This window comes from Dellaglioa algida (assembly GCF_030127605.1).
Taxonomy (GTDB): domain Bacteria; phylum Bacillota; class Bacilli; order Lactobacillales; family Lactobacillaceae; genus Dellaglioa; species Dellaglioa algida.
Genome location: NZ_JANXLE010000006.1, coordinates 1 through 57671 on the forward strand (window position 1 = coordinate 1; position 57671 = coordinate 57671).

Genomic DNA, 57671 nt, shown 5'->3' on the forward strand with positions numbered 1-57671 from the left:
CTTATTTTTATGGTCATGTATTTACTTGTTTTCTGTCATATAAGCATTTAAACGTTCCATACCAGCAACTAAGTTATCCATACTTGCGGCATAACTTAGGCGGATATAACCTTTACCAGATTCGCCAAAGGCAGTACCCGGAATTAAAGCAAGCTTGTGATTGAATGCTAGGTCTTTGCAAAATGCCATTGCATCTTGATTATAACCTTCAGGGATTTTAGCAAAGATATAAAAAGCGCCACTGGGTTCCGCCATTTCAAAGTGCATTTTTTTCATCTCTGTCATTACAAAATCACGACGTTTTTTATATTCAACGTTCATAATACGACCGTCATCCTTACCATCGCGTAAAGCGGCAATACCAGCACGTTGTGAAACACTCGTTGCGGATGTAACTAGATATTGGTGGACCTTCTTTAATTCGTCAGTCATAGCTTTAGGTGCGAGTAAAAACCCAATTCGCCAACCTGTCATTGCATGTGACTTAGATAAGCCATTGATTAAGACAGTCTGGTCACGAATATATTTAGCAATCGAAATATGGTTATGTCCATAAGTTAATTCACTATAAATTTCGTCACTGATAGCCCAAAGCTTTTGTGTTCGGATTTCATCGGTTATCGCAATAATTTCGTCTTCAGTCCAAGAAATACCAGTTGGATTACTTGGATTAATCAAGATAATCCCCTTAATGGTTTCGTCGGGATTGTCAGCAATGGCTTGGTTAATCATGTCGGGCGTTAATCTGAAGTTGTTATCACGTGTATCAATGTAGATGGGTTTAATCCGGTTTAAGGTAATTAATGGCATGTAACCGGGATAAAGCGGAGTAGGAACAAGAACCGCATCCCCCGGATTGAAAATAGTTTGTAAGGCAGTTGCGATAGCTTCAGTAGCACCAACCGTGACTAATATTTCAGATTGAGCATCATAACTAACACCATATTTTTCATTGAAAAATTCACTGGCGGCCGTACGTAATTCAATGTCGCCAGCCATTCCCATATAATGGGAGTAATTTTCATTAATGGCTTCAATGGCAGCCTTTTTAATATGATCCGGCGTATTGAAATCTGGTTCGCCCATAGTTAACTTAATCATACCGGGAATTTGGCTCACTTCATCATCAAATTGACGAATATCTGAAACTTCTATTTTGAATACTTGATCGTTCAAATCTTTTCTAAATAAACCCATTTTATCGGCCTCCAAGTCTAATAACTAATAGTTTAGCATAAAAACATGTTAAGAAACGATTATAATCTGTATAATCAGGTGTAAATACGGAGAAACTTTGGTATTATTAACTATGATATTGAAAGGGGAACAACTATGAAAAATTCTCAGTTAGTCGCAATCATTAGCCGCTTAGAGGCTATGCAAAAAGAAGAAAACGGCGAAATCCAAACAAGACACTTCGAACGTGAAGGCGTTGAAAAAGGAATCGTTGAATATGATCCAGCTATGAAGGCATATACGTTAGAAGATTTAGGTAACCATACTAGATTTCCATTTGATGATATTGATTTAATTGCAATGGAAGTTTACGATTTATTGTTTGGTTAATCATTAACTGAAACATAGATTTAAAGACATTTTCGTGTTCTCGAAAATCGATCTTAAAAAAATGGAGGCACTAAGATGCGGTCAACTTTAAAATATGTTCAGGATAAATTGAGCTCAAGATGGGGTTTCTTCCTCTTGACGCTCGTTTTATTTTGGATTAAAACTGTCGTTGCGTACGAAACAAAATTTACGCTTGGTTCGACGGGGAGCATGCAACAATTTTTACTTTATTTAAACCCAATCCCAACGGCTTTATTACTGTTCGGAATTGCAATTTACTTTAGAGGTAAAAAATCATATTGGATTTTGCTGATTGTTGATTTTATTCAAACAACATGGCTTTTTGCAAATATGGTCTATTATCGTGAATTTTCAGATTTTCTATCACTAGGAATCATTAAAAATTCAGGTTCAGTTGCAAATAACTTAGATAAAGGAATTGCTGGTATTTTACGTCCAACTGATTTTTTCGTTTATCTTGATGTTATTCTTCTAATTTTGTTACTTATATTTAAGTTAGTCAAAATTGATTATAATCCAATCAAGAAACGTTACGCTTTTATTGTGACAATTGCGTCTATTCTTTTAACTGCCGGTAACTTAGGTCTAGCCGGTAAAGATCGTCCTCAATTGTTAACGAGAACTTTTGATAATAACTATATTGTTAAATATTTGGGCTTAAATTTCTATGCCGGATATAACGTTTATCAAACACAAAAAGAAAGTGCGACACGTAAAAATGCAACATCAAAAGATATGGATGAAGTCCTGAGTTATTTGAATAAGAATCGTGCGGGTTCAAATATTCAATACTATGGAAAAGCAAAGGGTAAAAACGTCTTTGTGCTTCATTTAGAAAGTTTCCAACAGTTCATGATTGATTATAAATGGGATGGGCAAGAAGTAACGCCTACCATTAATAAATATTATCATGATCAAAACACGTTATCGTTTGATAATTTCTTCCATCAAGTAGGACAGGGGAAAACGTCTGATGCCGAAATGATGTTGGAATCATCACTTTACGGATTACCATCTGGGTCAGCAATGACAACTTATGGGACACAAAATACATTCCAATCAGCGCCAGCTATTCTTGATCAAAAAGGCTATTCAACGGCGGCTTTCCATGGTGACGTGGGTAGTTTCTGGAATCGTAATAATACGTATAAATCATTTGGATACCAATACTTCTTCAGCGAACCTTATTATGATGTCAAAACTAACTACAAAGTTGGTTATGGGATGAAAGATAAGATTTTCTTGAAGCAGTCAACTAAGTACATTGAGCAACTACCTCAACCATTCTATGCGAAATTAATTACATTAACTAACCACTATCCATATGATTTGGATAGTGCAAATGTCTCGATTAAAAAGACGACCACAGATGATAGTACAGTTGATGGATACGTACAAACGTCTAAATACTTGGACCAATCATTTGAAGAATTTGTTAGTTATTTGAAGAAATCTGGGCTATACAAAAATAGTATGATTGTCATGTATGGTGATCATTACGGGATCTCTAATAATCATAAAAAGGCTATTGCACAACTTTTAGGTAAAAAAGAAGTTACGAGTTATGATTTAACAATGTTCCAGAAGGTTCCATTCATGATTCATATGGATGGCCTTAAGGGTGGCATTAATCATACTTATGGTGGTGAAATTGATGTTTTACCAACCTTACTTGATCTATTAGGGGTTAAAAATACGGATACGGTTCAATTTGGTAATGATTTATTGTCAAAAAATCGTAATCAAACCGTGGCCTTTAGAAATGGTGATTTCGTTTCGCCAAACTTTACTAAAGTCGGGAATACGACATACGATACGAAGACCGGTAAAGAAATTAAGACTCTAACGGCGGAACAACAAAAAACTTATGATAAAGAATTGAAGCACGTGACAACGTCATTATCATTATCTGATAGTGTTATCACAGGTGATTTATTAAGATTCTACACGCCAAGTAATTTTACTAAGGTGAATAAATCTGATTACAATTACAAAAAGAGTAAAGCGCTAGAAACACTGAAAAAAGCACAGAAAAAAGAAAAAACAAGCTTAATTGAACAACATGGTGGTGTATCTACTGAAGATCTATTCAAGACAGACGCACCAGAACTGAAATAACGACTAAAGTCATAACACTATGTTATGGCTTTTTTTGTAACCTTTACACAATCTTTACAATTCAACCACATGACCTTTACATTGAAAATATAAACTGGATGTATGAGTTAAATGTCGAGAATTTGCGGAGGAAGTTATGATGAGAAAAGGGCCTTTAGTATTGGTTGGCGGTATTTTAACAGTTATGTTATTAGTTTTATCGGGGTGTGAAACACAATCGAGTTCAGGTAAATCGATCACAATTGTTGGATCAACCGCTTTACAACCGTTAGTAGAAGCGGCTGGTGAACAATATGGTACCGAAAATGTTGGTGTCTTTGTTAACGTTCAGGGTGGTGGTTCCGGAACAGGGTTAAGTCAAGTTCAAGAAAAAGCTGTAAGTATTGGTAATTCGGATGTATTTGCTGAAGAGAAAAAAGGAATCGACGCTAGCAAACTGGTCGATCATCAAGTAGGTGTTGTGGGGATTACACCAGTTGTCAATAAAGATGCTGGCGTTAAAAATGTCTCTAAGAAACAACTTATTGCAATTTTTACCGGTAAGCTTACGAATTGGAAACAATTAGGTGGTGAAGATTTACCAATCGTTCTTTTGAATCGCGCAACTGGTTCCGGAACACGATTAACATTTGAAAAATGGGGCTTAGACGGTCAACAAAGTAAGGATGCACAGGAACAAGATTCGACAGGGATGGTACGTCAGATTGTTGGATCAACGCCCGGTGCAATTAGTTATATGGCATTCTCGTACGTAGATAAAACGGTTGATTCGCTTTCCGTTGATAATGTTAAACCGACTGAAAGTAATGTGGCCTCAAACAAATGGAAAATTTGGTCATATGAACATATGTATACGAATGGTGCACCCACTGGCTTAACTAAACAATTCTTAGACTATATGACGTCAGACAAAATTCAAAAACAAGTTGTTAGTAAATTAGGTTATATTCCAACTACACAGATGGAAGTCAAACGTTCTGTTGATGGAAAAATTACAGCAATTAAGAAGGGGATGTAGGTATGGATCCGATTCGTGAAAGTTTACTAAAAAAGTCTAAAGCATCTAAACTTGAGATGCGCGGCAAAATAATTACTTATTTCTGTATTGGGTTAATTGTTGCCATTGTTCTTGCTATCTTTTATTTTGTGGCTTCAAAGGGATTAGCGACATTCTTTACTGATAAAGTGTCAATTAAAGATTTTTTATTGGGTAAAAGTTGGAATCCCGGAACACTAGACAAATCAGGTAAGCCAGAAGTTGGTGCTTTACCCATGATTTCTGGATCGTTCTTTGTCACATTCTTATCAGCATTAATTGCGACACCATTTGCGATTGGAACGGCCATTTTTATGGTTGAAATATCGCCTAATAAAGGTAGTCGAATTTTACAACCGGTTACTGAATTATTAGTCGGTATTCCTTCAGTCGTGTATGGATTTATCGGTCTTTCAGTAGTTGTACCTTTTGTCCGAAGTATTTTTGGTGGGACAGGGTTTGGTATTTTATCAGGAACATTCGTTTTATTTGTGATGATCTTGCCAACGGTCACGTCAATGACTGTTGATACCTTGAAATCAGTCCCTCGCTACTACCGTGAAGCTTCATTAGCTTTAGGAGCAACCCGCTGGCAAACAATCTATAAAGTTATTTTAAGGGCAGCAACACCGGGCATTATGACTGCTGTTGTCTTCGGGATGGCACGTGCTTTTGGTGAGGCTTTAGCTGTTCAAATGGTTATTGGTAATGCATCATTAATGCCATCAAGTTTAATTACACCATCATCAACATTAACAAGTATTTTGACAATGGGAATTGGAAATACGGTCATGGGTTCATTAGAAAATAATGCGCTTTGGTCACTTGCCTTAATTCTATTATTAATGTCATTATTCTTTAATATGGTTGTAAGAGTTATTGGTAAGAGAGGGGCGCTTAAATAATGAATCCTAAAAAAGCAGATAAAATTGCTACAAGTATTTTATACGGTATCGCAGGATTTGTTGTTCTAGTTCTGGCTGCTTTACTTGGTTATATATTAGTTCGGGGATTACCACATATTAGCTGGCAGTTCTTAACAACTCCCGCGAAATCATTTTCAAGCGGCGGTGGTGTTGGTGTTCAGTTATTTAACTCATTCTATCTCTTGTTATTAACGTTACTGATTTCATTTCCTATCTCATTGGGAGCGGGTATTTGGCTATCAGAATATGCAAAGAACAACTGGGTAACAACCGTTATCAGAACATCGGTTGAAATTTTAAGTTCATTACCTTCAGTTGTCGTTGGTCTTTTTGGTTTCTTAATTTTCGTTGTTCAATTTAACTTTGGATTTTCAATTCTATCGGGTGCATTAGCGTTAACATTCTTTAATTTACCTTTATTAACAAGATCAATTGAAGAATCATTACGTGCAATTCCGTACTCACAACGTGAAGCTGGGTTTTCATTAGGTTTGTCACGTTGGGAAACAGTGACAAGAGTAGTTGTTCCGGATGCGGTACCTGGTATTTTAACGGGGGTTATTTTAAGTGCTGGCCGAATCTTTGGTGAAGCCGCTGCCTTAATTTACACGGCCGGACAAAGTGCACCTGCTTTAGATTTCACAAACTGGAATCCAGCAAATATTGCAAGTCCATTAAATCCAATGCGTCCAGCTGAAACTTTAGCCGTTCATATTTGGAAGATTAACTCAGAAGGTATTATGCCGGATGCATCTGCTGTTTCAGCTGGCGCATCGGCCGTCTTAATCATCGCCGTTTTATTATTTAACTTCTTGGCACGTTTTGGTGGTAAGGCACTTTATCGTAAAATCACATCAAGCAAATAAATCATTCAGGGGGTCAAGAATATGGCAGAAAATAATATTGAAAAATCTAGAATTATGACCTTCAATGAGGATAAACATGAAATTGCCTTAGAGACAAAAGATTTACATGTTCATTATGGGTCTAATGAAGCAATTAGGGATGTTAGTTTACAATTTGAACGGTTTAAAATAACGGCATTAATTGGTGCGTCTGGTTCTGGTAAATCAACTTACCTAAGGTCATTGAACCGGATGAATGATGGGATTGCTGATGTCACAGGGAAAATTATCTATCGTGACTTGGACATTAATAAAGATGACGTTGATATTTATGAAATGAGAAAACATATTGGGATGGTTTTTCAACGACCTAACCCATTTTCAAAATCAATTTATGAAAATATTACGTTTGCTTTAAAACGCCATGGTATGAAGGATAAACAATTACTTGAAGAACGTGTTGAAAAATCGTTAAAACAGGCCGCACTCTGGGATCAAGTTAAAGATGATTTGAATGTCAGTGCCTTATCATTATCTGGTGGACAACAACAACGTTTGTGTATTGCTAGAGCAATCGCCATGGAACCTGATATTCTATTGTTAGATGAACCAGCGAGTGCCTTAGATCCAATTTCAAGTCGAATTGTTGAAGAATCACTTTTAGAGTTAAAAGAAAAATACACAATTATTATTGTGACTCATAATATGCAACAAGCATCACGTATTTCGGATTACACGGCATTTTTCCATTCAGGAAATGCGGTTGAATTTGATAAAACGACAACTATTTTCACACGACCTACAATTAAATTAACGGATGACTATGTTTCAGGAAACTTCGGTTAAGGGGGAGCGCAAATGAGTAAGATAATTGAAACGAATGATGTTCATTTGTATTATGGTAAGAAAGAAGCGCTCAAAGGCATTGATCTCGATTTTAATGAAAAGGGAATTACCGCATTAATTGGACCATCCGGTTGTGGTAAATCAACTTATTTAAGAACGTTAAATCGCATGAATGATTTAATCCCGGGCGTCACTATTACTGGTGCCGTAAAATTAAAAGGTGAAGATATCTATGGTCCTAAAATGGATACGGTAAGTTTACGTAAAAATGTGGGTATGGTATTCCAACAACCTAATCCATTTCCATTCTCAATTTATGAAAATGTCGTTTATGGCTTGCGTTTGGCTGGTATTAAAGATAAAGCGACATTAGACGAAGCCGTTGAAAAAAGTTTAAAACAGGCGGCCGTTTGGGATGACGTCAAAGATGATTTAGGGAAAAATGCGCTCGCTTTATCCGGTGGACAACAACAACGTGTCTGCATCGCACGCGTATTAGCGGTTGAACCTGAAGTTATTTTATTAGATGAACCCACTAGTGCTTTGGACCCAGGTTCAAGTAGTAAAATCGAAAATATGTTGCTAGAATTGCGTGAAAAATATACTATTATAATAGTGACTCATAATTTACAACAAGCTTCTCGAATTTCAGATCGAACGGCTTTCTTTTTGGAAGGCCATTTAATTGAAGTTGCACCAACGAGAGAATTATTTACACAACCTAAGCATCAAGAAACGGATGACTACATTAGTGGTCGATTCGGTTAAGGGAGGAAGACAAAATCATGCGATTACTTTTTGATGAAGAACAAGAAAAGCTACACATTAGATTTAGTGAAATGGGCATGATGGTTAGTGAAGCAATTCATAAATCTGTCAGCGCCTTCATTAATCACGACAAGGAATTGGCTCATGAAGTCATTGTCGGGGATTACAAGATTAACGAACGTGAGATGAAGTTGGAAAAACAAACGCTTGAAATGATTGCTTTGTACCAACCGGTAACGAGCGATTTACGAGATATCGTCACTGTCTTGAAGGCTATTTCGGACTTAGAACGAATGGGTGACCATGCGGTAAGTATCGCAAGATCGACAATCCGTGTTAAAGGTAATCCTAGAGTGCGAGAAATCGAAGATGAAATCGGTATTATGGGCGACCATGCACGTAAAATGGTTGAAGAAGTTCTAACTGCCTACATTAAAAAAGATGCTGAAAAAGCACGTAAAGTGGCTAAATCAGATCTTGAAATTGATCAGTACTTTACAACTATTTATGATCAATGTATCCATGAAATGAAGACTAATCCGGAAACGGTTGTGGGAAGTGCTGACTATTTAATGGTTGCCACATACCTTGAACGTATCGGTGATTATGTGACTAACGTCTGTGAATGGATTGTATACTTGAAAAATGGTCGGATTACTGAATTAAACCCCGGTAAATCTGAGTTAGAAAAAGAAAACGAATAAGTAGTAGTTATTCGATAGCTGACAATTTAATAATTGTTAGCTATTTTTTTAGTTAAACGTTAAAATTTAAGTAAAGAACGCGCTTTAGAATTGTCAAATAAGTATGATAAGAAGTACAATAGTGGTAGATTATTCTGAATGGAGGAACTATAAAATGAAAACAAATAAAAAATTTACAAAATCAAACAATAGAATTATATCTGGCGTTGCAGCTGGACTTGCTGAATACTTGAATTGGAATCCAACGCTTGTCAGATTTCTATTCTTAATGCTAATTTTTGCGACAAAAGGCGCATTTATCCTTGTCTATATCTTGTTAGCAATTAGTATTCCGGGAAAGAAACGTTCATTTACTAGTTCTTTTGAGCAGTTTACATCTAGTGCTGGTCAACGAACTGGATCAACAACCAAAAATAAAAGTGACCGTAAAATTATAAAAGATGTTGAAGTAACGGATAAAAAATAATAATGAGGTGATTCATATGGGATTTTGGCAACGTGTTTTAATTAATGCCGTGTTATTCTTGGCAATATCTGGTTTCTTTCCGGATACACTATTCGTAAAAAGTATCTGGGTAGCGTTAATTGCCAGTTTTGTATTAGCTGTTTTAAATATGTTAGTTAAACCATTCTTAGTGATACTGTCACTACCGGTGACAGTATTTAGTTTAGGCTTTTTCTATCTAATCATTAATGCGTTCATGTTACAAATGACGTCCTTTTTCGTGGGTAATGAATTTAAATTCTCGAGTTTTTGGGCGGCATTTGTGATTTCAATCGTGATGAGTATTTCCAACACGATTGTAACAAATTACTTTATTCAAAATAGACAATAGGGGGCACTAATATGGCCAATGAAGTCTCAGTTAGAAATTTAGTAGATGCAATGGGATTAACCGTTTTAATTGGAAAAGAGTACCTGGATGATAAAAAAATAACAACAAGTGATATCTCACGTCCGGGTCTTGAATTGACGGGGTATTTTAATTTTTACCCTAAAGAACGTATTCAGTTATTTGGGATGACGGAGCATGCTTATGCAAACGGATTAACACATGAGAATCGGCAAGTTGTGATGGATCAACTGGCGACAGACCAAACGCCATGTTTTGTTGTTTCAAATGATTTAGATGTGCCACTTGAACTGTTAGAGATTGTTAAAGAGAGACATATTCCAATCTTAATTTCTAAGTTAACAACTTCTCGTCTATCTTCTAACATGGTTAACTATCTGGAAGCTAGACTTTCAGAACGCCAATCAATTCATGGTGTTTTAGTCGATATTTATGGACTTGGTGTGATGATTACCGGTGATTCAGGTGTTGGTAAATCAGAAACAGCACTTGAATTAATTAGACGTGGTCATCGATTAATTGCTGATGATCGTGTAGATGTTTTCCAAAAAGATGAAGAGACACTCGTTGGTGAAGCGCCTGCAATTTTGAAACATTTACTTGAAATTCGTGGCATTGGTATTATTGATATCATGAATTTATTTGGTGCAGGTGCAGTCCGTGATGACACGGATATCTCACTTATTATTCATTTAGAGAATTGGTCACCAGATAAACAATTTGATCGATTGGGTAATGGTGAAGAGTTCGTGAAGATTTTCGATGTGAATTTACCTAAAATTTCGGTACCAGTTAAAACTGGACGTAACTTGGCCATCATTATTGAAGTCGCTGCGATGAACTTCCGTGCGAAAACCATGGGTTATGATGCAACAAAAGTATTTGAAGATAATTTAAATGGATTAATCCAAACAAATTCAAAAAAAGATTAGAGATTGGATGAGAGTGAATTGAATTTTTTATTAGCCGCATTGAATCCTATAGCCTTTAAATTAGGCCCTAGTGAAGTCCGCTGGTATGGTGTCATCATTGCCAGTGCCGTGATTCTTGCGATTATCTTGGCAATATTTGAAGGTAAGAAGATAGGTATCGATGAAGATACCATTTATGATATGGTTTTATGGGCATTACCAATCTCAATTGTTTCCGCACGTCTCTATTATGTTGTTTTTGAGTGGTCTTATTACTCACAACATCTAAGCGAGATTTATCGAATCTGGGATGGTGGAATCGCCATTTACGGTGGCTTAATTGGGGCAATAATAACAGTCGTTGTGTTCAGTCAGCGCCGTCATTTATCAGCATGGCTGTTGTTCGATTTAGCGGCACCAGTTGTTTTACTCGCACAGTCAATTGGCCGTTGGGGTAATTTTGTTAATCAAGAGGCCCATGGTGGAAAGACAACGTTAGAGGCGTTACAAAATTTACATCTACCTGGATTTATTATTAATCAAATGAATATTGACGGTACATATTATCAACCAACGTTCTTATATGAATCATTGTGGAGTCTGGTCGGCTTCTTCATCTTAATTAGCTTACGACATCGATTACACCTTTTTAAACGCGGTGAGATTTTATTTACGTACCTTATCTGGTATTCATTTGGTCGGTTCTTTATTGAAGGAATGAGAACGGATAGCTTAATGTTATTCTCAACAATCCGTGTTTCTCAATTGCTTTCATTAGTGATTTTTGTTGGCTCAATTAGTTGGTTGTTATTAAGAAGATATTGGGAACCACAGAATCAATGGTATTTGGACGGACAATAGAAATAAATTTAATGCTATTAGACTTAGAATTTGGTATGCTTAGAATGAATAAATTTTGAAGGAGATTATATAATGACAAAAAAAGTAGCAGTATTAGGTGCCGGTTCTTGGGGCAGTATCTTGGCTGATATCCTAACTGAAAATGGTCATGATGTCAGACTTTGGTCAAATGTTCCAGCACAAGTAGCAGAAATGAATGAGTTCCATACGAACACACATTACTTGGATGATTATACTTATTCTAAAGATCTACATGCATATGACGATTTAAAAGAAGCTTTGGATCAAGTTGACGCTATTTTATTTGTTGTTCCAACAAAAGCAAGCCGTATCGTTGCTAAACAAGTAGCAACGATCTTAAAAGAAACAGGTAACAAACCAATTGTTATTCATGCAAGTAAAGGATTAGAACAAGTAACACATAAACGTATTTCAGAAGTAATTGAAGAAGAAATTTCTGCTGATATTCGTGGTAGTGTCGTTGTCTTTTCTGGTCCAAGTCATGCTGAAGAAGTTGCTAATCGTGATTTAACAACAATCGTATCAGCAAGTGCTGATCCTGCTGCTGCAAGTTTTGTTCAAGATCTCTTCATGAATAAATTCTTGAGAATCTACACAAACAATGATGTTATTGGTGTAGAAATTGGCGCAGCTATGAAAAATATTATTGCCGTTGGTGCTGGTATGTTACATGGTATGGGCTATGGCGATAATGCTAAAGCGGCTTTAATTACTCGTGGATTAGCAGAAATTGCGCGTTTAGGAACATCATTTGGTGCTAACCAGTTAACTTTTATGGGTCTTTCTGGTGTGGGTGATTTAATCGTTACAGCTACGAGTGTACATTCACGTAACTGGCGTGCCGGTGACCAATTAGGCAAAGGTAAATCATTAGATGACGTTGTTGCTGACATGGGTATGGTTATTGAAGGTGTTGGTACGGCTAAAGCAGCTTATGAATTAGCCCAACAACAAGGAATTGATATGCCAATTACAAATGCTATCTATGATGTCCTATATAATAATAAAGAAATTAACTTGGTAATCGAGTCTTTACTTAACCGTGAAGGTAAAGCTGAATTAGCAGAATAAAAGGGGATTAAACAATGCAAAAAGTTAAGAAAGCTATTATTCCTGCTGCCGGATTAGGAACGCGATTCTTACCAGCAACTAAAGCAATGGCAAAAGAAATGCTCCCAATTGTTGATAAACCAACGATTCAATTCATTGTTGAAGAGGCACGTCAATCAGGTATCGAAGATATCTTAATTGTTACGGGTAAAGGAAAACGACCAATTGAAGATCATTTTGATTCAGTGCCAGAACTTGAGGCTAATTTAGCAGCAAAGCATAAAGATGAATTACTTAAGTTAGTTGAAGAAACAACAGATATTAACTTGTATTTCATTCGCCAATCACATCCAAGAGGTCTTGGTGACGCTGTTTTAATGGCTAAAGATTTTGTTGGTGATGAACCTTTTGTTGTTATGTTAGGCGACGATTTAATGGAAGATAAAGTTCCATTAACGCGTCAATTGATGAATCGTTTTGATGAAACGCATGCATCAACTTTGGCTGTAATGAATGTCCCACACGAAGAAGTGTCGAAGTATGGTGTGATCAATCCAGAAGTTGAAGTTAAACCTGGCTTATTTAATGTTAAAAACTTTGTTGAAAAACCTACGCCTGAAGAGGCACCAAGCGATTTGGCTATCATCGGTCGTTACTTATTAACACCCGAAATTTTTGGGATTCTTGAACATCAGAAACCGGGTGCTGGTAACGAAGTTCAGTTGACTGATGCCATTGATGCATTGAATAAAGTACAACGTGTTTTTGCCCATGAATTTAAGGGTACGAGATATGACGTTGGATATAAGTTTGGTTACCTCAAGACAAGTATTGAGTATGGCCTGAAACATAAAGAAGTTAAAGATGAATTAAAAGAATACTTGAAAACTTTAGGTGCAAAATTAATCGCAGAAGATGCGGCTAAAAGTAAATAAGACTATCTTTAAAATTAAATGGGTCGCAAGTTGGTTAAACTTGAGACCCATTTTTTATTTGAAGGGCAAGCAATTAGATGGACAAAAAAAGATGCATGGCGTATTGTTATATTACTTACTAAAAGGAAGAAGGTTAGGCTAATGACGAAAAAATATGATGTAGTTGTGATTGGTGCTGGACCCGGTGGAATGACTGCTGCGCTCTACGCATCACGTGCAAATCTATCGGTTTTAATGATTGATCGTGGTATTTATGGTGGACAAATGAATAATACGGCCGAAGTTGAAAATTATCCTGGTTTCAAATCAATCTTAGGACCTGATTTGGCAAAAGAAATGTACGAAAGTTCGACACAGTTTGGAGCAGAATATGCTTATGGAAGCGTAAGCGATATTACAACCGAAGGTGACACGAAATTTATTACAACGGATAGCGATGTTTTTGAAACAAAAGCCTTAATTATTGCAACTGGTTCAGAGTATAAAAAATTAGGTGCTGAAGGCGAAGAAACCTTTGGTGGACGAGGCGTGTCATACTGTGCGGTGTGTGATGGGGCATTCTTTAAAAATCGTGAAGTTGTTGTTATTGGTGGCGGAGATTCAGCGATTGAAGAAGGTTCTTATTTAACACAATTAGCATCTAAGGTGACTGTTATTCATCGTCGTGACAAGTTACGCGCTCAAAAAATCTTGCAGGATCGTGCATTTGCAAACGATAAAATGGATTTTGTTTGGGATAGTAACGTCACAGATATCGTTGGTGATGATCGTAAAGTGACTGGTGTTAAAGTAACGAATAATCAAACTGGCGAAACGTCAGAAGTACCTGCCAGTGGTGTCTTTATCTATGTTGGTGTTAAACCAATGACAACGGCGTTCACAAAGCTTGGCATTACTGATGATTACGGTTGGATTCCAACTGACGAAAATATGCGTACTAACGTACCCGGTATTTTTGCAATTGGTGATGTTCGTAAGAAAGAATTGCGTCAGATTACGACTGCCGTTGGTGATGGTGGGATTGCTGGACAACAAGCGTTCGGTTATCTTGAATCATTAAAAGATGCAGAATTAAACTAAAAGATTGAATGGGCCTATTTATGGGCCTATTTTTTTTGCTTGACTTTATGTGCAAATGCACATTATACTTATTTAAACTACTTATGCATAAAATAGTGTATAAACGTAAATCTAAGCGAGAAGAGAATTAGAATGACAAACAAAAAAAGAAACACAATCGGTGCAATTTTATTACTAGCGACTTTTGCCGCATTGCTAAATCAAACACTGATGATTACTGCCTTACCAAAATTAATTTCGGTGTTAAATGTTAATTTTGCAACGGCCCAATGGTTAACAACGGGATATATTTTAATGGTCGGGATTTCGACGCCATTGTCCGCAACCCTGTATGAAAAATATTCAACAAGACAGATCTTTATCGGAATTATGGTTGTTTTCCTTGTTGGTAGCCTGGTTGCATCAAGTGGTGCAAATTTCTGGGCAATCTTATTAGGTCGATTAATTCAGGCCGCAGCCGGTGGTGTGTTAACGACTTTCACGATGATTAGTATGATTACGATTAATCCAATTGAACGTCGTGGAACTGTAATGGGTCTTTCAATGCTGGTGATTTCAGCTGCTCCGGCAATTGGGCCAACATTATCAGGGGTCATGATTACCTTTTTACCATGGAGAGCATTATTTATTTTTATTATTCCAATCATGCTTACCATCTTAATTATTGGGTTATTCATTTTACCTAACTACTCAGAAAAACAAGCAGCTAAAATTGATTTTAAATCATTTTTCTCATCATCAATTGGACTAACGGCCATCTTAATTGGTATTTCAATTATTAGAGAACAAGTATTAATTGCACTGGGACTTATTGTAATTGGAACCTTAATTATGGTTTACTTTGGTCGACGTCAATTAACACTTAAAGAACCTTTCTTGAATATTCGTATTTTTAAAGTACGGTCATTTTCTACAATGATTTCATTAATTATGCTTGTTTTTGGTATCTTATTAGGAACTGAGCTAGTCATGCCAATGTTTCTAGAAAATAACCAACACCTATCAGGTATGACTGCTGGATTAATTATGTTGCCGGGAGCAGCAATTAATGCTATCATTTCTCCTATTGTTGGTAATCTCTATGACCAATATGGGTATAAAAAAATATTCGTGTTTGGCTTTTCAATGTTGATGATTTCAGTCTTGCCAATGCTATTATTAACAGCTGAATTTCCCATTTGGCTCTCGGTTGTCACATATGCCATTCGTTTGGCAGGAGTTGGTGCGGTGATGGCACCAGCCACGACTGAAGCATTGAAGGATTTGAGTCCAGTAGAGATTAATCACGCAACAACGCTAACCAATACATTAAGACAAATTAGTGGGTCATTATTTAATACAATTATTATTGTTATTGCCAGTATTCCGGCATCATTTGTAATTGGCTACCGTTTTTCAATGATCTTTATTATGGTAATCTCAATGCTAATCGGATTAATCGGATTAGTTTACTTTAGAAAAGAAAGAAAAAATTAAGGAGTTTTGAGATGCAAAATATGAATGGACGTTCTTTTTACGATACGCATGAAGTTGAAAAATTGACAACAATTTACAATAGAATGATTCGTTTAAGAATAAATGACACTTTAAAAGAATTTAAACTTTCTGAAAGTAATTTTTTTTATGTGTTATTAGTTTGTGAATCTCCTGGAATTAGTCAGGATAAACTAATCCAAAATATTTACCGGGATCACAGTGTCGTGACGCGTGCCATCTCAAAACTAATTAAAAATGGTTGGATTGAAAAGAAAATGTCCGACGTTGATAAACGGCAGACAGAACTCTACCCGACAGCTAAAGCGATTAATAACTATCAAGTTATTTTTGACAGAGTAACCGCCGTTAATGACGAGAGTGTAGCAGTCCTTAGCGAGGGAGAGACCGAGCAATTTAAGGTCCTTTTAGAGAAAGTAATTCAAGCAGGAATTGAGCGGGAACGCCTTTCTGGGAAAAAGATATCAGAATTATTCTGATATCTTTTTTATTATCCTGAATAGTAAGCGCATTTATTGTATAATAGAAATATTATATGAATGGGAGTGATATTTTGACTTGGGAAGACAGTTATTCAACATGGTTAAATGAAGAAACGTTAGATGCAACGCTCAAAAATCAAATTGTTTCGCTTAAAAATAACCAAGAAGATTTAAAGGAAGCTTTTTATCAACCAATGGAATTCGGTACTGCTGGGATGCGTGGTTTGATGGGACCCGGAATTAACCGGATGAACATTTACACAATTCGTCAAGCAACTGAAGGATTAGCACGTTTTATGGACACGTTAGATGATGTAACTAAAATGCGCGGTGTCGCAATTAGTTACGATTCACGATACCAATCACAAGAGTTTGCTATGGAATCAGCTCGCGTTTTAGGTGTTCATGGTATTCCAAGTTTTGTCTTTGAAAGTTTACGTCCTACGCCAGAATTGTCATTTGCAGTTCGTCATTTAGCTACTTATGCCGGCATTATGATTACAGCTAGCCATAACCCTAAACAGTACAATGGTTACAAGATTTACGGTGAAGATGGTGGTCAAATGCCACCTGAAGAATCAGATATGATTACCGGTTTTGTTCGTGAAGCTGATGATTTATTTGCTATTAAAGTAGGCGATGAAACAGCATTAAAAGCTGATAAAACGATTCAAATTATTGGTGAAGAAGTCGATGCTGCGTACCTTGCCGAAGTTAAAAAAGTCACGATTAATCAAAAATTAGTTGATGAAGTTGGTTCTTCAATGAAACTTGTTTTCACACCACTTCATGGAACAGGTAAAATGTTGGGCGAACGTGCTTTGAAACAAGCCGGCTTTGAACAATTTAAGATTGTGCCTGAACAAGCTGAAGGTGATCCTGAATTTCCAACGGTTAAATTACCTAACCCAGAAGACGCACCAGCATTTGATTTAGCTATCAAATGGGGTCGTCGTGAACATGCCGATTTATTGATTGCTGTTGATCCAGATGCTGATCGTATGGGTGTTGCCGTGCGCCAAGCTGATGGTGAATACAAATTATTAACGGGTAACCAAATTGCCGTTTTAATGTTTAATTACATTTTAACAGCCAGTGAAGATGCGGGCACATTACCTGCCAACGCTGTTGGGGTTAAATCAATTGTTTCAACTGAATTGGCAACTAAAATTGCCAAAGCACATCATGCAAAAATGATTAATGTGTTAACGGGCTTCAAATTTATTGCGGAACAAATTCAAAGTTATGAAGAAACAAATGAACATACCTTCATGTTTGGCTTTGAAGAAAGTTACGGTTACTTAATTCGTCCTTTCGTTCGTGATAAAGATGCTATTCAAGCATTAGTGATGTTGTCTGAAGTGGCTGCTTATTATAAACAATCTGATAAAACGTTATCTGATGGATTAGATGATTTGTTTAAAGAATATGGCTATTACGCTGAAAATACAAAAGCACTAACATTTGAAGGTATTGAAGGCGTTCAAAAAATTAAAGACTTGATGACTATTTTCCGTGAAGATGCGCCTAAAGACTTTGCTGGTTATAAAGTAACTAAGTTAGAAGACTTTACAACTGGTATGGCACAATTAGCTGATGGCACATCTGAAGAAATTGGCTTACCAACGGCAAATGCTTTGAAATATATTTTAGAAGATGGTTCTTGGATTGCAATTCGTCCTTCAGGGACTGAACCAAAAATTAAATTTTATGTGGGAACACAAGCTGAAACGGATGAAAAGGCGCAAGCTAAATGCCTCGCATTTGAAGAAGCAATTATGGCAATCGTCAACGCCTAATTGGAGGGTAGTGCTAAATATAAATTTAGCGCTATTTTTTTAGGAAATAAATGGTAACGCTTGAATTATCTTTTCCATGTATGGTAAGATTGTAAAAATTTAGATAAAAAATGCGAGGGAGCTGTTAATTATGGGAATGCATCAATACTTACAGAGTTTAAGTAATTTAGAAACATTGAGACGAGCACCGGGCTATTTTAAATATGAAGAACATTCAGTAGCGGAGCATTCATTTAAAGTAACGGAAGCTGCTCAATTTTTAGGCGACGTAGAAGAGAATGCTGGAAATAAGATTGATTGGCGGATGTTGTACGAAAAAGCGTTAAATCACGATTATACTGAACGATTTATTGGTGACATTAAAACACCAGTTAAATACGCTACACCAACGTTAAGAGAGATGTTGGCTAATGTTGAAGAATCCTTATCGGAAAACTTTATCGTGAATGAAATTCCAGAAGAATTTCAAGACGCTTATCGTCGTCGGTTGTCGGAAGGCAAAGATGATACCTTAGAAGGCAAAATTTTGTCCGTGGCCGATAAATTGGACTTATTGTATGAATCATTCGGTGAGATTCAAAAGGGTAATCCTGAAGCAGTTTATACTGAAATTTACCAAGAAAGTTTGAAAACGATTCTTGAATTCTCAGATTTAGCGAGTGTGCAATATATTTTACAAGAAATATTACCAGAGTTATTAACTGAAGATTTTACGGATAAAGACAAAATTAAAAAAATAACATTAGATATCATTAAAAAATAAATAAATAAAGAAGGAAGTTATGTATGCTGATAAGTGGGCGTATAGGGCTTCCTTTTTCGATCTCATTAATTAAAAAAAGTCAGTAAAATAAGTGAGATAACGTGCGAAAGTATGTTCGGTATGCTAATATAATTGATAGAGAATAATCATTATTAAATGAGCCTGGTGGGTTATTCCGGGCTTTTTTTATTTCTAGAAATGATTGTATTGGAGGGATTAACTTGATTGATAGACATGATGATGGTGTTTTTGATTTAGTTTCAAAATACGAACCAACTGGTGATCAACCGAAAGCAATTGAAACGTTAGTTGATGGATTGAATGACGGTAAAAAAGAACAAATATTATTAGGTGCAACAGGAACAGGTAAGACGTTTACAATTTCAAATGTGATTAAAGAAGTTAATCGTCCCACGTTAGTCTTGGCACATAATAAAACATTAGCTGGGCAATTATACGGCGAATTAAAAGAATTTTTCCCCAACAATGCGGTTGAATATTTTGTGAGTTATTATGATTATTACCAACCGGAAGCGTACGTACCTTCAAGTGATACGTATATCGAAAAGGATTCAAGTATTAATGATGAGATTGATAAATTACGACATTCAGCAACAAGTTCATTGTTAGAACGTAACGATGTAATTGTTGTTGCATCCGTTTCAAGTATCTTTGGATTGGGTGATCCAACGGAATATCGCGATCACGTGATTTCATTACGAACGGGAATGACGATGGAACGTGATGATTTACTTAGAAAGTTAGTCGATATTCAATTCGAACGAAATGATATTGATTTCCAACGTGGTCGCTTTAGAGTGCACGGCGACATCGTGGAAATTTTCCCAGCATCTCGTGACCAAAAAGCAGTTCGTGTGGAATTCTTTGGCGACGAAATTGATCGTATCCGTGAGGTTGACTCATTAACGGGTGAAGTTATGGGTGAACTTGAACATATGGCTATATTCCCCGCAACGCATTTTATGACTAATGATGACGTTATGGATCATGCCATTGAAGGAATAGAAGAAGAACTTGCCGATCGATTAAAAGAATTAAAAGGTGAAGACAAGTTATTAGAAGCGCAACGTATTGAACAACGAACAACTTACGATTTAGAAATGTTACGTGAAATGGGTTACACCTCAGGAATCGAAAATTATTCGCGTCATATGGATGGTCGAAAACCAGGTGAACCACCTTATACTTTAATTGATTTCTTTCCAAAAGATTTCTTAATTGTTGTTGATGAATCACATGTGACTATGCCACAAATTCGTGGGATGTACAATGGTGATCGCGCGCGTAAACAAATGTTAGTGGACTATGGATTCCGTTTACCTAGTGCCTTAGATAACCGACCATTAACGTTAGCTGAGTTTGAAGGTCATGTAAACCAAGTCATTTATATGTCTGCAACACCGGGTCCTTACGAGAGTGAGCGAACAACGGATGTGGTTCAACAGATTATTCGACCAACCGGATTACTTGATCCGATTATTGAGATTCGACCAATTATGGGTCAAATTGATGATTTAGTTGGCGAAATTAATTTTAGGATAGAACGAAATGAGCGAGTCTTTGTCACAACTTTAACTAAGAAAATGTCAGAAGATTTAACTGATTATTTAAAAGAGTTAGGGATGAAAGTGGCTTACCTGCATAGTGATATTAAGACAATGGAACGAACGAAGATTATTCGCGATTTGCGTCTAGGAACATTTGACGTTTTAATCGGGATTAACTTGTTGCGTGAAGGTATTGATGTGCCTGAAGTTTCATTGGTGACTATCTTAGATGCCGATAAAGAAGGTTTCTTGCGTAGTGAGCGCTCATTAGTGCAAACGATTGGACGAGCGGCTCGAAACGAAAATGGACGCGTTATTATGTACGCTGATAAAGAGACGGATTCAATGAAAGGCGCGATTGAAGAAACACAGCGTCGTCGTGATATCCAAATGGCATACAATAAAGAACACGGTATTACGCCAACGACAATTAAAAAAGCAATTCGCGAATTAATTACGCCAACTAAAATTGAAGATAATTCAGGAACAGTTAAGACATTTACCGAAACAGAATTTTTGGATATGGATAAAAAAGAGCAACAAGATATGGTTGACCGTTTAGAAGGACAAATGAAGGAAGCTGCTAAGAAACTAGATTTCGAAACAGCCGCATCATTACGTGATACGGTATTGGAATTGAAAACACAAATGCTATAAACAGGGGGTTTTTTCTTGAAAAACGATAAAATTGTGATTCATGGTGCGCGTGCGCATAACTTAAAAAATGTGGATGTCACTATCCCAAGAGATAAATTAGTTGTTATTACCGGGCTCTCGGGGTCAGGAAAAAGTTCATTGGCTTTTGATACGCTTTATGCTGAAGGCCAACGACGTTATGTTGAAAGTTTGTCGGCATACGCACGACAATTTTTAGGTCAGATGGATAAACCAGATGTTGACTCAATTGATGGGCTATCGCCTGCTATTTCGATCGATCAAAAAACAACTTCAAAAAATCCACGATCAACTGTTGGAACGGTCACTGAAATTAATGATTATTTAAGATTGCTTTGGGCTCGCGTAGGACATCCTATCTGTCCAAATGATGGTCATGAAATTACGAGTCAATCCGTTGAACAAATGGTTGATCGCGTTCTGGAATTAGAAGATCGAACAAAATTACAAATTTTATCACCGATTATTCGTAATAAAAAGGGACAACATAAAAAGGTTTTTGAAACAATCAAACGTGAAGGTTTTGTCCGTGTACGCGTTGACGGTGAACTACATGATATTGACGAAACATTTGAGCTAGAAAAGAATGTGAAACATTCAATCGATATTGTGATTGATCGAATTGTTGTTAAAGAGGGGATTCGTTCACGTTTATTTGATTCATTTGAAGCGGCATTACGATTATCTTCAGGATATGCAACTGCAGATATTCTTGATGGCGAAACAGATGGTGAGACACTTCAATTTTCTGAACATTATGCCTGTCCAATTTGTGGATTCACGGTGGGTGAATTAGAACCACGCTTGTTCTCATTTAATGCACCATTTGGCGCTTGTGAGACCTGTGATGGACTAGGGATGAAGCTAGAGGTTGATGAAGATTTAATTGTCCCGGACCCAACTAAAACGTTAGCTGATGGGGCGATTGAACCTTGGAATCCAATTAGTTCACAATATTATCCATCAATGTTGGCACAAGCAGCAGAAGCTTTTGGAATTCCAATGGATGTCCCATTTGAAGACTTGACGGATGAACAACGTGATATTGTTTTAAATGGTTCAGGGACACGTCAATTCCATTTTCATTATGCCAATGATTTTGGCGGTGTTCGTGATGTTGATGCGCTATTTGAAGGGGTTATTACGAATATTAGTCGTCGCCATACAGAAACGAATAGTGATTTTACACGTGATCAGATGCGTAAATATATGACAAGTTTAACTTGCCAAACATGTCATGGCTACCGCTTGAACCGTAAAGCACTAGCCGTACAAGTTAATGGGCAACATATTGGTAAGATTTCTGCACTTTCAATTGGCGATGGCTTACCATTCTTTGAAAATGTAGAATTGTCAGAAAAAGAAACTGTTATTGCGGCACCTATTTTGAAAGAAATTCGTGATCGCTTAACGTTCTTGGAAAATGTTGGGTTAAATTATTTAACCTTATCACGTTCTGCGGGAACACTTTCAGGTGGTGAAGCGCAACGAATTCGATTAGCCACACAAATTGGTTCGAATTTATCAGGTGTCTTATATATTTTAGATGAACCTTCAATTGGGTTACATCAACGAGATAATGATCGCTTGATTGAATCACTTAAGAAAATGCGTGATCTAGGTAATACGTTAATTGTAGTTGAACACGATGAAGATACTATGATGGCCGCTGATTACTTAATTGATGTGGGTCCTGGGGCTGGTGAATTAGGTGGTGAAATTATCGCTGCCGGAACACCAACCCAAGTGAAGAAGAGTCGTAAATCTTTAACAGGTCAGTATTTGTCTGGTAAAAAATTCATCTCGTTACCTGAAACAAGACGTGACGGTAACGGTAAGAAGATTCGAATTACTGGCGCTAAAGAAAATAACTTGAAGAATGTGACGGTTGATTTCCCATTGGGTGAATTCATCTCAGTAACAGGGGTTTCAGGTTCAGGTAAATCAACTTTAGTCAATGGAATTTTGAAAAAAGTCTTATCACAAAAGTTAAACCGTAATTCTGAAAAACCGGGTAAATACAAATCAGTTTCGGGTGTTCAAAATGTTGAGAGTGTGATTAATATTGATCAAAGCCCAATTGGCCGAACACCAAGAAGTAATCCCGCAACTTATACGGGTGTTTTTGATAATATCCGTGATTTATTTGCTGAAACTAATGAAGCTAAATTACGTGGTTATAAAAAAGGTCGTTTCAGTTTTAATGTTAAGGGTGGCCGTTGTGAAGCCTGTAAAGGTGACGGAATTATTAAAATTGAAATGAACTTCTTGCCAGATGTTTACGTACCATGTGAAATTTGTCATGGCGCACGTTATAACTCTGAAACGCTTGAAGTGACTTATAAAAATAAAACAATTGCGGATATCTTAGATTTAACGGTTGGCGAAGCCTTGAAATTCTTCGAACCAATTCCTAAGATTAGACGTAAATTACAAACAATTGTTGATGTTGGGTTAGGTTACGTTTCGTTAGGCCAATCAGCAACAACCTTATCTGGTGGTGAAGCACAACGAATGAAATTGGCTTCTGAATTACACCGTCAGTCAAATGGTAAGAGTTTTTATATTCTGGATGAACCTACGACTGGGTTACACACAGATGATATTAAACGATTACTTGGTGTGTTGAATCGCTTAGTTGACGCGGGTAATACCGTGCTAGTAATTGAACACAACTTGGATGTGATTAAAACGTCTGATCATTTAATTGATTTAGGTCCAGAAGGTGGAGACGGTGGTGGAACAATTATTGCTACTGGAACACCGGAAGAGATTGCTGAAGTGCCTGAAAGTTATACAGGACACTACTTAAAACCAATTTTAGAACGTGATCGTGCACGAATGAATAAGTAATTTTGAAAAGACAGATGAGAATCTGTCTTTTTTTATTATCTTTTTATGGAAAAAGTGGTAACTTTAAAGAAGAACGAAATAAATTGGAGGACCGGTTGGCCATGGGCAATAAGTATAAGAGCGTTTTTGATATTATTGGACCAGTTATGATAGGACCATCTAGTTCCCACACGGCCGGCGCTGCCAGAATTGGCAAAGTTGGTTTTCAACTATTTAATGGACAGATAACTAAATTAAAAGTTCGGTACTTTGAATCATTTGCTAAAACGCATCGCGGGCATGGAACCGATTTTGCGACGGTTGCGGGTGTCTTAGGTTTTGAACCCGATGATGTTCGCTGTCCCCAAGCAATTCAAATTGCTGAAAAAATGGGGATAGACATTCAATTTATCGAAGATTCCCATCCGAGTCCCATTAATCACCCTAACAGTGCTGAACTAACGCTTGAAAATGAAACTAAAAAAATTTCATTAATGGGTTGTTCAATCGGTGGTGGGACGATTGAAATTAGAGCATTCACGATTAAAAAGCAACAATTTTTTCCAAAGGGCGGTTTACCGATATTAGTGTTGGAGGCCAATCCAATTAATCAAGATAAAATTCAAAACGAAATTGAAAAAACGGCAGGTATCATTAGCCAAAATGAGTCAGAATTAACACCAAACGAGTTTATATATGAATACGATTTAACAAAAAATCTTGCTGAAACTGAACTTAAACAACTTCGGCTGCTGACCCATAATCTCATCTATTTAAAATAGGAGGTTCCATCTTGTATAAGAGTATTGCTGAACTGGTTTCAACCGCAAATAAAGAAAATAAATTAATTTCAGAATTGATGATTGACCAAGAAATGGCACAATCTGGTGAAACTAGAGCCATTATCATTGAAAAAATGTCGACTAATCTAGAAGTTATGAAACAAGCAATTGAACGGGGATCTAACGGTGAGGGCGTGACTTCTTCCACTGGACTAACAGGTGGGGATGCCGTTTTATTACGGAAGTATCGTGAAAAAGGGCAGTCGTTATCAGGAGATGCTAATTTAGAAGCCATGCAATATGCAATTGCGACTAATGAAGTCAACGCGTCAATGGGACTTATTTGCGCAACGCCCACCGCTGGTTCATCTGGTACTTTGCCTGGGGTTATTTTTATGATTCAAAAACGCTTGAACTTATCACATGAAAAAATGATACAAGCTTTATTCACGTCTAGTGCGTTCGGGATGATTGTCGCAAATAACGCGATGATTGCCGGTGCAACAGGCGGTTGCCAGGCGGAAGTTGGGAGTGCATCGGCCATGGCGGCTGCAGCTGCGGTTGAAATTACCGGTGGTACACCAGAACAATGTGCGGAAGCCTTTGCGATGGGGTTAAGTAATCTATTAGGGTTGGTTTGTGACCCAGTTGCCGGTTTGGTAGAGATTCCATGCATTAAGCGAAATGCAATTGGTACGGTTAATGCGCTAACGGCTGCTGATATGGCATTAGCGGGGTTATCTAATAAGGTTCCTGCTGATGAAGTCATTATGGCGATGAAAGATATTGGTGAACGGATGCCAAGTGCGCTTAGAGAAACAGGTGTTGGTGGCTTAGCCAGTACACCAACAGGCCAAGCAATTAAAATGAAAATCTTTGGTGAAACGATTTAGAGTTGGAAACAACTCTTTTTTTGTACACGGATACAAAAGAAACACCAGGTATGTTATACTGATGACAGTAGATTTGGAGGAATTAAAATGGCAGATACATTAGAGTTAGTTGTAATTACAGGGATGAGTGGGGCCGGCAAGACGGTCGCAATGCAAAGCTTTGAAGATCTTGGTTATTTTTGTATTGATAATTTACCACCAACTTTATTACCTAAGTTCTGGGAATTAGTAAAAGAATCAGGTAAGATTTCAAAAATTGCATTGGTTATGGATTTAAGATCACGCGCTTTTTATGATGAAATTATTGAAATGTTATCAGGTTTTGATAATACTGAATTCATGACGACTAAGATTTTATTCCTTGATGCATCAGATGCAGAACTAGTTTCACGATACAAAGAAACGAGACGCGCGCATCCGTTGGCAATGGAAGGCCGTCTTATGGATGGTATCGAAAAAGAACGTGAATTATTAAATGATATTAAAACACAAGCACAATTAGTGATTAATACAACTGATTTATCGCCACGTCAATTACGCGAAGAAATTTTCCATAACTTTGAAACAAGAGAAACGGCAAGTTTTCACGTTGAGATTTTATCGTTTGGGTTTAAGTATGGGTTACCTATTGATGCAGATATCGTAATGGATGTCCGCTTCTTACCTAATCCACATTACATTCCAGAATTAAAACCACAGACAGGTTTGGATAAAGCTGTTTATGATTATGTAATGAAGCAACCCGCAACAGAAGGCTTCTACACAAAGTTTGAATCATTACTTGAATCAATTTTACCCGGTTATGAAGCTGAAGGTAAAACTAATTTAACAATAGCAATCGGTTGTACAGGTGGACAACATCGTTCAGTTGCTCTAGCTAAACGCTTGAGTGAAGAACTAAAGGTCACGTACCCAGTGAATGTTACCCATCGAGATATTAATAAAAGTAAGGAATCGGTGAATAGATCATGACAAAAAATGGACATAGGCCCAAAATTGTTGTGATTGGTGGCGGAACTGGACTACCAGTCATTTTAAAAAGTTTAAGAGAAAAAAATGCTGATATTACGGCTGTTGTAACGGTAGCTGATGATGGCGGTTCGTCCGGCATTATCAGAGATTATGTGAATGTTGTGCCGCCTGGTGATATTCGTAACGTTCTTGCGGCCCTGTCTGAATTACCAGAAATTTATTTGGACATTTTCCAATATCGATTTGATACATCGGATAGATTCTTTGCCGGTCACGCAATTGGTAATTTAATTATTGCCGCATTGGCTGAAATGAAAAAAGGGGTTTTCGCCTCTGTGCAAGAATTATCAGAAATGATGCGAGTGGATGGACACGTCTTTCCAGTTGCCGATGAACCATTAGTTTTAAATGCGGAATTTTCTGACGGTACCTTTTTAGCTGGTGAAGCAGAAATTACAGCTGCCAGAAAATCAATTAAACGTGTTTGGGTGACGTCAAACGAAAAAAATGAAGCTGAAATGCCGGCAGCCGTACCAGAAGTAGTTGAGGCAATTTTGAGTGCGGACCAGATTGTCCTTGGGCCCGGTAGTTTATTCACAAGTATTTTACCGAACTTAGTTATTGGGAATGTGGGAAAAGCTTTGGCAGAAACAAAAGCTGAAGTTGTTTACATTTGTAATATCATGACGCAAAAGGGTGAAACAGAACACTTTACGGATGCGGATCACGTTCGAATTTTGAATGCGTATTTGGGTCAATGTTTCGTAAATACAGTCCTTGTAAATACGGCGCAGGTACCAGAAGGTTACATGGACAAAGAAAAATATGATGAAAACTTAATTCAAGTTGAACACGATTTTAACGGATTAAGGGAACAACACTGCCGTGTTATCTCATCGAATTTCCTAAAATTAAAAGATCAGGGTGTCTTTCATGACGGCAACAAGGTTGTTGAGGAATTAATGGACTTAGTTGGTCGACCAAATCATGAATTAAGACACAGAGAGCATAGTTAGCACGAAGATAAGGTGAATAAATGTCATATGCAAGTGAAGTAAAAAAAGAATTAACAACCCTCAAAGTCCGGAGAAACAACGCCAAAGCAGAGTTAATGGCGTTGATTCGAATGAACGGCTCTTTGAGTATTATTAATCATCAATTTGTTTTAAATGTTCAGACTGAAAATCCCGCAATTGCGCGACGAATCTATGAACTTTTGAATGAATTTTATGATATTACGAGCGAACTATTAGTGCGTCGTAAAATGAAATTAAAAAAGAATAACATTTATATTGTGCGATTGAAAACAGGAAGCGACTTTGTCTTAAAAGATTTGGATATTATTGAAGATATGCAACTTAAGATGGGTGTGCCAACTGATTTATTGTCACATGATGATATGATGATGCGTTCATATTTACGGGGCGCATTCTTGGCGGGTGGTTCAGTCAACAATCCTGAAACCAGCCGTTATCATTTGGAAATCTATTCTGTTTATGAAGAACATAACCAAACGATTTGCGAGATGATTAATAAATTTGGCTTCAACGCGAGGATGACTGAACGTCGTAGTGGTTATATTGTTTATTTGAAAGAAGCAGAAAAAATTGCTGATTTCTTATCATTGATTGGCGCAACCACAGCTATGTTGAAGTTTGAAGATATTAGAATTGTCCGTGATATGCGTAACTCGGTAAATCGCATGGTTAACTGTGAAACGGCAAACATGAACAAGGTTGCCGATGCCGCAAATAAACAAATTGCGAATATCGAATTCATCGCGCATTCTGTTGGGTTAGGTCAGCTACCCTCTAAATTAAAAGAAGTTGCTGAAACCCGATTGGTACATCAAGAAGTTAGCTTGAAAGAGCTTGGCGACTTGGTGCCAGGAGGTCCAATTTCAAAGTCGGGGATTAATCATCGATTACGAAAAATTAATGAATTTGCTGAAAAAGTTCGAATTGGTGAAAAATAAATCAACGTCTTGAAAGGGTGGGTTTCATGATTGAATTTAAATATGATGTACAATTATTGCTTGAGGGTAGTACGCTAGACGAGGATCGTTTGTATGATGAGATTGTCCGTCAATTTGAGGGTGATAGTCTGATGGTTGCCGGTGACACTGACCTAATGAAGTTACACTTCCATACAAATTATCCATGGAAAATACTAGAATATTGTGCCAGCCTTGGGGATATTTTTGATATTGTCGTTGAAGATATGGTCAGACAAGCTAAAGGATTAAAAGGTTAGTGAACGATAAAAAACCAGATAATCATAATGACTGAAATCTCAGTTATTATGATTATCTGGTTTTTTTGTGGCCTTAGTTATCTAAATATGATTTTAATGTTGTCATATCAATTGATTCATCAAAAATATGGTCATCAACAATCACGGTTGGAACGAATTGGATATGTGCAGCATTCGCTTCATTAATAATAGCGTCAATCGCTACTTTGTCCGAGACATCCGTTAAGTTAAACGTTTCTTCCATATAAGTAGCAACTTCTTCAAGTGTGAAATCCTTCCAAGTTTCTTGCGTTTTGAATAATTCAGTAATTAAATCATATGACTTTTGTGAATTATCTAGTGGCAAGTAGTGATGCGCAATATTGCCTCGTTGTAAGGATTCTTTTTCTTTATCAAAGAGTTTAATGACACGTTTGACTTTACCATCTGCAATATAACCATCTAGAGTTTCTTTAGATTTTTCAAACCATTCTTTAGAGTAAGGGCAACGAACATTAATAAATTCCACAATCGTTTTTGGTGCATTTGGATCACCAATCACGAGACCAAGATCGCGTTTTACTTTTGATGCATCAATAATTGAAATATCCATTTTTATCATTCCTACCTTCGTTTAATAGCGTCAGTATAGCATAGTAAGGGTCAATACGAGTAATTTTTCGCTCAAAAAAAGACACCAACAATTAACTTGTCAGTGCCTTTGAAGCGTCAAAAATTATTTAAGACCCTTTTTGTTAGTCATAATTTCATCAATCAAACCATATTCTTTTGCTTGTTCAGCAGTCATATAGTTATCACGATCTGTATCTTTGTTAAGAATTTCAATATCTTGACCAGTTGCGTCAGCCAAAATCTTGTTGATTAATGTTCTTGTCTTCAAGATGTGTGCAGCAGCAATTTCAATTTCTGTTGCTTGACCTTGAGCGCCACCAAGTGGTTGATGAATCATAATCTCTGAGTTAGGTAAGGCAAAACGTTTGCCCTTTGTACCAGCAGTAGCTAAGACACTAGCCATTGAAGCAGCCATACCCATAACGATTGTTTGAACATCAGCATTGATGAAGTTCATTGTATCGTAGATAGCCAAACCGGCAGAAACGGAACCGCCGGGTGAGTTAATGTAAATTGAAATATCTTTTTCTGAGTCTTGAGCATCTAAGAAAAGCAATTGAGCGATAATCGCGTTTGCCATATCGTCATTAACTTCACCAGAAAGCATAATAATTCTGTCTTTTAATAGACGAGAATAAATGTCATAGGCGCGTTCGCCACCAGCAGATTGTTCAATAACTGTAGGAACTACATTCATAATTAAAAACCTCCAAATTTGTTGTTTAATCTAACATAAAGTAATTTTACCTTCTTGGTCAAAAAAGGTCAAATGAAAGAACCTAATTGTTTAAAATAAATTTTAACTATTTAGAAGGTAAAATAATGTGAGTGAACGTGATAAAGGACGGCATAATATGCGTTAATTTATGAGTATATCCTACTAAAGTGTATAAAAAAGTTAAGGCGTGTCTTTTCAGGGCGTCTTATTTGAAAAGGGGAAAGTTGAGTGATACTATCCAATTGTGGATTGCGCGATGTAATTTTGTGCGATGATAAAAATCACGTTAATGCCTTAAAGGCATCGTGAATAACCTGTTATCGATATTGTTTATAAACAAAATGAAGGAGATGAGTAAAATGGACAGAATTGTCATTATGGCAAAAACAAGTGTGAAAAGAGTAGTGTCTTTCATTAAAAAATTTAAGGAACGGCCTTATATGAATGAAATTCTAAAAATTAAAATCTCGGTTGAATCATGGTTCATTTACCTTCTACACGTTGACCAAACGATTGTTGATGCGGGTTCTTAGAGGATATATAAATGAATAGTTTTAAACAAAATAATGTTGCGTTTTTTTATATAAATTGTTAATGGGGTTAATTGTTTGTATGGAAATCAATAATCGCGTGAATGCATAGGGTTATTTTCAAAATGAAAGAGAGTTGAACTAAGGCAGTGAGTCTTAGTATGGGTTGCGACAGTTTAGGGGGCTAAATGATGAAAGGGAATAACAGTAGTAAAAAAAGATGGGTTTCAACAGTGTTAATGACAGGCATTATTCTGGCAGGTATGATACCCGCCGGAGCCGTAGTCAAAGCGGTAAGTCGCGATGATTCAGTAGTTTCGAACCAAGCAACAGGTCAAATAACTGATAATCCAAAAAGTGGGTTCGAAAAAATCACGGAAGATGCTGATGCTCAAAAAGCAAAGGAGGATTCTTCTATTGTAACGGATAAAGAAGTACCCACTACGAAAGATAAAAATGTCTCTACTGTAAAAGATGATACGACAAAAGCAAAAGAAGAATCTTCATCTGTTAAAGTTGATAAGGTGGTTAAGGCTAAGGCAGCAGTACCTGCCGCCGGTTACATGGGACCAACAACCCGAGCCATTAATACGGATTGGGATACTAGTACAGATTTTGCCAATTCGTCAGCGACAGCGTACGTTTCTCCGTCGGGGGAACAAGGTAGAAACGATGAACCCGTTTTGTATTTTGGAAACTCTGCGTTTGCATTTCAGCCCAGCTCATTAACAAATAATAATGCATATAACAGAGTAACGAACGCATCTAGTTGGGTTTATACAACTGATACTAGTAAAAATCCTGACCCCAAAAAATATTACGGAATAATAATCGACAATTCGATACCGGCAGATCGTGGATACGCGGTGGGGTTATCTTCTCCCACAATTAGTACGATTGAGTCCGCTGTGGGTAGAAGACCATCGGCAAGTAATAAAATTAATGGGTATCATTTATATAAAAATAAAGCCGGTACCGGATTTAAAGCAATAATGTACGATACGGTATATAAGTTGAGTTATACATTTGAAGAAATGTACGATGCAAACGGTGGCTTATACAGTTATTTCAGTATTACTAATAGTGACACAAGTAGTCGAGCTATTGGGGCAGTAGAAGGCGTCGATACCTACGTGGATAATGACGCGGTTCCTGTTAACAGTCTGGGACCTGGTAATGGATTCAAAATGGTGGGGACTTCGCATACCTTAAACTTTAGTCTAAGGGACCCAAATACCAATGCTAAATTGGGCGGATGGACAAATTATACGGCTGGAAACATCAACAGTACAAGAAGCTATCCAAAAAAACTTTTGAATGTGGCGAATGTGGGCCAATATTTCAACGGTGGGGTACCTGGGACGGGGATGGAGAATTATGCGGCTGGAACTAATATCGGTATTTACGATATTAAAGATCCTACTAAAACACTTACGGGAATTAATAATAGTGACAGAGATAGTGGGTTCATCATTAAGACTAATTCTAAAATGCTGGCACCAGGGGAAACACTTACTAATGGGTCTTACTTAACCTATAAAGAGGTAACTCCGAGCGTTCCGCCTGTTGCGACGGTAACATCGCCAACTATTAATGCCTACGCAGATCAAAAAGATGTGCTAACAATTAAAGGTAAGGTTTCTGATGTAGATAGTACTAAAGGTCGTATTAAACTGACATATGAAGATGGTTCAATGTCTTCACTATCAGATAACAAGTATGACACGATTACGGTTGGTAAGTCTATCGATTATACTGCGGCAATAGATGTTTCTAAGCTAAAGGTAGGCGCAAATAAAATCATTGTTGCGGCTGTTGATGAAAATGATTTTGAACAGGATACGCCTGTAACGGTTACCGTTAACCTATTTAAATTAGGTGCAACACCCGTTATGCAAAGAATTAAAACGGGTGAGACGGTTTCAACGGATGAATCTAAGTTAATAACAAATATAACGATTATGAACTCAAACCGTCATACGTTAATAATTGATAGCAAAAATCCGTCGGGTAAACCACTTAATAATAAAGTTCCCGGCTTCTATATCCAGGATATGACATTGACGGATATAACAACTTTGCCTAAAGAAGTTGTTAACATTCCCGTACCTGTGAACGTCACGGATGACGATACGGTTGTTGTTGATAATTCTGCGGTTTACGCGAAGAGCTTCAGCACAACCAGTGATGCCATCTCAGTGTTAACGAGTAAGGCTGCACTGGATACGTTTATTTTAAAGAATAGTGAAGCTAAAGGTTGGATGCTTGCAACGGGTGCTAATTCTGCAGTTAGTGTTAAATCAACGACGCTGACGGCAACTTCTGGTGGCGGAAGTTATAAAGCAGTTATCCAAAATTCGGATGGTAAAGAGATCACAATAGATATTACCGTTGCGGGTGGTTTGAAAATAACTGCAGCACCTGACACAATGAATTATGGGGCAACGGGCGGAGTAATGTTACCATATAGTTCAGAAAACTTTAACTTGCAGCGTCAAGATAATAGTACGGCTAAAGTGTCAATTTCTAATACTGGTCGGCAAGGTTGGAACTTAACGGCAAAGGTTTCAAAAAAACTGACGTCAGGTTCTAATACGTTAACTGGTGTTTTGAAATATATTGATACGAACAACGTTGTCACGGATTTGGATAGCGGAAGTGTTATTGTCGGATCGGGTAAGACGGCAGAAACTCAGGATGTGACGTGGGATGCCAAACAGGGGATTATTGCTAACCTCAATGGTTCCAATACTTCGCTTAAAGTAGGGACATACACTGGAGAAATTGAATGGACATTGACAAGTGCGCCATAAAAGATAGTTAAATTAATGGTAATTGTTAGCGTTTTTAGAGATTACAGATGTAGGAAAAGTTGGAAAAAAACGTAAGGTTATTATTATATTAGCCTGATAAAATCTGTTGTTTGTGGTAGGGAACCTTACCGCTGATAACAGATTTTTTGTACTTTACAAAATAGAATCTTGTTCCCTAAGCAATAGTTGAAATATTAAAATTGAAAGAATTTAGCTAATTACGGTTGAAGAGGAGGGTGATAGTAAGGAAATCATGTTAAGCATGTGATATGAAACCGATTTAAATATTCAAAAACAATGTATATACTTCGCATAAATGCATAAAAATACCAGGAAAAGTGTACTATGAGCGTCATATTTGAAAAGAAAATAAGGTCATGATATTATTTGTTTACGGAATTCATGACAAAAAATAAGTAAAAGAAGACGAATAAGCATGTTATTGGTTTTCTTTTGTTGTGGACAGCCTATTATCAAAGTTATTTTTAAACCAAACAGGCATAAGAGTCACTAAACCTTCGACGGATATGCAGAAGTTTATGGTGATTACCAACAGACTTTATTTACAAAATTGAGATATAACAATGGATTGGACATTAAAATCTGATCACATAAGTGAGGTTTTACAAAATAATAGGTTGGTTCAAAGCGGCTCATTCATCTCTCAGTTATGGAAAAATGATGATTAAAACAGGCGAACGAGTAAGGTGGAATAACTTAAAAACACGTTTTTTTATTCTGATAGTCAATCCCGTTAACAATATGAGGGGATTATGATAAAAAAGTTTTTAAAATATATTTAAGATATATTGTTGACGTAGCTGGCACGGAAATTGTAAATGCGATTTAAACGTTGATATATCTGCTTTTAACCCGAATAAATAAATTAATATTATATGAAATGAAAACGATTACTGGCATATTATCAATAATATCGAAAAAATAAAAAAAATAGGTGTCGCATTAAACCAGATTTTGTGTATACTGTGAATGGTTAAAATTTGTCAGACGAATATAGGACTAAGTTGGTGAGTAAAATATTGGAGGGGACAATGGGGTTAAGTAAATATAACTTCATTTTCGGCAATGTTTAATGAATCAAACATATGATAATAAAGTTAAGAATGTAGTGTAACAATTTAGGGGGGCTAAATGATGAAAGGGAACAACAGTAATAAAAAAAGATGGGTTTCAACTGTATTAATGACGGGGATTATTCTAGCAGGTATGGTACCCGCTGGAACTGTCGTCAATGCGGTAAGTCGTGATGACTCAACGGTCTCTACGCAAGAATCAAGTCAGTTAGCTAATGATCCAAAAAGCGGGTTTGAGAAAATTACAGCTAATGCTGACGCTCAAAAAGTAAAAGAAGAAACTTCTGTTACGGAAGATAAAAATATTCCAGTTGTAAAAGATGAAACAAAGGAAAAATCTTCAACAACTAAAGTTGAAAAAGCGGTAACAGGCAAAGATAAAACTAAAGTGGCGGTTCCTACCGCTGGTTATGTAGAGGGGGCTGGGGCTGACCCCACTGGTGAAACATGGGAAGCAAAGGATTATTCGGCTACCTCGGCAAAAGAATATGTTTCGCCATCGGGACAACAAGGGTTGACTGATGAACCTGTTTTATACTTTGGTAATGATAATAGCACCGATGGGAAGGGGCTACAGCCATTTCAACCGAGTGCGTTAACTAATAATAAAGATTACAGCGGTAGCTCAAATGCATCTAGCTGGTCTTATGTTGGACTTCCTGAAAAGACATTTAAAAGCCCAAATCCCAAAAAATCATATGGAATTATAATTAACGGTGTGATTCCGGATGATCGTGGTTATGGGTTTGTGGCTAGTGATGCTAAAGATGTTTATACAATCGAGAGTGCAGTAAAAATGGGGAAGATAATTGATTACAAACTTTATAAAAATACGGGTCATACTGGATTTAAAGCAACAATGTACGATCCAACGTATAAACTAAGCTATACTTTTATAGAAATTTACGATACTGATGGTGGGATTTCTAGTTATTTCAGCATTACGAATAATGATACGACTGCTAGAGATATTGGGGCTGTCGAAGCTGCCGATACGTTTGTTGATACTGATGCTGTTCCAGTAATGAGTTTAGGAGCAAATGCCGGATTTAAGATGGTAGGTGGTAAACATACGCTGAACTATAGATTAAATGATCCTGATGGCAACAGGATGGGAGGCTGGACAAATTATACAGCCGGAAATATTAATACAAAAAAAGGTGTATCAAACAGAATATATTCTCCTGAGGATATAGGAAGCTACTTTAAGGGTGGCGTAACTGGAACAGGAATGGAAGGAACTCTAGCCAATCCCGCCAATGATCCGACTGGTGATGCGGGTAATATTGGGATTTATAATATTTTGAAGCCCGGTGATAAACTTTCGGGAACCATTGATGAAACTGATAGTGGTTTTGTAATCAAAGCCAGTCCAAAAACGTTGGCTCCGGGTGAAGCTCTGGTAAATGGTTCTTACCTGACTTATAACGAAGTTCAACCCGGGGAGGCGCCTGTCGCAACGGCGACACCTTCAACAATTAATGCGTACGCGGATTTAGTTACCGGGCTTAAGATTACCGGAACTGTTAAAGATAAGGATAGTACTAAGGGACGTATAAAAATTACGTACCCGGATAAATCAACTTCAGCGACAACGGAGAATGCATATGATACGGTGACACCCAATACGTCAATCCCTTATTCTGCGAATATTGATTCTACGAAGTTAAAACCAGGTTTAAATGAATTAACCGTTACAGCAATTGATGACAAGAAGCATGAACAAGATCCTGCTGTGAAAGTAACCGTTAACTTAATTACTTTAGGTGCAACACCAATCACACAGAATATTAAAGTCGGTGGAACTGTTTCGACGGTTGAAAAAGATTTAATTAGTGATATTAAGATTTTGAACACTATCGGACATACGTTAAAAATCGATACATCAAATCCGTCAAAAAATCCAGTTAATACTGGAAAAGTGGGACACTACGTCCAAGATATGCTTTTAACAGATACAGTTGTTAGCCCTAATAAAGTTGCTAAGATTGCGATACCAGTTAATGTCACGGATAGCGATACGGTAACTGATAAAGATTCTGCAGTTTATGCGCATAAATTCGACACAAAAACGACGGATATTGCCAAATTATCTGATGTTGAGTTGAAGGCGCTGATTATATCAAAGAGTGAAGCTAAAGGTTGGATACTTGAGACTGGTGCTAATTCTGCAGTTAGTGTTAAATCGACAACATTATTAGCGACTTCACCCGCTGGTACTTACAAAGCAACAATTACGAATGCAGCTGGTAAAGAAATTACAATAGACATTACCGTTACAGGTGGTGACTTAAAAATCACTTCTGCACCTGATGCGATAAGCTACGGGGCAACATCCGGGGTGATGTTACCTTATAGTACAGAAAACTTTAACCTGCAACGTCAAGATAACAATAAGGCTAAGGTATCGATTGCTAATGCTGGTCAGCAAGGTTGGAATTTAACGGCAAAGGTTTCGAAGCCTTTAACGAATGGGTCTAACAGCTTAAAGGGCGTTCTGAAATATATTGATACTAATAATGTTGCCACGGATTTAGATAGTGGAAGTGTCGTTGTTGGATCTGGTAAGACGGCACCCACTCAAGATGTCACTTGGGATGCCAAACAGGGGATTATTGCGAACCTTAATGGTAACAATACCTCACTTAAAGCAGGAAAATATGCAGGGGAAATAACATGGACGCTGACAGACGCGCCATAAACCTTGCTTAACAAACGTTAATCATTAGCATTTTGCTAATATTATAAAAACACCAAAATCTCATGAGGGGAGGGGATACGATGTTGAAAAGAAATATGATTATGGGGATTCTTTTAGGTTGCGTAGTGCCCATCGGGTTCACTGCACTACAGGTTTCGGCTAATACGGTAAGCTACCAATCGCAAGCAACCGTTGATTTTGTGGAAAATACTGACGTTACACCGCCAGTTAATCCAACGGACCCAACAGATCCATTGAAGCCTGTCAAACCCGTTAACCCGGGGACACAGGGACCTTTATCAATTGATTACGTATCAAATATACAATTTAGTCAGCAACAGATTTCAGGTAAAGATAGTGTTTATTACGCACAGCTTGACCAGTTAGTTGATAAGAACGGCAAGGTAGGCGACTATCCGAATTACGTTCAGGTTACAGATAATCGGGGATCAAATGCCGGTTGGAAAATGACAGTTGCACAGGCTCAACCATTTATGAATGGTAAGAACCAATTAGATGGAACTGTTATCGCTTTAATGAATGGGACTATGAGTGGGACCAATGCACATCAACCAACGCCGGCCAGTAAGGCGGAAATTAAACCTGATGGACAGGCGGTTTCCGTTATGACGGCTAAGACTGATAATGGTGTTGGAACGTGGACAGAACGTTTTGGTAAAGATAATACATCAGCTAAACAAAGTATTTCGTTGTTTGTTCCAGCTGAATCAAAAAAAGTCGCAGGTGCCTATAAGTCTGAATTAACTTGGACTTTGACGGATACTAATTTATAAATAAAACATATACGGGGGTATATATAATGAAAAACACTAACAAATTATTATTAGGTGCATTACTTGGAGCAGGGATGGCTGGGGCTGTCGTAACAACTGCACATGCAGCAGAAACACAGGCTTATACATCACACGGTAAAATTGAAATGGAAAAAAATGACGGTTCAACGGGACCTGGTGTTATTGATCCAACTGATCCTGGTACTGTTGATCCAACGGATCCAACAAATCCAGTAAATCCTGGTACGGGTGGACCTTTATCAATTGATTATGTGTCTAACTTTAACTTTGGTAAACAAAAAATGTCTGGTAACAATGAAGTTTACAATTCTGAATTGGTTACGGTGACAACGGTTGATCCCGTTGCCGGCACTAAAAAAGATGTTGCTAACTTCTTGCAAGTGTCAGATAACCGTGGAACAGTTTCGGGTTGGAAACTTTCAGTTCAACAATCAAAGGCGTTCACAAGTGAGATAACGAATAAAACGTTAGATGGGACAACAATTACATTGTCAAACCCTGAAACACGTAATGGTGATAACAATGCAGCAAAACCAGCGCCATCAACAGTAACAAGTAGCGTTGATATTGCTGCAGGTTCAGGTGATAAATTAGTTATGCAAGCTAAAGATGGGGAAGGTTCTGGTACTTGGGCTGAAGCATTTGGTAATGCAACTAAAGACGCAGAAAAAGCTAAAAAATCTGTTCAATTAGCTGTCCCTGGTGATAGCAAAAAAGTAGCAGAAAAATATGTATCAGATATTACATGGACATTAACAGATTCTGGACTATAAGATTTAAACAATAAAAGACGGTTATTAACTAAAAAGGGGAAATTAAAATGAAAACAACTAAAATTCTAACAAGCGCAATTGTTTTATCGACATTAGGTTTAGCTGCAGCACCAGCTGTACATGCAGCAGATCATACAGAGACAATTACATCAACGGGTAAAATTGGATTTATTGAGGATAAAGACCCAACAAAACCAATTGATCCAACAGACCCAACGAATCCCGTTGATCCAACGGATCCTGGTACTCCCGGTACAGCAGGTCCTTTATCAATTGATTACGTGTCTAACTTTGATTTTGGATCAGATAATAAAATATCTGGTGATGATACAACTTACTACGCTAAACCTATTAAAGCTACGGATAAAGACGGTAAAGAGGTACAACGTGCTAACTATTTACAAGTGACAGATAAACGTGGTTCAAATATTGGTTGGTATCTCACAGTTAAACAGGGTGCACAGTTTAATGATGGTAAGGCTGATTTAGACGGCGCTAAGTTACAAATGACGAATCAAACGTTAAATTCTAAAAATATGGACTTAAATAATCCTTCAAACATTCCGGCCATTGACAATGCAACTATGACCATGACACCGGGAGATGATATTAAAGTATTAACGGCTGGTAAAAATCAAGGTATGGGTACTTGGACAGATGCATTTGGTGTTTATGATACTGACGCTGCTAAAGACACGGCTTCAAAAGCAGTTTCATTAGAAGTGCCTGGTAACTCAGCAAAAAATGTTGCTTCATACACGACAGATTTAACATGGACATTATCTGACGTTGGTTTATAAAATTAAATCAATTTTTAAAGTAAAATAACTCGGGGATAACCAAAAGGGGAAATTAAAATGAAAACGACTAAAATTGTAACAAGTGCAATTGTTTTAACAACATTAGGTTTAGTAGCAGCACCATCAGTAAGTGCGGATAATACACAAACTTATACTGAAAAAGGTCAAGTAGGTTTCGTGGATAGTGTTGACCCAACAGATCCAACGGATCCAGTTGACCCAACAAATCCAGTTGACCCTGTAGACCCAACTGATCCAGACAATCCAGGTCCCGGAACAGCTGGTCCTTTATCAATCGATTACATTTCTAATCTTGATTTTGGATTAGATCATAAAATTTCTGGTAATACGGAAACTTACTATGCTAACCCAACTGTATTAAAAGATAAAGATGGTAAAGAAATTAAACGTGCTAACTACCTACAGGTAACTGATAACCGTGGTACCAATATCGGCTGGAAACTTTCAGTAACTCAAAATAAACAATTTAATAACGGAACTGCTGATTTAGAAGGTGCGGCATTAAAAATGTCAGGACAAGTGTTTAATTCTAGTAACATGGACACAACAACAACACCAACTGCCTTAAATAGTGGCGTTATTACACCAACTATTGGTCAAGACGTTCAGGTTGTTGAAGCCGGTAAAGGTCAAGGTATGGGTACTTGGACTGATTCATTTGGTAAATATACAGATGGATCAGCAACGGATACCTCAAAGGAAGCAATTTCATTAGAAGTTCCAGGTAAGGCAGCTAAAACGGCTAATGCCACTTATAAAACTGACTTAACATGGACCTTGACTGACGCAGGCATCTAATCGAGATTTCAAATTAGGTTTAAAAGAAAAGGGGAAATAACAATGAAAAAAACAGCAATCGCAACAACGGCACTTTTGGCCGTAACATTATTCTCAACAGTCGCACCAGCAGTTCATGCTGCCGATGTTACAAAGGAAACAAAGGGCGATGTTAACTTTACAGAAAGCACAGTTAATGGTGGAGCTCTTGATTTAGTTAAAGCACCAAGCGTCGATTTTGGGGATCAAGAAATTAGCGGGACAACAGCAACTTATGATCAATCAACGGTTGATGGTATTCAAGTGGATGATAACCGTGGCTCAAATGTGGGTTGGAATTTAAGCGTTTCTAACACGGAATTTACGGGACTAACAACGACAGGTGCTAAACTAAATGGTGCTAAATTAACATTAACAAATGGTGCTGCTACGAACCTTAACGGCACGACATATGCTCCTACACCTGCAGCTACCGTAGCGCTAGATGGATCTGGGACGGCCGTTCCAGTAATGGACGCAAAAATTAATACAGGTATGGGAGTTAATAATTTGGCTGTTACTAAAGCTTCATTAGAAGTTCCTGGTACTGCTACTAAATTAAAAGAAAAATATGAATCAACAATTACGTGGACTTTAAAAGACGCAGCATTATAAAATGCAGAAAGGGACAGGTGAACACAATGCGCTTAAATAAGAATATTCGACTAGCATTAGCCATTGTCCCCCTTTTTGCGGTTTCAATAATGGGAAATTCAGTAGCTAATGCGGCGTCAGTTGCGACGGATGGTAAATCAGCCACAACGGACACAAATCTAACGCTACTTGAAAAGTCTGGTCCAGTTGATCCGTTAGATCCATCAAAACCGGTACAACCTCTAAACCCGGGTACGTCACCAACCACTGGTGATGTGAGAATGGATTATATATCTGACTTACATTTCGGTTCACACGAGATTTCAGGAACCACCGAGACTTATTTTGCTACCTTTGATAAAGTGGCCGATTTGTCTGGGCACCGAGATCCAGTTACGGGTGGCTGGGTAACGACTGGTATAGGAAGCTATCGTGATGTGCCCAATTACGCGCAGATAACCAATAATACGTCTGGTAACTGGCAATTAGACGTTCGTAATACTCCATTTACCAGCGCGAACGGTGGTGTACTTAAAGGTGCCTCATTATTATTGGATAATATAGAAGGTCATAATACAATTGCAGGGTCAAATATTTCTCCTAATAGGACAAAGCTATTGGGTACTAATCGTGATGCTACAGTTGTTCAAACCGATGGACTTTCGGATAATCCTGCGGGAACATGGACGTTAGCGATGGGTAACATGTCGCCTCTTAGTTCAGATTCTAAAGGTAACGAATCTGTAAAACTAACGGTACCTGGTTTTTCTGAAAAAGTAGCAGGCGAAACGTACACATCAATATTTACATGGACATTGATTGCTGCCCCATAGAGGCAAATTGAGAGGAAAGAGGATTTTTACATTGAAAAAAACAGTTGGAATCATTATGGCATTTGTGACAGGGTTGGTCTTATTTGGTGGAGGGCACGTTCAACGAGCACAAGCTGCTGAAATGAACTTTGCGGTAACCGCAAATATTCCGAAAAATCAAATTGATAAACGTCAAACATTTTTTAATTTGAAGATGAAACCTAATCAAAAACAGGATATTACTGTCACATTAAAAAATGCAACTAGCAAGGACGTTGTTGTTATGGCTGAAGCGAATTCAGCAATGACCAACGATAACGGGGTAGTTGAATATAGTCAGGTGAAACCTAAGCTGGATAAGACAATGACTAATCCGCTTTCTTCGATTGTTAAATCGGATGTGGAAGTGACGGTACCCGCAAAGAAGAGTGTCGTTCATACTTTCCATATCACAATGCCAGCCAAGCAATATGATGGTGAAATTGATGGTGGGTTGTACTTTTACGAAAAAATCGATAAAGATAGCGAATCAAAATCGAAAAGTAACGTTCAGATTAAAAACCGTTACGCCTTCGTCATCGGGACGACCTTAACTGAAACAGAAAGTGTTGTTAAACCCGATATGAAGCTGCTAGGCATTGAACCTGGATCAGTTAACTTTCGTAATACGTTAAAAGTAAATTTACAAAACCCAACAATGACACCAATCCGTAACTTAAAAGTTGATGGTAAAGTTTATTCGAGAAATGGTAGTAAGGTGCTCTTTGCCTCAACCACTTCAAACATGACGCTGGCGCCTAACACGAACTTCAATTATGGTATTTTTTGGAATAACCAACCCTTTGCCCCCGGTAAATACCGTTTAGAAATGACGGCAACTTCCGGTGCGAATAAGTGGAAATGGAACGAAAACTTCACAATTGATGGTGCAGCGGCAGATAAATTAAACAAAAAAGCGGTTAACTTGGAACATGACTACACGATGTGGTATATCTTGGCAGGGGTCCTATTGATCCTCCTGGTGTTATTCATCATTTGGTTCCTAGCACGTCGTCGCAACAAAAAAGATAAAGAAGATGCCATCGAAGAAGCAAAACGTCAGATTATGGCAGAAATGCAAACAGATGACAAAGAAGATAAGTAGTCAAAACAGACGAGGTATTGATATGAGAAAAAAACTAATGAGTGCTCTAATAGTTAGTCTTTTAGGGTTATCTGTCGGTTTTAGTACATTCGGTCAACCCGTAAAAGCGGCTAGTTACACGAGTGAAGTTGGGATTGAGTTTGTCGGTAGCATGCCAGGGCCGGGAACAACCAACCCAACAACACCGACAGATGGTAAAACGCCTGTTTCGAATAATAACGTAACATCACAATCTCGATTGCCTCAAACCAATGACGTAAAAGAATCAGGTTTATCAGTGATAGGCTTAATTCTGTTAGCAGTCATGGGATCAGGTATGTGGTTCAAACGCGAACGTTCAAAATAAGTGAGTTCTGGTTAAATCAAAATGGTCTTCTTCGTAGAAATACGAGGAAGACCATTTTTTTGTTTTAAAAATCGTACAATTCGTTATTTTAGTAGGCTGTGATATATAAATAATTGTTTCGTATTCAATTTGTTGTGTAAACGCATGCAATTACTATATAATAAGGAATAGAGGATGAACTACATATCATCGCGATGGCTTATTTTAAATAAAAAATCAACTCACGATGGACGTGGGTTGATTAATGTCAATTATGATGCGCCATGAGGGAGTCGAACCCTCAGCTCAAGAACCGGAATCTTACGTGCTATCCATTACACCAACGGCGCAGTACATCTAATAGTTTATCTGAATTAGGCGAGAAAAACAAGCAGCGAAAGTGGAGGTTGAGAATAAAATGGCATTTGAACAGAAGTTTAAACAGCAACAATCACAAATCCAGAAATTGGCAATGACGCCAGAATTACAACAGTCAATTAAAATGTTGCAATATAATATAGAAGATTTACAACAGTTCATTAACGATAAAGTCATGGAAAACCCTTTAATTGAAACAGTTGACGATAACCAAATTATCCAAGCCGGGGAGTCGCAATATAAGGTCTCTTTAACGACAGATGGCGACAATGATTACATGAACTCAGTTAGCTCTGATGAAGCACAATCATTATTAGATTACCTGTTAGATCAAATCTACTTAACGATGCGTCAAACGCCACTGAGAAAAGTTGTTCTTTACCTTGTTGACTATGTTGAACAAACGGGTTATTTTAGTGCTAACTTGGACGATTTAGCGGAAGAATCGGGAATTCCACCAATTATGTTATTGGATGCGTTAACGTTGATTCAGCGTCTTGATCCGCCTGGCGTTGGTGCTCGAAACTTACAAGAAAATATTATGTTGCAGATTGATTTGGACAGTTCAGCGCCTGAGTTGGCCTACGTTGTTATTAAGGATAACTTTGATGACTTTGTTGATCGTAAGTGGCAGCATATCGCACGTGAATATGGCGTTAACATTTCTGATATTCAAGAAATATCTGATTTTGTTAGAACATTATCACCTAATCCGGGTGCTGGCTTTGGAACACCTAGAATTGGTAAAATATATCCGGATCTCGTTTTAAAAAATATTAATGATGAACTAACCTTATTTAAGGTTCGCGGGGCACAGCCCGAAATTGTTTTTCAACAAAAATATTTTGATGATATGTCAAAAGGTAATGATCCGGAGGTAACTAAGTATTTGGCTGATAAAAAGCGCGAATATGAATGGTTAGTCAATGGATTAAGACAACGTGGGGATACGATTTTAAAAGTTGGTCAATATATTCTGAAATATCAGGCTGCTTTTTTTTCTGATAAGACGAAACCAATTAAACCACTACTTTTAAGAGAAGTCGCGGCTGCCTTGGATGTTCATGAATCAACCATTAGCCGAACGGTTAATGATAAATACATTGAGACCGAGTCGGGTGTTTATGAATTAAAATCATTCTTTGGACAAGTCGCAAATAAAAACAAGAAAAACGCTGAGGCATTATCATCAAAAGCGATTATGTTAACGATGCAAGAATTGATTGATGCTGAAGATAAGATGAAACCTTTATCGGATCAAAAAATAGTTTTACAATTAATGAAACAAAACATCGATATTTCGAGACGGACAGTTGCGAAATATCGTGAAAACATGAACGTTCCATCATCATCGGCGAGAAAACGCTACAAGGATTAGGAACATTATGACCCTTATCTGGCATATCAAACGGCAATTGCTAACAAAGTAGATAGTCGGTTGAAGTGCTTGCAAAGCATAAAATAAACTGCTATAATTTGTCTTGTAATAAAGGTATGAAGACACTTTGATTAACGCAGAATGTTATCGTGCTTTGTTTTTTTGAGATTGATGGGTCATAATGCGACACTGCGGGACATTTTATGCCCCACAAGAGAGCAGGTGCAAGATGCATCAAGAATTAGAATGGATTGACGCGATTGCACCAGACATGATTAAAGTTTTAAAACAGCGGTATTTTGTTTTAAGACAGGTAGAGTGGATGATGCCCGTTGGTCGAAGAACGTTGGCAACAACCTTAAATCTTAGCGAACGCGTTATGAGAACCGAGACGGATTTTTTGCGAAAGCAGGAACTTATCGTTGTCGGTACATCAGGAATGATGTTAACGGATCAAGGCATATCAGTTCTACACGGCCTTGAAAAAGTAGTGGATAATTTGGTTGGTGTTCGACAAGATGAACAAGAACTTAGTCGAATTTTAGGCATCGAGAATTGTTTGATTGTATCAGGGGATTCTGATGAACAACCTAAAGTTTTAGACGCAATGGGTAAGAGTGTATCTGCAAAGTTAGCGCTCTTGTTGCCTGAAGGTAAAAATTTAATTGCAGTAATGGGTGGGACAACGATGGCCCAAGTGGCAGATCAATTAACAACACGCCTCTCCATCAAACGCGATTTAACTTTTCTACCAGCCAGAGGTGGTGTCGGCGAGTCAGTTGATATACAAGCCAACTCAATTAGTGGTAAAATGGCATTACAAACAGGAGGGAATCACAGAGCCCTGTATGTACCCGAACAATTAAGTGAGAGAACGTACGAACCTCTTCTTGAAGAGCCGAGTATTCAAGAAGTTTTGAGCTTAATCAAGGAAAGCAATGCTGTTATCCACAGTATTGGAGAAGCAATGCATATGGCTAAGCGTCGAGACATGTCTAGTGGTATAATAAGCATGTTGAAAGATGACAAAGCCGTAGGTGAGGCATTCGGGTATTTCTTTGATGCTCAAGGCAAGGTCGTTTATAAGATTCCTCGTATCGGTTTACAAATAGAGGATCTCACGCATATAAAATGTATTGTGGCAGTTGCTGGTGGTCATTCAAAAGCCGAAGCAATTGTGGCGTACATGAAACAACTTGCACCTAAACAGACGTGGTTGATCACGGATGAGGGTGCTGCAAACTCGATTTTAAAAAAGTAGTGTGTAAACACGCTTTTTAAAATAAATAAATCTTCATTTTCCTAAAGGAGGAAATTTAAGTATGTCAGTAAAAGTTGGTATTAACGGTTTTGGTCGTATTGGTCGTTTAGCTTTCCGTCGTATTGCTGAAGTTTCAGATAACATCGAAGTTGTAGCAATCAACGATTTAACTTCTCCATCAATGTTGGCTCATTTATTAAAATATGATACAGCCCATGGTAACTTCGACGCAGAAGTTAGCGCAACAGATAATGGTATTGTTGTTAACGGTAAGGAAATTCCTGTATATGCAGAAGCAGATGCATCAAATATTCCTTGGGTTAAAAACGATAATGTTGATATCGTATTAGAATCAACTGGTTTTTACGCATCAGAAGAAAAAGCTTCAGCTCATATTAAAGCTGGCGCAAAACGTGTATTAATCTCAGCTCCTGCTGGTAAAATGCCTACTATCGTTTACGGTGTAAACGAAGACGTTTTAACTGCAGATACTAAGATTGCTTCTGCTGGTTCATGTACTACTAACTGTTTAGCACCACTTGCTGGCGCTGTAAACGATGCCTTTGGTATCCAAGTTGGTACAATGACAACAGTTCATGCATACACAGCTACACAAAAATTACAAGATGGTCCTGATCGTGGTGGAAATGTTCGTGCTGCACGTGCTGCTGCTGGTAACACAATTCCTCATTCTACTGGTGCTGCTAAAGCTATCGGTATGGTAATCCCTGATCTTGTTGGTAAATTGAATGGCCATGCACAACGTGTTCCAGTTATTACTGGTTCATTAACAGAATTGGTTACAGTTTTAGATTCTAGTGATCTTACTGTTGACCAAGTAAATGCTGCTATCAAAGCAAGAACTGAAAACAACGAATCATTCGGTTACAATGCTGATGAAATCGTTTCTTCAGATATCATTGGTTCAACTTACGGTTCAATCTTTGATCCTACACAAACAGAAGTAACTGGTACTGGTTCTAACCAATTGGTTAAAACTGTTGCTTGGTACGATAACGAATCTGGCTTTACAGCACAAATGATTCGTACATTAGAAAAATTTGCTAGCTTAGAAGCATAATCTAGTTAAACTTTTTTAACCGCATAGTAACTATGCTTAGGCGGAGGGAGGCAATACTCCCTCTGCCTTTTTATTTAATCAAAATTACACAGGAGGCTATTTCAATGGCTAAATTAATCGTTTCAGATTTAGATGTAACTGACAAAAAAGTTTTAATTCGTGTTGATTTTAATGTTCCTATCAAAAATGGTGTGATTGGTAACGATAACCGTATCGTTGCTGCATTACCAACAATCAAATACGTAACTGAAAATGGCGGAAAAGCTATTCTTCTTTCTCATCTTGGCCGTATCAAAACTGAAGATGACAAAAAAGATTTATCATTACGTCCAATCGCAGAACGTTTATCTAACTTATTAAACAAACCTGTTACTTTTGTTCCTGCTACACGTGGTCCTCAATTAGAAGACGCAATTGCAGCAATGAAAGACGGCGATGTTTTAGTAATGGAAAACACACGTTTTGAAGATTTAGATGGTAAAAAAGAAAGCAAGAACGATCCTGAATTAGGTAAATACTGGGCTTCACTTGGCGATTTATTCGTCAATGATGCTTTCGGTACAGCTCATCGTGCACATGCTTCTAACGTTGGAATCTCAAGCAACATGGAACAAGCTGCTGCTGGATTCTTAATGGAAAAAGAAATCAAATTCTTAGGCGAAGCTGTTGACGAACCTAAACGTCCATTTGTTGCTATCTTAGGTGGCGCAAAAGTTTCAGATAAGATTGGTGTTATTTCTCATTTACTTAAAAAAGCTGACAAAGTTATCGTTGGTGGTGGTATGACTTATACTTTCTACGCTGCTAAAGGTATGAAGATTGGTTCATCATTAGTTGAAACTGACAAAATTGATTTAGCAAAACAAATCATTGAAGAAGCTGGCGACAAATTAGTTTTACCAGTTGACTCAATCATTGCTGAAAAATTTGATAACGATGTTGAACACAAAACTGTTGATGGTGACATTCCTGACGGTTACATGGCTTTAGATATCGGACCTAAATCTGTTGCAGAATTTAAAGATGTTTTAAAAGATGCTAAAACAGTTGTATGGAACGGACCAATGGGTGTTTTCGAAATGAGCAACTATGCTAACGGAACACTTGAAATCGGTAAATTCTTGGGTACTTTATCAGACGCTACAACAATTGTTGGTGGTGGTGATTCTACTGCTGCTGTTCAACAATTAGGTGTTGCTGATCAATTAACTCATATTTCTACTGGTGGTGGCGCTTCACTTGAATACCTTGAAGGTAAAACTTTACCAGGTATCGCTGCTATTACAACAAAATAATTTTTAATTAAATCATTGTAGGAAACTGTCTATTAACGAAAGGAAGTTATTATTTTGCGTAAACCAATTATTGCTGGTAACTGGAAAATGAACAAAAACCCTAAAGAAACTGCTGAATTTGTAGCAGGTCTTAAAGGTAAATTACCAAGTTTCAAGGATGTTGAATCTGTTATTGCTGCTCCTGCAGTAGATTTACAAGCATTACTTGACGCTGCTAAAGGAACTGACTTAAAAGTTGCTGCTGAAAATGCATACTTCGAAAACGAAGGCGCATTTACTGGCGAAACTTCACCAAAAGTTCTTTCTGAAATGGGTGTTGATTACGTTGTTATTGGTCATTCAGAACGTCGCGAATACTTCGGCGAAACTGATGATGATATCAACAAAAAAGCACATGCTGTTTTCAACAACGGCATGGTTCCTATTATCTGCTGTGGCGAAACGTTAGCACAACGTCAAGCTGGCGAAGCAGAATCATGGGTTGAAGGACAAGTTTCTGCTGCATTAAGAGGCTTATCTGTTGAACAAGTTAGTCTTGCTGTTATTGCATACGAACCAATCTGGGCTATCGGTACTGGTGAAACAGCTACTTCTGACCAAGCACAAGAAATCTGTGCTGTTGTTCGTAGAACAGTTGCTAAATTGTACGACCAAACAGTTGCTGATAAAGTTCGTATCCAATACGGTGGTTCAGTTAAACCTGGTAACGTCGTAGAATTAATGGGTAAAGACGATATTGATGGTGGTTTAGTTGGTGGCGCAAGTATGGAACCTGCTTCATACTTAGACCTTGTAAACTTCAAAGCATAATTCGGTTTTAACTTGTTAAAAAGATTGAAAATGAACGAGTAAACTATTAAAATGAAGGTAAGGGTGTTAAATCCCAAGCCAAAAAACGTTTTTAAAGGAGAGTACAAATTTATGTCAATGATTACAGATATTTATGCACGCGAAGTTCTAGATTCACGCGGTAACCCAACTGTTGAAGTTGAAGTTTACACAGAAGACGGCGCAATGGGCCGCGGAATTGTTCCTTCAGGTGCTTCAACAGGTGAACATGAAGCTGTTGAATTACGTGATGGCGACAAATCTCGTTACATGGGCTTAGGTGTTACTAAAGCTGTTGACAACGTAAACAACATTATCGTTAAAGAAATTGTTGGATTTGATGTTACTGATCAAGTTGGTATTGATAAAGCTATGATCGCATTAGATGGTACACCAAACAAAGGTAAATTGGGCGCTAACGCTATTTTAGGTGTTTCAATTGCTGCTGCTCGTGCTGCTGCTGATGAATTAGAAGTTCCTTTATACAGTTACTTAGGCGGATTTAACGCACATGTCCTTCCAACTCCTATGATGAACGTTATCAATGGTGGATCACATGCTAACAACAGTGTTGATTTCCAAGAATTCATGATCATGCCTGTTGGCGCACCTTCTATCAAAGAAGCTGTACGTATGGGTTCAGAAACATTCCATAACTTACAAAAGATTTTAGCTGAAAAAGGCTACTCTACTGCTGTTGGTGATGAGGGTGGTTTCGCTCCTGATCTTAAAAACAACGAAGAACCATTTGAAATCTTAATCGAAGCAATCGAACGTGCCGGTTACAAACCTGGTAAAGATATTGCTATCGCATTTGATGCTGCTTCATCAGAATTCTACAATGCTGAAACTGGCAAATATAGATTACAATATGAAGGCGAAAATGGTAAAGATTACACTTCAGAAGAAATGGTAGCATTCCTTGAAGCAATCGTTGACAAATACCCAGTTATCTCAATTGAAGATGGCTTGGATGAAAACGATTGGGAAGGCTGGAAGATGATGACAGCTAAATTGGGCGCTAAAGTTCAATTAGTTGGGGATGATTTATTTGTTACAAACACTGACTACCTTAAAAAAGGTATCGAAATGGGCGTTTCAAACTCAATCCTTATCAAAGTTAACCAAATTGGTACGCTTACAGAAACAATGGAAGCTATCGAAATGGCTAAAGAAGCTGGTTACACAGCTATCGTTTCTCATCGTTCAGGTGAAACTGAAGATACAACTATCGCTGACTTAGTTGTTGCAACTAATGCTGGCCAAATCAAGACTGGTTCATTGAGCCGTGTTGATCGTATCGCTAAGTATAACCAATTAATGAGAATTGAAGATAACTTAGAAGAAACAGCAGAATACAAAGGTATCCACTCATTCTACAACTTGAGTTCAGATGCTCGCGACACAATCATCAACAAATAATTCTTTATGAATTAAGCGTTAGTGATTAAAAGGGTCCACCTATTTGATTAGGTGGACCCTTTTTGTTTGGAGACGTTGTATGTAAATATTTATAGATGTATAATTTATTGATTAGATATCTGACATCTAAACTACGATTAAGGATGTGTCGGTGGATGAAAAAGGCAGACCGTATTAGAGCAGAAGAAACATTAACCTCAGAAGTGTACGATTTAATCTTAAATGAAGAAACGGCGAATGAAGAACGTGCATTATTAATTGAATTTAAAAATAAAGTTGCAAAAAACGGGGATTTCGAAAGGGCCGAAATTGATTTAGCTAGCCAGTTGCGGCGGCTTGCGATGGTTCGTTTAAAACATAAAGAAAAATTAAGTAGCGGTGTGGGTAAACTCTATATGGAAATATCGACAACCGGGATGTTTAAAAAGAACTTGGGTTGGGGATTAATCGCAATGAGTTTCATGTATCATGGCTAAAGGTATCGGTTTTTAAAGGAACTATCTGAGTAGGGTAGTTCCTTTTGTGGCTAATGGGATTGTATAAAAACGAGAAACATAAAGAAGAGGTATTGTGAATTCATGGTTAAATCGGGCATTAGGGAACGTTTAAATCTAACTAATCTTATTTTTATTTTAAGGGGATTGGCGATTGGGTTAATTACAGGAGTCGTTGTCAGTTTATTTCGACTAGCAATTATTTATATTTTTAAATTATTTATTTATTTTTATCATCTGATTAATCAAAATATGTGGCTTTTGATACCGATGGTTCTTCTGAGTTTTCTCATGGCACTAGGGATTGGAACATTGATGAAGCATGAACCTAATATTATGGGATCTGGCATTCCACAAGTAGAAGGTCAACTTGCGGGAAATCTAGAAATGCACTGGTGGTCTGTTCTATGGCGCAAGTTCATTGGTGGTGCGCTAGGGATTGGTTCCGGTTTGTTTCTTGGTCGAGAAGGTCCATCTATTCAGTTAGGTGCTGCCGTTGGTCAAGGGTTCGCCGAGATGACCAAACATACGGAATCAGAACGCCGAATCTTAATTGCTGGTGGTGGCGCTGCCGGTTTATCCGCAGCTTTTAATGCGCCAATTGCAAGTACCTTATTTATTTTAGAGGAAGTCTACCATAATTTTTCTCCTTTAATTTGGACGACGGCTTTAGCAAGTTCAATTTCAGCTAATTATATTTCGTTACATTTTTTCGGGCTAAAACCTGCATTACAAATGATTAACATTCAAACCTTAGCCTTATCGCAATATGGCCATTTGATTGTTCTCGGCCTTGTTTTGGGACTTCTAGGCTATCTATACCAGGTCATGTTACTGCGTGCGACCGATTTATATAATATCTTACATAGGATTCCTGTTTTTTATCGTTCAATCGTGCCGTTTATCTTGGTGATTCCAATCGGACTTTATTTACCTCAAACCTTGGGCGGCGGTAATACAATAATTTTAAGTTTGGTTGACAATAAGGCCTTAACAGTCTTATTAGGACTCTTTCTTTTAAGATTTATCTTTTCAATGATATCCTATGGGTCAGGGTTACCGGGTGGTATTTTTCTGCCTATTCTAACGTTGGGTGCGATTATTGGTGCTACTTATGCGACAAGCATGACGGCATTGGGGATCTTACCAGCTAAATACTTAACCGATTTTATTATATTTGGGATGGCTGGATATTTTGCGGGAATCGGTAAGGCACCTTTTACGGCAATCTTATTAATCACGGAAATGGTAGGAAGTTTGCACCATTTAATGCCGCTAGCAATTATTTCGTTAGTTTCCTTTGTGGTCGTGGATGTTTTAGGTGGCGCGCCAATTTACGATTCGTTACTTAAGAAATTAATTGGGCAAAATGAGATCGATTTAGGTGGTAAAAAAGACCGCCTTGAAACGCCCATTTTCGCTGGATCAAAATTGGAAAATAAAAAAGTTTTAGAATTAGATTGGCCTGAAAATAGCTTACTAATTACGGTGAGACGTGGTGAGAAACAATTAATTCCGCATGGTGAAACTATTTTGAAAGCAGGGGACACACTAGTTCTTCTAACTGAACATCAAAATAGAGCAAATCTTCGGACGGAAATGGACGATTTATCCGGATTTGAATCGCTTTAATAAAATAATAACGGTGGAAAATTAATGCAATCTGTGCTAAATTAGTATAGATATAGATTATCCAATTGGGGTAAGGAGGTAAATGATTTGACTAACATACTAACAATTTCAATTGTCATCGTTTCAGTTTTAATGATTATCGCTGTTATGATGCAACCTGCAAAAACAAATAACGCATCAGGTGCCTTATCTGGTGGCGGTGCTGACGATTTATTTAGTAAACAAAAACCGCGTGGATTCGAAGCATTTATGCAAAAAGTAACCTTTGTTTTAGGCATTTTATTTTTCGGTCTAGCATTAGGTCTTGTATATTTAGCCTCAAAATAATTAACAAAAGCCTCTTGTGCAAATAGTTGTTGCAGCAGGAGGCTTTTCTTTAGAATTAAAAACAAGTAAATAATAAAATGATAGTAATTCCAATAAGGAAATGAAAATGAGGTATACATGGATAAAAAGATGCAAGAACTTATATTAAAAGAATTAAAAATTAAAGAAAATGAATCATTTAGTGTTGAAGAATTGACGACTGCCCTTAAGTTAGAGGGACAAGACTCATTCAAGGAACTCGTTAAAACACTTGCTGAAATGGAACGTAAACGTGAAGTGAAAATTACCTCAGAAGGTAAATTCCAAATTGCGCTTCAAACACCACAATTAGTAGGAATTTTCCATGCAAATGATCGTGGTTTTGGTTTCGTAACAATTGATCCTGAACAACCTGATGTTTTCGTTAATCCAACGCAAACAATGTCAGCTTTGAATGGTGATAGCGTTGAAATTGAAATCACAAGTCCAGCTAAACCTGGGGACGAACGTGGACCAGAAGGTAAAGTTAACAAAATTGTTGAACATAATGTGACCTCAATTGTTGGTGAATTCGAAGTTGAACCATCTGACCTTGAAAACCAAGGTACAATTGGCCATTTAGTGGTTAAAAACAAAAAACTCCAACGTTACAACTTATTAGTTACAGGAGTTGGGTTACATCCAGTTGCCGGTGAAGTTGTTACAGCGGATATTACGGCCTACCCAACGAGTGAAAAACCATTAGTTATCGAAACATTGGTTAAAGAAGTTGTGGGTAATAAAGACGATCCAGGTATGGATATTTTACAAGTAGTCTATCAACATGATATTCCTAGCGAATTTCCTGAAGATGTTATGGCACAAGCTGAAGCAACACCAGAAGTTGTTTTACCAGAAGAAAAAATTGGTCGTGTTGATTTAACTGATCAAAAATTGGTTACAATTGATAGTATTGATTCTAAAGATTTAGATGATGCTGTTACTGCTTGGAAATTAGACAATGGAAACTACCATTTAGGTGTTCATATTGCTGATGTTTCACATTATGTTCAACCGGGCACACCACTTGATCGTGAAGCTTACGAACGTGGTACAAGTGTTTATTTAACTGACCGCGTTATTCCAATGTTGCCACACAAATTATCAAATGGTATTTGTTCACTGAATCCAAAAGTTGAACGTCTTGCTATGAGTTGTGAAATGGAAATTACGCCAGAAGGTTATGTGGTTAGCCACAAGATTTTCCAAAGTGTGATTAAAACAACAGAACGTATGACGTATAAAGCAATTAACAAGATTCTTGAATCAAATGATGAAAAAACAAAAGCTAAATATGAAGAATTAGTTCCCATGTTTGAAACAATGGGTGAGTTACACAAAATTCTTGAAAAAATGCGTAAAAAACGTGGTGCTATCAGTTTTGATGATAATGAATCTAAAATCATTGTTGACGAATCTGGACATCCAATTGATATCCAAATTAGAACGCGTGGTACTAGTGAACGTATGGTTGAGTCATTCATGTTGGCTGCTAACGAAACAGTTGCAGCACATTACGATAAATTAAAAGTACCTTTTGTTTACCGTATCCATGAAACGCCTAAAAATGAAAAGGTAATGCGTTTCTTTGAAACATTGACAAGTTTTGGTATCGTGGTTAAGGGTGATAGCAAGAATGTTACGCCTAAAATGTTACAAGGCGTTTTAAAAGAAGTTGCTGGTAAACCTGAAGAATCAATGGTTTCCGTTATGTTATTAAGAAGCATGCAACAAGCTAAATATACGGACGAATCATTGGGTCATTTCGGTTTGGCTGCCACTGATTACACTCATTTCACATCACCAATTAGACGTTACCCTGATTTAATGGTTCACCGTTTAATTCGTTTCTATGAAGAAAATGGTGTTGGGGATACTCAAAAAGAGAAATATGCTGAACAATTACCTGAAATTACAACACATGCGTCACAAATGGAACGCCGTGCAATCGACGCTGAACGTGACACTGATGCAATGAAAAAAGCTGAATATATGGCTGATCACGTTGGTGAAACCTTTGAAGGTGTTGTCAGTTCAGTTATGAAATTTGGTGTCTTCGTTTCATTACCAAATACTGTTGAAGGTCTTGTACACATTAGTAATATGAAAGATGATTACTATGAATATCTAGACATGCATATGGCATTAGTAGGTAAGCGAACGAAGAGAACTTTCAGAATTGGTCAACCAATCGAAGTGAAAGTCGCTAAAGTTGATATTGAACAAAGTGCGATTGATTTTGAAATCGTTAATCCACAAAACACACCTACTTCTGATTTAAGAGGTAAGGGTGGTACCTTCAAACGCCCAAGTAATGGTCGTCCTGGAGATAAGAAACCTTATAACCGTAATGGTAAACCAGCTACTGGAAGTAGCAGTAACGGTAAGAAACCATTCTACAAATCAGCTAACAAAAATAACGCACCAAGAAAAAATAATACACGTCAAAAATAATATCGGGGGGATTAAGATTGCGAAAAGAAAAGTCATCTTTTGATAAACCCTTAGCTCAGAATAAAAAAGCCAGACATAGTTATAACATCGATAATACGGTTGAGGCCGGTGTCGTTTTAACGGGAACCGAAATTAAATCTGTTAGAGATAGCCGTATTAATTTAAAAGATGGATTTGCGCAAATTAGAAATGGCGAAGCTTGGTTGATGAATGTTCATATTTCAACATATGATCAAGGTAATCAGTTCAATCATGATCCACTTCGAAATCGTAAGCTGCTATTGCATAAGAAGCAAATTGCTCAATTTGATGAAGCAACTAAGAATAAGGGTGTCACAATTGTCCCTTTGAAGGTCTACATTAAAAATGGGTTTGCTAAGGTGTTAATAGGTGTTGCAAAAGGTAAGAACGATTACGATAAACGCGAAACAATTAAACGTCGTGATCAAGAACGTCAAATTCAACGCGTTCTTAAAAATTACTAAACAAAAAAAGGAAGTACCCAATTTCAACATTGGGTACTTCCTTTTTTGTTTAACTTTAATTTAAGCTTGTTTGTAAAGACCAGCAATTTGATCTTGAACATCTTTATTTTCCAAGAATTCATCATAAGTTGTGTCCGCACGATCAACAAGACCGTTTGGTGTTACTTCAATGATACGGTTAGCAATCGTTTGAATAAATTCACGATCATGAGAACCGAATAATAACGCACTCTTATAATTTGAAAGACCTTCATTCAATGAAGTGATTGATTCCAAATCTAAATGGTTAGTAGGATCATCAAGTAAAAGAACGTTATTTCTTGTTAACATCATTTTTGATAACATACAACGAACTTTTTCACCACCGGATAAGACGCCAACTTCTTTGTCGACTTCTTCGCCAGAGAATAACATACGACCTAAGAATCCTCGTAAGAAAGTATTGTCGCTTTCTGCTTTAGAAGCAAATTGACGCAACCAGTCGATGATTGTTAAATGTTCATCAGCAAATTGGTCATTATTATCTTTGGCAAGGTAAGCTTGAGAGGTTGTTACACCCCATTGAACAGTACCTGTATCAGGTTCTAGTTCACCAGAAAGAATTCTGATTAAGGTTGTAACGGCAATATCTGTTTCACTTGTAAAGGCCGTTTTATCGTCTTTACCTAAGCTAAATGAGATATTATCAAGAACTTTGACGCCATCAATTGTTTTTGAAATGCCACTAACTGATAATAAATCGTTACCGATTTCGCGATCAATTTCAAAGTTGATAAATGGGTAGCGACGTGATGAAGGTTGAATATCATCAAGCGTAATTTTTTCAAGCATCTTCTTACGTGATGTTGCTTGTTTAGATTTAGAAGCGTTGGCACTGAATCGTGCAACGAATTCTTGCAATTCTTTGATCTTAGCTTCTTTCTTTTCGTTAGAATCATTTGCAAGTTTTGAAGCCAATGCACTTGATTCCATCCAGAAGTCATAATTACCAACGA

General features: G+C 37.4%; 53 protein-coding genes and 1 tRNA gene (1 of these 54 running past the window's edge). 49 read left to right on the forward strand and 5 right to left on the reverse strand.

What is annotated here, in order from left to right; translation table 11 throughout:
- Positions 1-21: 21 nt before the first annotated feature.
- A complete protein-coding gene (locus N0K73_RS05760) occupies positions 22-1197 on the reverse strand; it encodes a pyridoxal phosphate-dependent aminotransferase (RefSeq protein WP_057973679.1) in 1176 nt (391 codons plus the stop codon).
- A gap of 135 nt (positions 1198-1332) precedes the next feature.
- On the opposite strand from N0K73_RS05760, the gene N0K73_RS05765 reads away from it, so the two are divergent.
- The 27 genes from N0K73_RS05765 to N0K73_RS05895 all read left to right on the forward strand — a co-directional run bounded on the left by N0K73_RS05765 (position 1333) and on the right by N0K73_RS05895 (position 29055).
- Positions 1333-1566 (forward strand): YkuJ family protein, encoded by a 234-nt coding sequence (locus tag N0K73_RS05765; RefSeq protein WP_057973680.1) that lies wholly within the window; start codon positions 1333-1335, stop codon positions 1564-1566.
- A 75-nt stretch (positions 1567-1641) separates the two neighbouring features.
- On the forward strand, positions 1642-3705 hold the full coding sequence (locus tag N0K73_RS05770) for an LTA synthase family protein (RefSeq protein ID WP_112250389.1): 2064 nt from the start codon (positions 1642-1644) through the stop codon (positions 3703-3705).
- A gap of 184 nt (positions 3706-3889) precedes the next feature.
- Positions 3890-4723: a phosphate ABC transporter substrate-binding protein PstS family protein gene (locus tag N0K73_RS05775; protein ID WP_404825127.1), complete on the forward strand. Its 834-nt coding sequence runs from the start codon at positions 3890-3892 to the stop codon at positions 4721-4723.
- Positions 4724-4725: 2 nt separating this feature from the next.
- Positions 4726-5646 (forward strand): phosphate ABC transporter permease subunit PstC, encoded by a 921-nt coding sequence (pstC, locus tag N0K73_RS05780; RefSeq protein ID WP_057973683.1) that lies wholly within the window; start codon positions 4726-4728, stop codon positions 5644-5646.
- A complete protein-coding gene (pstA, locus tag N0K73_RS05785; RefSeq protein ID WP_112250385.1) occupies positions 5646-6533 on the forward strand; it encodes a phosphate ABC transporter permease PstA in 888 nt (295 codons plus the stop codon). Before pstC ends, pstA begins: the two co-directional genes overlap by 1 nt.
- Before the next feature lie 21 nt (positions 6534-6554).
- On the forward strand, positions 6555-7358 hold the full coding sequence (gene pstB, locus N0K73_RS05790; protein ID WP_057973685.1) for a phosphate ABC transporter ATP-binding protein PstB: 804 nt from the start codon (positions 6555-6557) through the stop codon (positions 7356-7358).
- 12 nt (positions 7359-7370) lie between these two features.
- The gene (gene pstB, locus N0K73_RS05795) at positions 7371-8126 is read left to right on the forward strand and encodes a phosphate ABC transporter ATP-binding protein PstB (RefSeq protein ID WP_057973686.1); all 756 of its coding nucleotides are present in this window, start codon (positions 7371-7373) and stop codon (positions 8124-8126) included.
- 17 nt (positions 8127-8143) lie between these two features.
- Positions 8144-8830, forward strand: coding sequence for a phosphate signaling complex protein PhoU (phoU, locus tag N0K73_RS05800; RefSeq protein WP_057973687.1), 687 nt, complete (start codon positions 8144-8146; stop codon positions 8828-8830).
- Positions 8831-8984: 154 nt separating this feature from the next.
- Positions 8985-9296 (forward strand): PspC domain-containing protein, encoded by a 312-nt coding sequence (locus N0K73_RS05805; protein WP_057973688.1) that lies wholly within the window; start codon positions 8985-8987, stop codon positions 9294-9296.
- Between the two features lie 16 nt (positions 9297-9312).
- The gene (locus N0K73_RS05810) at positions 9313-9666 is read left to right on the forward strand and encodes a phage holin family protein (protein WP_112250381.1); all 354 of its coding nucleotides are present in this window, start codon (positions 9313-9315) and stop codon (positions 9664-9666) included.
- 11 nt (positions 9667-9677) lie between these two features.
- Positions 9678-10616: an HPr(Ser) kinase/phosphatase gene (hprK, locus tag N0K73_RS05815; RefSeq protein ID WP_057973690.1), complete on the forward strand. Its 939-nt coding sequence runs from the start codon at positions 9678-9680 to the stop codon at positions 10614-10616.
- An 18-nt stretch (positions 10617-10634) separates the two neighbouring features.
- Entirely contained in the window at positions 10635-11456 is an 822-nt protein-coding gene (lgt, locus tag N0K73_RS05820; protein WP_112250401.1) for a prolipoprotein diacylglyceryl transferase, read from the forward strand.
- 72 nt (positions 11457-11528) lie between these two features.
- The gene (locus N0K73_RS05825) at positions 11529-12548 is read left to right on the forward strand and encodes an NAD(P)H-dependent glycerol-3-phosphate dehydrogenase (protein WP_057973691.1); all 1020 of its coding nucleotides are present in this window, start codon (positions 11529-11531) and stop codon (positions 12546-12548) included.
- Between the two features lie 14 nt (positions 12549-12562).
- Positions 12563-13462 carry a UTP--glucose-1-phosphate uridylyltransferase GalU gene (gene galU, locus N0K73_RS05830; protein WP_112250379.1) on the forward strand — a complete coding sequence of 300 codons (900 nt, stop codon included), beginning with the start codon at positions 12563-12565 and terminating at the stop codon, positions 13460-13462.
- 141 nt (positions 13463-13603) lie between these two features.
- The gene (trxB, locus tag N0K73_RS05835) at positions 13604-14542 is read left to right on the forward strand and encodes a thioredoxin-disulfide reductase (protein WP_057973693.1); all 939 of its coding nucleotides are present in this window, start codon (positions 13604-13606) and stop codon (positions 14540-14542) included.
- Positions 14543-14674: 132 nt separating this feature from the next.
- A complete protein-coding gene (locus N0K73_RS05840) occupies positions 14675-16018 on the forward strand; it encodes a DHA2 family efflux MFS transporter permease subunit (protein ID WP_112250377.1) in 1344 nt (447 codons plus the stop codon).
- A gap of 11 nt (positions 16019-16029) precedes the next feature.
- Positions 16030-16515 carry a MarR family winged helix-turn-helix transcriptional regulator gene (locus N0K73_RS05845; protein ID WP_057973695.1) on the forward strand — a complete coding sequence of 162 codons (486 nt, stop codon included), beginning with the start codon at positions 16030-16032 and terminating at the stop codon, positions 16513-16515.
- Between the two features lie 74 nt (positions 16516-16589).
- Positions 16590-18317 carry a phospho-sugar mutase gene (locus tag N0K73_RS05850; RefSeq protein WP_112250399.1) on the forward strand — a complete coding sequence of 576 codons (1728 nt, stop codon included), beginning with the start codon at positions 16590-16592 and terminating at the stop codon, positions 18315-18317.
- A 130-nt stretch (positions 18318-18447) separates the two neighbouring features.
- A complete protein-coding gene (locus N0K73_RS05855) occupies positions 18448-19080 on the forward strand; it encodes a YfbR-like 5'-deoxynucleotidase (protein WP_057973696.1) in 633 nt (210 codons plus the stop codon).
- Between the two features lie 221 nt (positions 19081-19301).
- The gene (uvrB, locus tag N0K73_RS05860; protein WP_112250375.1) at positions 19302-21305 is read left to right on the forward strand and encodes an excinuclease ABC subunit UvrB; all 2004 of its coding nucleotides are present in this window, start codon (positions 19302-19304) and stop codon (positions 21303-21305) included.
- Between the two features lie 15 nt (positions 21306-21320).
- Positions 21321-24176 carry an excinuclease ABC subunit UvrA gene (gene uvrA, locus N0K73_RS05865; RefSeq protein ID WP_112250373.1) on the forward strand — a complete coding sequence of 952 codons (2856 nt, stop codon included), beginning with the start codon at positions 21321-21323 and terminating at the stop codon, positions 24174-24176.
- A gap of 101 nt (positions 24177-24277) precedes the next feature.
- A complete protein-coding gene (locus tag N0K73_RS05870; protein WP_112250371.1) occupies positions 24278-24937 on the forward strand; it encodes a serine dehydratase beta chain in 660 nt (219 codons plus the stop codon).
- A gap of 11 nt (positions 24938-24948) precedes the next feature.
- Positions 24949-25830 carry an L-serine ammonia-lyase, iron-sulfur-dependent, subunit alpha gene (sdaAA, locus tag N0K73_RS05875; protein WP_284068656.1) on the forward strand — a complete coding sequence of 294 codons (882 nt, stop codon included), beginning with the start codon at positions 24949-24951 and terminating at the stop codon, positions 25828-25830.
- Between the two features lie 87 nt (positions 25831-25917).
- On the forward strand, positions 25918-26802 hold the full coding sequence (gene rapZ / locus N0K73_RS05880; protein ID WP_057973701.1) for an RNase adapter RapZ: 885 nt from the start codon (positions 25918-25920) through the stop codon (positions 26800-26802).
- The gene (locus tag N0K73_RS05885; RefSeq protein WP_284068657.1) at positions 26799-27818 is read left to right on the forward strand and encodes a gluconeogenesis morphogenetic factor MgfK; all 1020 of its coding nucleotides are present in this window, start codon (positions 26799-26801) and stop codon (positions 27816-27818) included. The genes rapZ and N0K73_RS05885 overlap by 4 nt, the downstream gene beginning before the upstream one ends.
- A 20-nt stretch (positions 27819-27838) precedes the next feature.
- Complete coding sequence (gene whiA, locus N0K73_RS05890; protein ID WP_057973703.1) at positions 27839-28777, forward strand: DNA-binding protein WhiA; 939 nt, start codon at positions 27839-27841, stop codon at positions 28775-28777.
- A gap of 26 nt (positions 28778-28803) precedes the next feature.
- The gene (locus N0K73_RS05895) at positions 28804-29055 is read left to right on the forward strand and encodes a fatty acid kinase subunit FakA-related protein (RefSeq protein WP_057973704.1); all 252 of its coding nucleotides are present in this window, start codon (positions 28804-28806) and stop codon (positions 29053-29055) included.
- Positions 29056-29128: 73 nt separating this feature from the next.
- Here N0K73_RS05895 and N0K73_RS05900 read toward each other — a convergent pair whose 3' ends face one another.
- Entirely contained in the window at positions 29129-29647 is a 519-nt protein-coding gene (locus N0K73_RS05900) for a DsbA family protein (protein ID WP_112250367.1), read from the reverse strand.
- 123 nt (positions 29648-29770) lie between these two features.
- The gene (gene clpP, locus N0K73_RS05905; RefSeq protein WP_057973705.1) at positions 29771-30364 is read right to left on the reverse strand and encodes an ATP-dependent Clp endopeptidase proteolytic subunit ClpP; all 594 of its coding nucleotides are present in this window, start codon (positions 30362-30364) and stop codon (positions 29771-29773) included.
- Positions 30365-30744: 380 nt separating this feature from the next.
- On the opposite strand from clpP, the gene N0K73_RS05910 reads away from it, so the two are divergent.
- From N0K73_RS05910 to N0K73_RS05960, 11 genes are all read left to right on the forward strand, one after another.
- A complete protein-coding gene (locus N0K73_RS05910; RefSeq protein ID WP_181647377.1) occupies positions 30745-30918 on the forward strand; it encodes a hypothetical protein in 174 nt (57 codons plus the stop codon).
- A gap of 185 nt (positions 30919-31103) precedes the next feature.
- Complete coding sequence (locus tag N0K73_RS05915; RefSeq protein WP_146744980.1) at positions 31104-33728, forward strand: hypothetical protein; 2625 nt, start codon at positions 31104-31106, stop codon at positions 33726-33728.
- Between the two features lie 1152 nt (positions 33729-34880).
- The gene (locus N0K73_RS05920) at positions 34881-37523 is read left to right on the forward strand and encodes a hypothetical protein (RefSeq protein WP_146744979.1); all 2643 of its coding nucleotides are present in this window, start codon (positions 34881-34883) and stop codon (positions 37521-37523) included.
- Positions 37524-37603: 80 nt separating this feature from the next.
- Positions 37604-38317, forward strand: a complete 714-nt coding sequence (locus N0K73_RS05925) for a WxL domain-containing protein (RefSeq protein ID WP_181647375.1) — start codon at positions 37604-37606, stop codon at positions 38315-38317.
- A 26-nt stretch (positions 38318-38343) separates the two neighbouring features.
- On the forward strand, positions 38344-39111 hold the full coding sequence (locus N0K73_RS05930) for a WxL domain-containing protein (protein WP_284068360.1): 768 nt from the start codon (positions 38344-38346) through the stop codon (positions 39109-39111).
- A gap of 47 nt (positions 39112-39158) precedes the next feature.
- On the forward strand, positions 39159-39911 hold the full coding sequence (locus N0K73_RS05935) for a WxL domain-containing protein (RefSeq protein WP_112250357.1): 753 nt from the start codon (positions 39159-39161) through the stop codon (positions 39909-39911).
- 57 nt (positions 39912-39968) lie between these two features.
- Positions 39969-40730 carry a WxL domain-containing protein gene (locus N0K73_RS05940; RefSeq protein WP_284068361.1) on the forward strand — a complete coding sequence of 254 codons (762 nt, stop codon included), beginning with the start codon at positions 39969-39971 and terminating at the stop codon, positions 40728-40730.
- A gap of 42 nt (positions 40731-40772) precedes the next feature.
- Entirely contained in the window at positions 40773-41363 is a 591-nt protein-coding gene (locus N0K73_RS05945) for a WxL domain-containing protein (protein WP_112250353.1), read from the forward strand.
- A 26-nt stretch (positions 41364-41389) separates the two neighbouring features.
- Positions 41390-42175, forward strand: coding sequence for a WxL domain-containing protein (locus tag N0K73_RS05950; RefSeq protein WP_112250351.1), 786 nt, complete (start codon positions 41390-41392; stop codon positions 42173-42175).
- 31 nt (positions 42176-42206) lie between these two features.
- Positions 42207-43298, forward strand: a complete 1092-nt coding sequence (locus N0K73_RS05955; protein ID WP_112250349.1) for a WxLIP family cell surface protein — start codon at positions 42207-42209, stop codon at positions 43296-43298.
- 22 nt (positions 43299-43320) lie between these two features.
- Positions 43321-43644 (forward strand): EF2685/EF0750 family sortase-dependent surface protein, encoded by a 324-nt coding sequence (locus N0K73_RS05960; RefSeq protein ID WP_181647373.1) that lies wholly within the window; start codon positions 43321-43323, stop codon positions 43642-43644.
- A gap of 257 nt (positions 43645-43901) precedes the next feature.
- Here N0K73_RS05960 and N0K73_RS05965 read toward each other — a convergent pair.
- A tRNA-Arg gene (locus tag N0K73_RS05965) sits at positions 43902-43973 on the reverse strand.
- 68 nt (positions 43974-44041) lie between these two features.
- Between N0K73_RS05965 and rpoN the strand changes: the two genes are divergently transcribed.
- The 11 genes from rpoN (at position 44042) to smpB (ending at position 56676) form a co-directional block, all read left to right on the forward strand.
- A complete protein-coding gene (gene rpoN / locus N0K73_RS05970; RefSeq protein WP_112250345.1) occupies positions 44042-45379 on the forward strand; it encodes an RNA polymerase factor sigma-54 in 1338 nt (445 codons plus the stop codon).
- A 229-nt stretch (positions 45380-45608) separates the two neighbouring features.
- On the forward strand, positions 45609-46640 hold the full coding sequence (locus N0K73_RS05975; RefSeq protein ID WP_112250343.1) for a sugar-binding transcriptional regulator: 1032 nt from the start codon (positions 45609-45611) through the stop codon (positions 46638-46640).
- A 61-nt stretch (positions 46641-46701) separates the two neighbouring features.
- Positions 46702-47721 carry a type I glyceraldehyde-3-phosphate dehydrogenase gene (gene gap, locus N0K73_RS05980; RefSeq protein ID WP_112250341.1) on the forward strand — a complete coding sequence of 340 codons (1020 nt, stop codon included), beginning with the start codon at positions 46702-46704 and terminating at the stop codon, positions 47719-47721.
- Between the two features lie 104 nt (positions 47722-47825).
- Complete coding sequence (locus tag N0K73_RS05985) at positions 47826-49016, forward strand: phosphoglycerate kinase (protein WP_112250339.1); 1191 nt, start codon at positions 47826-47828, stop codon at positions 49014-49016.
- 54 nt (positions 49017-49070) lie between these two features.
- Positions 49071-49826 (forward strand): triose-phosphate isomerase, encoded by a 756-nt coding sequence (tpiA, locus tag N0K73_RS05990; protein WP_112250337.1) that lies wholly within the window; start codon positions 49071-49073, stop codon positions 49824-49826.
- 111 nt (positions 49827-49937) lie between these two features.
- Entirely contained in the window at positions 49938-51266 is a 1329-nt protein-coding gene (eno, locus tag N0K73_RS05995; RefSeq protein WP_057973724.1) for a phosphopyruvate hydratase, read from the forward strand.
- 155 nt (positions 51267-51421) lie between these two features.
- Positions 51422-51742 carry a bacteriocin immunity family protein gene (locus N0K73_RS06000; RefSeq protein ID WP_225416487.1) on the forward strand — a complete coding sequence of 107 codons (321 nt, stop codon included), beginning with the start codon at positions 51422-51424 and terminating at the stop codon, positions 51740-51742.
- A 102-nt stretch (positions 51743-51844) separates the two neighbouring features.
- Positions 51845-53392, forward strand: a complete 1548-nt coding sequence (locus N0K73_RS06005; RefSeq protein WP_112250335.1) for a ClC family H(+)/Cl(-) exchange transporter — start codon at positions 51845-51847, stop codon at positions 53390-53392.
- A gap of 87 nt (positions 53393-53479) precedes the next feature.
- Complete coding sequence (gene secG / locus N0K73_RS06010; protein ID WP_112250333.1) at positions 53480-53719, forward strand: preprotein translocase subunit SecG; 240 nt, start codon at positions 53480-53482, stop codon at positions 53717-53719.
- A 117-nt stretch (positions 53720-53836) separates the two neighbouring features.
- Positions 53837-56191: a ribonuclease R gene (gene rnr / locus N0K73_RS06015; RefSeq protein ID WP_112250322.1), complete on the forward strand. Its 2355-nt coding sequence runs from the start codon at positions 53837-53839 to the stop codon at positions 56189-56191.
- A gap of 17 nt (positions 56192-56208) precedes the next feature.
- Positions 56209-56676 (forward strand): SsrA-binding protein SmpB, encoded by a 468-nt coding sequence (gene smpB / locus N0K73_RS06020; RefSeq protein ID WP_057973728.1) that lies wholly within the window; start codon positions 56209-56211, stop codon positions 56674-56676.
- A 60-nt stretch (positions 56677-56736) separates the two neighbouring features.
- Here the strand turns inward: smpB and N0K73_RS06025 are convergent, their stop codons facing one another.
- Positions 56737-57671, reverse strand: partial view of an ABC-F family ATP-binding cassette domain-containing protein gene (locus N0K73_RS06025; protein WP_057973729.1) — the 3' portion only. It continues 697 nt past the right edge of the window; the window shows 935 of its 1632 coding nt (coding positions 698-1632); its start codon lies beyond the right edge, outside the window — the gene reads right to left on this strand; the stop codon is at positions 56737-56739.

What these genes read in the sequence shown, in the direction of transcription:
- pstC (WP_057973683.1), top strand. Translation starts at nt 4,726, where the DNA reads ATGGATCCGATTCGTGAAAGTTTACTAAAAAAGTCTAAAGCATCTAAA.
- gap (WP_112250341.1), top strand. Translation starts at nt 46,702, where the DNA reads ATGTCAGTAAAAGTTGGTATTAACGGTTTTGGTCGTATTGGTCGTTTA.
- N0K73_RS05870 (WP_112250371.1), top strand. Translation starts at nt 24,278, where the DNA reads ATGGGCAATAAGTATAAGAGCGTTTTTGATATTATTGGACCAGTTATG.
- N0K73_RS05950 (WP_112250351.1), top strand. Translation starts at nt 41,390, where the DNA reads ATGCGCTTAAATAAGAATATTCGACTAGCATTAGCCATTGTCCCCCTT.
- phoU (WP_057973687.1), top strand. Translation starts at nt 8,144, where the DNA reads ATGCGATTACTTTTTGATGAAGAACAAGAAAAGCTACACATTAGATTT.
- clpP (WP_057973705.1), bottom strand. Translation starts at nt 30,364, where the DNA reads ATGAATGTAGTTCCTACAGTTATTGAACAATCTGCTGGTGGCGAACGC.
- N0K73_RS05775 (WP_404825127.1), top strand. Translation starts at nt 3,890, where the DNA reads ATGTTATTAGTTTTATCGGGGTGTGAAACACAATCGAGTTCAGGTAAA.
- N0K73_RS05940 (WP_284068361.1), top strand. Translation starts at nt 39,969, where the DNA reads ATGAAAACGACTAAAATTGTAACAAGTGCAATTGTTTTAACAACATTA.
- pstB (WP_057973686.1), top strand. Translation starts at nt 7,371, where the DNA reads ATGAGTAAGATAATTGAAACGAATGATGTTCATTTGTATTATGGTAAG.
- N0K73_RS05985 (WP_112250339.1), top strand. Translation starts at nt 47,826, where the DNA reads ATGGCTAAATTAATCGTTTCAGATTTAGATGTAACTGACAAAAAAGTT.
- N0K73_RS05805 (WP_057973688.1), top strand. Translation starts at nt 8,985, where the DNA reads ATGAAAACAAATAAAAAATTTACAAAATCAAACAATAGAATTATATCT.
- whiA (WP_057973703.1), top strand. Translation starts at nt 27,839, where the DNA reads ATGTCATATGCAAGTGAAGTAAAAAAAGAATTAACAACCCTCAAAGTC.
- rpoN (WP_112250345.1), top strand. Translation starts at nt 44,042, where the DNA reads ATGGCATTTGAACAGAAGTTTAAACAGCAACAATCACAAATCCAGAAA.
- N0K73_RS05845 (WP_057973695.1), top strand. Translation starts at nt 16,030, where the DNA reads ATGCAAAATATGAATGGACGTTCTTTTTACGATACGCATGAAGTTGAA.
- pstA (WP_112250385.1), top strand. Translation starts at nt 5,646, where the DNA reads ATGAATCCTAAAAAAGCAGATAAAATTGCTACAAGTATTTTATACGGT.
- N0K73_RS05915 (WP_146744980.1), top strand. Translation starts at nt 31,104, where the DNA reads ATGATGAAAGGGAATAACAGTAGTAAAAAAAGATGGGTTTCAACAGTG.
- hprK (WP_057973690.1), top strand. Translation starts at nt 9,678, where the DNA reads ATGGCCAATGAAGTCTCAGTTAGAAATTTAGTAGATGCAATGGGATTA.
- N0K73_RS05825 (WP_057973691.1), top strand. Translation starts at nt 11,529, where the DNA reads ATGACAAAAAAAGTAGCAGTATTAGGTGCCGGTTCTTGGGGCAGTATC.
- eno (WP_057973724.1), top strand. Translation starts at nt 49,938, where the DNA reads ATGTCAATGATTACAGATATTTATGCACGCGAAGTTCTAGATTCACGC.
- N0K73_RS05935 (WP_112250357.1), top strand. Translation starts at nt 39,159, where the DNA reads ATGAAAACAACTAAAATTCTAACAAGCGCAATTGTTTTATCGACATTA.
- N0K73_RS05945 (WP_112250353.1), top strand. Translation starts at nt 40,773, where the DNA reads ATGAAAAAAACAGCAATCGCAACAACGGCACTTTTGGCCGTAACATTA.
- rapZ (WP_057973701.1), top strand. Translation starts at nt 25,918, where the DNA reads ATGGCAGATACATTAGAGTTAGTTGTAATTACAGGGATGAGTGGGGCC.
- N0K73_RS05770 (WP_112250389.1), top strand. Translation starts at nt 1,642, where the DNA reads ATGCGGTCAACTTTAAAATATGTTCAGGATAAATTGAGCTCAAGATGG.
- N0K73_RS05975 (WP_112250343.1), top strand. Translation starts at nt 45,609, where the DNA reads ATGCATCAAGAATTAGAATGGATTGACGCGATTGCACCAGACATGATT.
- N0K73_RS05925 (WP_181647375.1), top strand. Translation starts at nt 37,604, where the DNA reads ATGTTGAAAAGAAATATGATTATGGGGATTCTTTTAGGTTGCGTAGTG.
- N0K73_RS05960 (WP_181647373.1), top strand. Translation starts at nt 43,321, where the DNA reads ATGAGAAAAAAACTAATGAGTGCTCTAATAGTTAGTCTTTTAGGGTTA.
- N0K73_RS06005 (WP_112250335.1), top strand. Translation starts at nt 51,845, where the DNA reads ATGGTTAAATCGGGCATTAGGGAACGTTTAAATCTAACTAATCTTATT.
- N0K73_RS05810 (WP_112250381.1), top strand. Translation starts at nt 9,313, where the DNA reads ATGGGATTTTGGCAACGTGTTTTAATTAATGCCGTGTTATTCTTGGCA.
- N0K73_RS05930 (WP_284068360.1), top strand. Translation starts at nt 38,344, where the DNA reads ATGAAAAACACTAACAAATTATTATTAGGTGCATTACTTGGAGCAGGG.
- N0K73_RS05760 (WP_057973679.1), bottom strand. Translation starts at nt 1,197, where the DNA reads ATGGGTTTATTTAGAAAAGATTTGAACGATCAAGTATTCAAAATAGAA.
- N0K73_RS05920 (WP_146744979.1), top strand. Translation starts at nt 34,881, where the DNA reads ATGATGAAAGGGAACAACAGTAATAAAAAAAGATGGGTTTCAACTGTA.
- N0K73_RS05855 (WP_057973696.1), top strand. Translation starts at nt 18,448, where the DNA reads ATGGGAATGCATCAATACTTACAGAGTTTAAGTAATTTAGAAACATTG.
- N0K73_RS05840 (WP_112250377.1), top strand. Translation starts at nt 14,675, where the DNA reads ATGACAAACAAAAAAAGAAACACAATCGGTGCAATTTTATTACTAGCG.
- trxB (WP_057973693.1), top strand. Translation starts at nt 13,604, where the DNA reads ATGACGAAAAAATATGATGTAGTTGTGATTGGTGCTGGACCCGGTGGA.
- pstB (WP_057973685.1), top strand. Translation starts at nt 6,555, where the DNA reads ATGGCAGAAAATAATATTGAAAAATCTAGAATTATGACCTTCAATGAG.
- rnr (WP_112250322.1), top strand. Translation starts at nt 53,837, where the DNA reads ATGGATAAAAAGATGCAAGAACTTATATTAAAAGAATTAAAAATTAAA.
- galU (WP_112250379.1), top strand. Translation starts at nt 12,563, where the DNA reads ATGCAAAAAGTTAAGAAAGCTATTATTCCTGCTGCCGGATTAGGAACG.
- N0K73_RS05765 (WP_057973680.1), top strand. Translation starts at nt 1,333, where the DNA reads ATGAAAAATTCTCAGTTAGTCGCAATCATTAGCCGCTTAGAGGCTATG.
- N0K73_RS05885 (WP_284068657.1), top strand. Translation starts at nt 26,799, where the DNA reads ATGACAAAAAATGGACATAGGCCCAAAATTGTTGTGATTGGTGGCGGA.
- N0K73_RS05910 (WP_181647377.1), top strand. Translation starts at nt 30,745, where the DNA reads ATGGACAGAATTGTCATTATGGCAAAAACAAGTGTGAAAAGAGTAGTG.
- N0K73_RS06000 (WP_225416487.1), top strand. Translation starts at nt 51,422, where the DNA reads ATGAAAAAGGCAGACCGTATTAGAGCAGAAGAAACATTAACCTCAGAA.
- N0K73_RS05895 (WP_057973704.1), top strand. Translation starts at nt 28,804, where the DNA reads ATGATTGAATTTAAATATGATGTACAATTATTGCTTGAGGGTAGTACG.
- N0K73_RS05900 (WP_112250367.1), bottom strand. Translation starts at nt 29,647, where the DNA reads ATGGATATTTCAATTATTGATGCATCAAAAGTAAAACGCGATCTTGGT.